This window comes from Oribacterium sp. C9 (genome assembly GCF_002007235.1).
Lineage (GTDB): Bacteria > Bacillota > Clostridia > Lachnospirales > Lachnospiraceae > Oribacterium.
In genome coordinates, this window is the sequence record NZ_MUHW01000013.1 from 1 (window position 1) to 57,671 (window position 57,671).

The window sequence follows — 57,671 nt, forward strand, 5'->3', positions numbered from 1 at the left end:
GATTATTCAAACGCATGAAAAAAGACCTTTTTAAGGGATTTTCGTAATATACCCCCAAAAAGGTCTCGTTAAGTATTTCATTTAAGCGCATGCGTCTGTCAAATGTAATTGTAAATGCTTAATTGCAGATGTTAATGCTTAATTAAGCTTTTACCTTTGCATACCAAAGCTTATGCGGTTTAATTCGCTCTTGGCGTAATCTTGGGCGTAATTTCATGTATGTTTTAAGCGAGATCTACATACGCGCTAGTCTGTCCTGTGCCACTTTATTCAGATCGTCGAGGTCAAGTGAGTGGTTCAGTTTTTTATCTCTTACCAATATTTCTCCCCATGTTTGTGCCTCCCATGCTTTCAGTCTTGGTAAGATCTCCGTCCATAGCAATTTGCCGATATGCTCTTCCGTAAAAGCCCACATATCAGTGTCGGCGTTTGTAAAAGTCCACGCAGGGGGTTGAGAATAATATTGCTCAGGGTTTCCGCCCTGAGCAATGCTTTTCCCTTTAGGGGATTCTTTCTGCTTTATCTGTTTATCTTTCTTAGAGACCGCCATAATATAATGCCATGCTTTCTTTCGAGATAATGTTGTTGCTTCCTACGCCAGACGGAACTCCTTGCCTTGCATTCTTCCAAGGGTCTTCCATGTGTGTGAGCTGACTTAACCACTGAGCATCGTGCTTTCCATAGTGTTCATATACCTTATCAATGGTATCCTTCTGGTTATCAGTCAGATTATTATCACCGCCGTTCTCATCATTTGCAGTGACGGAATACCTGCCTTTTGTCTTAGAAAATAATTCAGGACATACCGGACCGTTAGCCCACGCTTGAAAATCCTCTTCAAATAGAGGTGCATCGTCCCAAACCAAAGACCACGCCTGCGAATAATAGCATAGCTTCTGAAGTTTCATCGTAGACATCTTACCGGCTTTCTCTAACAGATACTTAGCAGTATCAAATACATTTGCCATAATATGCCTCCTCTCCAATACATATGTTCACTTGTAATATATCACAGTTTGTGAATAGGCAATATATAACAAAATATTAAATTTTTGCGCAAAAGGAAGTATGTTGTTTGTGATTTATACTTTTATGTTTTTTTGCATCAAAAAAGACGCAGGATTCTCCCACGCCTTAGTATACATATACATAAATCACAATACAGTCACAACTTGTTATATAACTCTTTATACTTGGCAAGAAGAAAAGCCTCCGGATTATCCTTGTAGGATGGACAACTTCTTTCGGTATATAAAGCACAATACGGACAACCACCCATACAATGAGGAAGCCATATACAAGACCGACACTCATCTTTGTAAATAGGTGGTCCTGCGTTTATAAAATCTGTCAGCCTGTCAGGCTTGTCAGCGCTTTGAATGGGATTTGCCGGATTCCAACGGTCTGCTGTACCAAAGCTGTATTCAGGTCTGCTCATGATTTCCCAGCATTTGTATAGCCTTCCTTTATCATCTATACCTATATTCCATAAGTTTTGGGCTCCGCAATACATTACTTTGGCAATTCTGTTCAAACGCCAGCGAGCTTCTATCTCTATTTCCAACTCACCATGAAGTAATCTGACATCCGCTCCTCTGTCTGTTGCAGCCGGATTATTCCTCACAAGTGCAGCACTGTATATAAGTCGGTTTCCCGTCTCAGCAGCCAAATCATCTATATATTTCCTGAGCTTTTTATATTCCTCAGCATTTTCGTCACTTACATTATGTCTTATGCAAACCTTAAAAGGTATATGGTTACGAAGATTCCCGGTTATGACACTGAAACTTCCATCACCATTTATCAAATGTCTGGTCCGATCGTGAGTATGACCTATGCCATCCAGAGTTATGGAAGCACAACTGACCCTGGCACGATCTAACATCTTGATGTTATCTTCCGTAAGAAAATAACCGTTTGTAGTTATTGCTGAATCATAATCAACCTTGAATTCCTCAGCCAAAGTTATAAGTTTTTTTGAAAGATTATCTATTATCTCGGGATAAAGTAGCGGTTCTCCTCCGAACCATGAAACGGATAATCTTTTTGCACGGCTTATACTAAGCATACTGCGGGCTAACTGCACAACCTGATTCTGGGTCTCAGCATCCATTTTTCCTTGTCCATGTTTCTCGAAACAATAGGGACAGTCAAAATTACATCCCATGGTGGGACATATCGTCAGACTCACTATTTCCGAATATCCGGCGCACAGACGATTCCTCGCCTCAATGGCAGAAAGCTCATCAAAGTTTACTATCAGACCTTCTTTGGCAAAATACGGAAGTATGGGATGATGTTCATCAAGTTCTTCAAAAACAGAAAGCAGATAGCATTCAAAAAGACTGTATACCTTATAGCTTCCACTGAAAAGATTCGCAATGATATACCCATTACCATCCGGATCTGGCATACTGAGATTATATCGAGAATGCCTCCATCCTTTATCTTTCGCGGTTCTTTTTTTTGTATCGGTTTCCATCGGCAATCCTTTCTGTCAGATTCCTTTGATTTAACAGATTTTTATAATGACTTTGCTCGCTCTATTCCAGTCCGCAATTACCTATCGTTCCGCATTCATCCCAGCATTGAACCCAGTCTAGTCCACCGCCTGCTATCGCATCCAACTGTTCATCCGTAAGTTCTACTCCTGAAGTTTTTGCAAGTTCTATCAGTTCTTCCTTGCTTTGACATTTCTCTGCTTTTGCTCTTAACTCAGGGTCGAGTTTACTGAAATCAAAATTCTTTATATCCATAGTATAACTCCTTTCAAATTAGTGCATATAAGATTCCAAAGAAAGATAAAACTTTACACATTGCGGTATTCCTGCTTTGAATTTTATCTTTACCATGTTTATCGACGCAGTTAATGCTATAAACTGCTTGTTGCCATCCTTACTTTCTAAAGGAAAAGTACGGGCAAATAGCGCATCCGGAAGCATATTCCATCGATCATCTATAAGATTAAGTTCCTGAAGCCGTGTCATAAAACGTGCTCCTTTACCTGACCTTAATGACTCTGCTCCCATCTTCGGACTTCTTTGTGGTGCAAAAGAAAATGAAAGCCCGAATTCATCCGATAAAGTACCATCTGAGCGTATGTCAAACTGATAATCCTTCGGTTCGCATATTGCTGTTAATTCCCTACATAAATCCATCATGTCTGACCCATATGAAGTAAATCCCGAAAGTTTAAACAGATCCATAAGATCAGGATTTCCGGTTATATAACCTCCTAAGCGAGTGGGTGATCCGGGTCTTTCCGGAAAGAAACCAATATACGAACTTGGCCACGACTCTCTTATTCTGTCACTGACATTCATATAGTTTTGGTATCTTTCTTCATCACCACATGCCCGGAGAAATGGCTCTATAATCTTATGATTTCCACGATGCTGCAGATAGAGTCCTGCACGTTCAGTTTCTCCTCGACTAAGGTCTATCGAAAAGCCAAAGCCTACATTATTACCTTTATTCGCAGCAAAGTAATCAAGGGCTTTTCTATATCCAAAAGCCTTAGCTTCAGGGAAAACATTTGAACTGCAGAGCTTTTCTCCATAGCCCACTTCCAAATCGCAGCAAGGTTTACCTATAAGTGGAATTTCCAGATACACCATAGGAAAAACTTTTCCGCATAACGCTCTGTCAAATGTTTCCTCAAACAGAGACAATTGTGATCCAAAAAGCTTTTCTTCTCGTCCTTCTCCGGAGACAAGAGTTAAAAGAATCCTGAAAATATTATTTAATTCTTTTCTTTCCATACCGCCCCTATCTTTCTTTTAACAGTTATCGGTCTACGTAATAGCAGTATACATATTCATAAATCATAATACTGCCACAACTTGTTATTATTCCTCAGCATTATCATCACTTACATTATGTCTTATGAAAGTTAGAGTCATTGCAGCCACAAGTGCCATTGAAATAAGTCTTTTCATAAAGATCCTCCTCAGTTTGGAATCATGTTTCCAGTCAATAATTACATAGTTCGCAATGGCTATTCACTATGATGTATCGACAAAAACCTGTATTTGATTATTCTCTGAAGCTGTTAAAAGGGTATAGCGATGGAAAATCTATTCATAAGATCGCAGTTGAACTTGATCGTGTAGACACTAGCGAAAACACGTAAAATCTTGATTATTACAACCCATGAAAAAAGACCTTTTTAAGGGGTTTTCGTAATATACCCCCAAAAAGGTCTCGTTAAGTTTTTCATTTAAGCCACCTGGCTGTGTGCCTGAATTTGTGTGCTCTTTTTCTAAATATCACCCAAGCACCCATTTAAGACCTCGGTCCAGATAGGCATTCCAAAATGCCCAGTCATGCCTTCCCGGTCCATCTTCAAAAAAGAAATCGGCATTTTCACGCTGAAGAAAATCCCTGAAATCCGTATTCGCATTATACAATGCAGGAGCATCCTCAGTACCTATAGCCATATACAGACGCGGGATCTTTCTGCCTTCCTTTTTTAATTTTGCGAACTGAACCTTCGGATTCTTATCAGATTCCATGAGCTTGGACAAATCACCAAATACATCCGTAAGCATCTCCACCGGCATAAGGCTTCTGGCCGAAGCTTTTTTCCCGGCTATGTCCTCTAAATGTATGGCGGATGATAAAGCGATGCACTCTGAAAATCTTTCCGGAAATGCAAATGCTGTATGGATAGCTCCATATCCACCCATTGACAGACCACCGATCATTGAATCCTCTCGATTCGAAAAATACCCAAACACCTTATTTATATACTCAGGCAGCTCTTCACCTACAAACTGACCAAAATTACCTCCCACATATCCCTTGTCCAGATAAAAAGAATTACCGGTCGTGGGCATAAAAATGGCAAGATTATACTGTCTCGCCATCTCCTGAGCCAATCCGCCAAACATCCAGTCAGTATCCGTGCCGGTCAATCCATGCAGAAGTAACAGACTCTTCGTCGGTCGTTCATAATGCTTATGATTCCTTACCTCTGTCATTTCCGCATCATTTGGCAATGCAAAGGAAAAATTTGCGTGTTGCATGATACTTTGAGCATGAAATTCCATTCTGCCGCTTGCCATATTCTACCTCCTAATCACATGCTGCCAGATATAAATTAAACTAATAAATTAACCCATCAGTTCTCTGTCTCTATTTTATCCAGTGTATCCTTCAGTATTTCATTCCTGAGTTCTGTGAGCCACTCTGAAAAAGCCACAGTATCAAAGGCATAGGTCTTATTCAGATCATATTCATTATCAGACCATGTGTCTATGGGCGATTCATTGTGCTGAATAAGCGCTTCAAGCTTATCCAGAGACTTGTAGATCTTCGCCTCTTTTGTCTCCTGCGCATCCATCTCCCTGTACAGCTCGGACATTTCCCGGGAAACCTCCTCCGGCAATGTCTTCACCCACTGATCAAGCAGAGAATCCTCCACATCCCTGTCTGAATCAGTCTTTATAAAAGTAGGTATATCTCCGGTAAAACACTCCCCGAGATCATGGATCAGGCACATATCAACGACTCTATTGATGTCAACATCCGGAAACTCATGCCTGAGAAGAAAAGCCATGAGAGATATCCTCCAGCTATGCTCTGCAACGCTCTCTGTCCGCCTCTTTGTTGTCGTACAGTGACGGGGCGTGTCCTTCAGTCTTTCTGCTACATGTAAAATCTCCAAATACTCCCTTGCCTTCATGATTCCTCTCCTTATCTTGCCGAATGATCGCATTACCAATTAATTGTACAAACCCATATCATACTGATTCACTTAATTTTTGCAGAAAAAATTCCAGTCCGATATTCCCGTTTGCCATACTCATTATTTGGGATTATGATGATTCTATACCATATATCAGTGATGCTAATGTCTATCTCTCTACGTAATCACGATCCGGAGGCATGATGAAAAACTATACCTGGAATTTCGATCTCGATACACGCCCGATTCATACTCTCATGTCTCTTTCCGGTCTTCGCGGGTCATCGGCAAAAATCCGTTATTTTTCTGAAGACGGTTCTTACACAGACATAAGGAGCGGTATAGATTCCATGAAAGCCGAAAGGGAATGGATCCATAAGCTCAGGGAACACTACAGCAGGCAGCCGGATTCCCTGTTTTTCGTAATGAAACTGTCCGGAAATGATACTGTACAGTGTAAGACCCTCGACCAGACGCTTCTCGAAGAAGGAAGCTTTACGGAGCTTAAAGGACAGCTTTATTCAATATTCGGAAAATGTGATTTTCCTCTGATTCCGCTCTTCTTTATAGAGTATATCGAATCAACCGGTAATGTCTCTGCCCATATACTTCTGGCTCTTCCTCTGCCTTCCGGTTACGATGAAGACCTCATATACAAAGGCATTTATCCCCTCTGTGAGGCAGGCGGATTTTATAAGCATGAGTACGGACTATACCCCCGGGATATCCAGACCGCCATCTCGGATACCGCATCATGCATCCATGACGGCCTCCTGATCCACGAAACGGAAATGCCATGGTTTCAAAAGAAATTTGAATATATCGGAAACCTTCAGAGTGCCGCATCTCTTCTCATCACGATAATGTCTGTCCTATTTATCAACGAGCTTGTGAAACTGCCCTTCGGATGGCTTCTCTTCGCTGTACTCATAGCTGCAGGCATCTATCTCTTCATACGATCCAGACGTAATACTCAGCGTAACAATGCCTGAATACTGAAATACAAAAAAACCCCCGCACTGCATATCGCAGACGCGGGGATTTGATGATTACATAATCAGTTGTCGATTATCTCTCAACATTGAATGCGTTGAACTGTGGGTAGTCAGCGCCGTCACCAAGAGCCTCCTCGATACGAAGGAGCTGGTTGTACTTGGCAACACGCTCAGATCTTGAAGGAGCACCTGTCTTGATCTGGCATGTGTTAAGAGCTACAGCAAGATCAGCAATTGTTGTATCCTCTGTCTCACCTGATCTGTGAGAAACGATTGCTGTATAGTGATGCTTGTGAGCAAGCTTGATAGCGTTCATAGTCTCTGAAAGAGAACCGATCTGGTTAAGCTTGATAAGGATAGAGTTAGCAACACCGAGGTCGATACCCTTCTGAAGTCTCTCAACGTTTGTAACGAAAAGATCATCACCTACGAGCTGAACCTTGTCACCGAGAACCTTGGTCATCTTCTGCCAGCCTTCCCAGTCTTCCTCATCGAGACCATCCTCGATAGAGATGATAGGATACTTCTCTGTAAGCTTCTTCCAGTGCTCGATAAGCTCATCAGTTGTGAAGTCCTTACCAGCCTTTGGAAGGTGATATACGCCTGGCTTGTCGCTCTTCCACTCAGAAGATGCAGCATCCATAGCGAGAACGAAATCCTTACCCGGCTCATAGCCTGCCTTCTTGATAGCAGCTACGATGTAATCAAGAGCTTCCTCATCAGATGCAAGGTTAGGTGCGAAACCACCCTCATCACCTACAGCTGTTGCAAGGCCGTTAGCCTTGAGCTCTGACTGAAGTGCGTGGAATACCTCTGAACACCAACGAAGACCTTCCTTGAAGCTTGGAGCGCCTGCCGGCATGATCATGAACTCCTGAGCATCGATATTGTTTGCAGCGTGTGCACCACCGTTAACGATGTTCATCATAGGAACTGGAAGCTCAACACCTGCTGCTCCGCCAAGGAACTGATGAAGAGAAACACCGAGAGATGCAGCAGCTGCATGTGCAGATGCAAGAGATACAGCAAGGATAGCGTTAGCACCGAGCTTTGACTTATCCTTTGTGCCATCAAGCTTTAACATAGCCTCGTCTACAGCATAAACATCTGTAGCATCAACACCCTGTAAAGCCTCATTGATCAGAGTGTTAACATTCTCAACAGCCTTAAGAACACCCTTACCAACATAACGAGCCTTGTCGCCATCACGAAGCTCAAGAGCCTCGAACTGACCTGTAGAAGCACCGCTTGGTACAGCTGCTCTTCCAACAGTACCGTCTGCAAGAGTAACCTCTGCCTCAACTGTTGGGTTAGATCTTGAATCAAGGATTTCACGTGCGTGAACATTTACAATTGTCTGAAAATCATTCATGTCATTTACCTCTTTCGTTTGAAACGTCAGCCCGTTTGTATTTCGCCTCGCGAAGGGCTGCCGTAACATGCCATTCTTTTATAGAAAAGTGACATTATCTCCTCGGTCTCTCTTTGTACTTGACCAAGTGCAATTATATCACTGCAAATTCTTGGTCGCAACCGAATCATAGGCTTAAAATATGAATTTAATAGGCATTTCATATAACATTTTGACTATATTTACAGCGATATTTGCGTTAAAACCGTCATTATTTCGCAAAACCTTTCTGCTATAATAGTAGGCATAAGGCAAATAGTCCAAATCTTCTTCTCCGAAGGCGGCTTATGAGCCTACTCTATTGTGAGAATGTCTAAAAATTAACAATTTTGCAGGAGTAACCATGGCATTAAAATATCACGAACAGGTTGACAGAGATAATACGATAAAACTAAGAGAGCAACTTTCCGAGCTTCCGGACTGCTGCAAGACTTTCTTCAGAGGCATTGAACCAAGGACCTCTTCCAGAACGCGCATCGCCTACGCCTATGATCTGAAGGTATTCTTTCAGTTTCTGATAGATCAGAACCCTATATTCAGGGAACGCAGCACAAAGGACTTCTCTCTTGATGACATAGACAGACTTTCTGTACTGGATCTTGAGGATTATATGGAGTACCTGAAATACAGAAAGCGCACCACTAAAGATTCAAAGGGCAATGAGATAAACTCGGATGTCATAAACAGCCGTACCGCCATCAAACGTAAGCTCGCGTCTCTCCGCACCTTTTACAATTACTTCTACAGAAACCAGCTTATAAAGAACAATCCTGCTTCCATGATCCAGATGCCGAAGCTTAAGGAAAAGGAAATCATCCGCATGGATTCCAACGAAGTTGCTGATTTTCTTGATGAAGTCGAAAACGGCGAAGGACTGACCAAACGTCAGCAGCTCTTCCATGACAAGACAGAACTCCGTGACAGCGCCATGATGACGCTGATGCTCGGAACCGGAATCAGAGTCTCGGAATGTGTGGGGCTCAATATCAGCGATATCGACTTCAACAATGACGGCATACATATCCACAGAAAGGGTGGAAAGGAAGTTACCATTTACTTCGGAGACGAGGTTGAAAGCGTCCTTATGGCATATATGGAGTACAGAAAGCACCAGATCCCTGCTGCAGGCTCCGAAGACGCCCTCTTCCTTTCTCTCAGAAACCAGCGTATCTCGGTACGTTCTGTTGAATACATGGTGAAGAAATACGCAAAGACCGTAACTCCGCTTAAGCACATCACTCCCCATAAGCTCAGAAGTACCTATGGCACAAATCTCTATAAGGAGACCGGGGATATCTACCTCGTTGCCGATGTGCTGGGACACAATGATGTAAACACTACAAAGAAGCATTATGCCGCACTTGAGGACGAGCGCCGTAGAAGTGCCAGAAATAAGGTCCGTTTAAGAGAGGATTAAATTATAAATATCCATATATTGCCGATGATAACTTTATGTTGCGGTGGAGTTTTTTGCAAAAAAACAGTGTACAAAAAACATTGACGACAAATGGCTTATTATGTGACCCAGTATGAATTCCTGCAGATGACAGGTCCTGTACTTTCAATAGTGGTTGAAAACGGTCTTGTCAAGGAAGTATATTACTCCGCATAAGTCCCGATAGGATCTTTTCTCATAAGTAAACAAAGCTCCCCTTTGAACCGGATGGTTCAAGGGGGAGTTTTTCAGTGCTGTCATTTATTTTTTAAGTTCCTCATGCATGATCTTCTTTCTTTCATACATGCGCTGGTCTGCTATCTTTCTAAGCTCATTCGGATTGTCACTGTCATAGGGAGCTATGGCAAAACCCGCACTGGCACTGATCTTAATGCTGTATTCATCCGTCTCCAGTATAGGTTTTTCAAAAGCTTCATTGATATTGTCCATGATCTGTTCATACTCTGACTTGGGGATCTCTTCATCCACGAGAATGGCAAATTCATCCCCTCCCAGTCTGTATACCTCAAAATCCGAAACAGAAGAAAGTCTTTCTGCGGTCTCACAGAGTACCTCGTTTCCCACATGATGCCCGTAGTTATCATTGGCATTCTTAAAGAGGTTGAGGTCCACATAGAACAGTCCGTAATGCTCTCTGACCTGCGAAAGCACCTTCAGTGTTTCTCCAAACACGCGGCGGTTCTTAAGCCCCGTAAGCTCGTCGTGATTGCCTCTGTAATCCAGAAATTCAACGAGGGTGTGATTCCTGATCCGGAAACCGATGAAGTAGGAAATACTCTGTATCAGTCTGAGAGTATCTATCTCCTCACTGAGTTCATAATTGTCAGCGCAGAGGAATCCCAGTATCCTGTGCTTGTTATCATAAAACGGTGCCCAGACAAATCTGTATATACCGAGCTCCTTTAAAATCCTGTACCCCTCAGGCTCACTGTCCTTCAGCATCTCCACGTCATCGATCTGGATAACTTCATCCTCGTTCAGATATTTCCTCCAGTTTACAAGATACTTCTCATAGCTGAGTCCCTTCAAAAGCTCCTTATGGGACTCTTCTTCCTCAGCGTACCACGCAAACTGAGAGTCTACGGTCACCCTGTCAGTGATCAGTATATTCATACGGCTGGGATGAACCACATGGCTTATTTCCTTTAGAACGGAGTTCATGATATCCTCATAATCTCCTTCACGGCTCAGGAGTCTCGTTATACGGACTATGGCATCATCTGTGGTGGAATTTCGTCTGAGAAGCTCCTTCTCCAGATGGCTGTCATCGATGAAGGTACACACAGCTATGCAGCAGCCTTCGATATTGGTAGCGGCTATGGTGAATTCCATCCAGTGTCCGAGAACCTTGCTGTAGGTCGTATAATGGGTCTCCTCACTGAAATATGCCGCCCTGTAGCCATAGCCCATCAGTTCCTCGATGTCTTCGTCAAATGTCTCAGTCACGAGCTTTCCGACCAGCTCATCCTTTGAACGGCCTAAACCGACACAGAATCTTTCATTGGCATACAGGTACTTGGCATCCACAGCCCCGTCACCGGCACTGTTCTTCAGCACCTGAAATACGGCATAAGCAACCGGGAGGTTCTTATGCAGCTCCGACATTTTATCAAAAAGCAAAAAAGCGTTTTTAATCAACGACTCATCTGGCTCTATATTATTATTCATATATGATCAGCCTTTCTTTATAGAATAATCTCTGCGTATTTTACATCGTACAAAAAATTAAAATTAATAACATTTTCAGAACATATTCATGTTATTTTCATTCCACTTATCTGCTTTTTTCAATGCAGTTTTCCTTGTGTATAGTGTTCTCACCGAAACTCCGGCGAATTCTGCAGTTTCTTTGGTATTGTGCTCTGAAGAATACCTGAAAACCTCGCTGACAGTCACCTTGGTCTCCTTCCTTTTGAACCACCCGGCGCCTCTGGTCCTGTGATGTTCATGTATGCCCACTTCAACATTGATAAAATTTTCTTTATGCCTGCCCGTCCTCTTCTCGAGATTACTTTCGAGAAAATGAACATATATCCCACATGCTGCAAGCTTATCGGAAAGAAGGGAAATGTCCTTCTTCAGCTCCTCTATGGTCTCGCCATCCCTGGGCGCCATTCTGAATCTATGGTACATGATGTCATATCCAAATGTGTCCTTAGCCTTTTCTATCATCCGTTCCGGTCCTCTTTCGGTAATTTTTAATTATTGCCGATTTAATTATAATATTTCTCCCGCCGCGCGTCCACAGAAAAGAAAATATCATAAAAAAAGTGTCTCCCTGATGCTTCCACCAAAGAGACACTAGGCTATCTATATATTTTACTGATCTCAGCACTTCAAAGTCCTGTCCAGAGGACTCCTCCGTACCGTTTTACAGCTCGTTTATATCAACGATCTTCTTTCCATCTGACCAGATACGCTCGAGATCATAGAAAAGACGCTGCTCCTTATCAAACACATGAACGATGATGTCATTGTAATCAAGAAGTATCCATCCGCTGTTTGGAACACCCTCCTTACGGCGAAGATCTATCTTAAGCTCTGCCATCTTATCCTCAACCGCATCGCTGAGTGCGTCCACCTGTCTGATGTTATCAGCTGTGGCTATGACAAAATAATCTGCTATAACTGATACTTCAGAAATATCGATAACCGTGATATCGTATCCCTTCTTATCGGAAATAGCATTGTATGCTGCTTTGACCATTTCTCTTGATGTTTCGCTAGCCATTAAAAGTACTCCTTTACTGCAATTCTTTATTTATGCCTGACTTTTCACCATACGGACATACCACCTGTATGCCGTATGTCAATATCTCTATCTTACTTTATCGGTAAACCGCGCTTTTTCATAAGCTCTTTATAGTAATGATATGTATCATAGGAATCCTTACATACGAAACCTCCGGATTCCTCGAGGTAGCTGATGGTGTCATGGTTTATCTCATAGACTGCTCTGTCCAGATCCTCAAATGCCATCCTCCTGATCTCCGGAAGTCTCTCCGCTTTGTATCTTCTTGCTTCTATATAATCCGCGACAAAAACTATTTCCTCCAGAACGCTCATTTCCGGGCATCCCAGAGTGTGATAGAAAATAGCCGAAAGGATCTCCATATCCTTGATTCCGAAAGCTTTACGGGCATATTCCGCGCCGTATACCGAATGAATGACCTGAGGTGCCTTCAGCATATCCTCTGTAAGCTCCACACCTTCTTTATCACAGAGCTTTATGAGCTCCTGATTTGAGAACTGCTTCGCACAGTCGTGCAGAAGCCCTGCGACCTCAGCCTTGTAAAGATCGACACCGTATTTCATGGCGAGGCAGATACAGGTGAAGCTGACACTCAGTGAATGCTCATACCTGTCAGGCTTCAGCAGTTTCTTAAGCTTCTTCCTGTATTCATAAATATCTGAAAGATCAGGCTTCTCCTCATCCATCTTTTTCTTACCGTTTTTGTCTGATGCCATATGAACCTCCGAAATTCCCTGTCCCATACGAGATGCCGAGAGAGACAGGAAGCTAATTTTTTATGATCTTCGAGGATACATCATTTATACAGCCCGTTATCCTTTATGTAAAGAGCCACCTCTTTGGGTACAAGGTCCGAAATATCTTCGTCCCTTGCCACCATTCCCCTTATCATGGTGCTGGAGATATCCGATTCTACGAAGTCGAGGACCCGTATATCTGCCCCGAACCTGTCCTCGAGATACCTTACCTGCTCCATGAAGGATCTCTTCCTTTCAGGATACTCGCGCTCTGCAACGACCAGCGTCGCAAGCCTCATGATGACTTCGGGATGCCACCAGGTATCTATCTGATACATCGAATCGGAACCAATGATGAAAAAGAAGTGAATATCAGGATAAAGCTCATCAAGCTTCTCCAGAGTCTCCGCAGTGTATGTTTCACCCTCTCTTAAAAGCTCAAAATCGGACATCTTAAAGCCCTCACGGTCTGAGACCGCAAGGGACGTCATCTCCGCTCTGAGCTTTTCCGGAGTCACATTCTTCTTTTTCTTAAAGTATGGATCCTTGGCGGGCATGAACCATACCTCGTCAAGTGCCAACTGCACCCGGGCACATTCCCCTAGCGCCAGATGTGCATAGTGAATGGGATCAAAGGTCCCACCCATTATGCCTACCTTTTTTTTACCTGAAAACCTATCCTTTGAAGGATGGGTCCCATCCATCTCAGCACTACACATCAAAACACCTCTATACGGCCGTGCATGCTAAAAAGCACGTCACTCTATATCGTTGTCAAAATCCTCATCTGCTTCTTCAACGAATCTGAGGCTCTTTCCGCCTCTTGCGGCCTTCTTCTTGGCACCGGCGATCTCAGCATTGAACTTCTTGCTCTTTCCGCCTCTGCCGGAGGACTTTCCGGCCTCCTTTAACTCAGCCTTTGAGATCTCATACTTACGCTTCTTGAAATCAGGATCCGGCTTGTAAAGAACGATCTTACGTCCTATAACCTGAACTACCTCTGACTGTGTACGGCCTGCAAGTGTGTGTGCGATGGCCTTTGGGTCATCGTCGCAGTTCTTAAGAACATTTATCTTTATAAGCTCGTTCTTTATGATGTTCTCTCTTACAGCCTCGATGAACTCAGGAGTGAGGCTGTTCTTACCGATAGAAAACACCGGCTCGATGCTCATTGCAGCGCCCTTAAGCTGAGAGCGCATCTTGCTGTCTCTTATATACTTTTTCATTCTTCCTCTTCTCCGTTCTTCTTTGACTGATGACGCTTAGGGAATGCCTGCTCGATGGCACTTTCCATGTCTCCCTCTTCATAAGCATCTGTATCATAGTACTCAAATGTATGTCCGTAGATCTTGATGGTATCACCCTCCTGGATACCCATCTTCTTAAGCTGTTTGATAACTCCCTGCTCATCCATGAAACGCTGGAAGAACTCGAAGCCCTTTTCAACCTGAAGATTGGTGTATCCGAGCATTTTCTCGATCTTTGGACCTTCAACAGAGAAGGTATTAGCATCAAGGCGCTTGTACTCGATATCAAGCTGCTCCTTGTGTCCAAGTGTCTCCAGATCAACTTCGCTCTCGTAAACCTCGATCTCCTTGGCGCCGGCTTCCTCAACGTAAGTCCATGCTGCCTCAAGAAGGTCACGAAGTCCTGTATTGGTAGCTGCAGAAATTGCAAAAACCTTCACACCCTGTGGCTCGTAGATCTCTTTGATCCTTGTAACGGCACTGTCTGAATCCTGCTCGTCGATGATGAGGTCTGTCTTGTTGCAGGCGATGATCATCGGCTTCTTGAGGATATCAGAATCATACTTCTGTATCTCATCGTTGATGGTCTTAATGTCTTCAACCGGATCTCTTCCCTCACAGCCTGAAGCATCAACAACATGAATAAGCACCTTACAACGCTCGATATGACGGAGGAACTCATGACCGAGGCCTACACCTTCAGATGCACCCTCGATAAGTCCCGGGATATCCGCCATTACGAAGGATCTGTCACCCTTGAGACCTACTACTCCGAGATGAGGAGTAAGTGTCGTGAAGTGGTAGTTTGCGATCTCCGGTCTGGCATTGGAACACATGGACAGGATAGTTGACTTACCTACATTAGGAAGTCCGACGAGTCCAACGTCAGCGATGACACGAAGCTCAAGCTGTACCCAGATCTCTCTTGCATCCTGTCCTGGCTGTGCAAACTTAGGAGCCTGCATGGAAGGTGTGGCAAAATGCATATTGCCTAAGCCGCCCTTACCGCCCTTCAGAAGGACGATTCTCTGGTTCTCACCTGACATATCCGCGATGACCTTCTTGGTCTCAAAATCACGGATGATGGTTCCCTCAGGTACCTTAAGAACGAGATCCTTACCGTTTTTACCATGCATACGCTTTCCGCCGCCTTCTTCACCCGGGGTAGCTACGTACTTCTGACGATTACGGAAATCCTCAAGGGTATTCATACCCTTATCAACTTCGACGATGATGTCACCGCCCTTACCGCCGTCGCCGCCATCCGGTCCGCCGCATGGTACGAACAGCTCACGTCTGAAGGAAACGTGACCGTTTCCGCCTTTTCCACTCTTAATGAAAATTTTTGCAATATCTGCAAACATAGAACTATTTCTCCTTTCCCAAGGGTATCCCTGCGCCGAAAAGCCGTCGCTAACCCTCAGAGAGCCAATTAAATCAGATACAGAATATGTATACATCCGTATCGGATTTATAACAAATGAAAATAAAATAAATTGCACCCGCATTCCCATGGAAACACGGATAAGAATTAAAAGCCCTGTGCTGATAAATCAGCACAGGGCATAATCTACAGATTTGGTGAGTAAAAATTACTCAGCGTCTCTAGGCAGTACGGATACCTGCTTCTTGTCTCTTCCAAGGTGGCTGTACTTAACTACACCGTCAACCTTTGCAAAAAGTGTGAAATCATTACCAAGACCTACATTAAGACCTGGGTGAATTCTTGTTCCGTTCTGCTTGTAAAGTACATTACCAGCCTTTACGAACTGACCATCTGCTCTCTTCTGTCCAAGTCTCTTGGACTCCGAATCTCTACCATTCTTGGTAGATCCCATTCCCTTATGATGAGCCATGATTATCCTCCATTAAATACTTTGAAAAAATTAGCCGATAGAATCGATCTTTACTTCTGTAAAGAGCTGTCTGTGACCGTTCTTCTTGTGGTAACCAGACTTTCTCTTGTACTTGTAAACGATGACTTTCTTAGCCTTGCCATTCTTAGTAACAGTGGCTGATACCTTAGCACCATCAACGACCGGTGTACCGATCTTCATAGCGCCATCATTAAGAACAAGCACCTGATCGAAAGTAACCTTGTCGCCTTCCTTTACATCAAGCTTCTCAACTCTAATGATATCGCCTTCGCTTACCTTGTACTGCTTTCCACCTGTAAGGATTACTGCATACATTACGAGGGTCCTCCTTTTTATCATTACTCGCTGGCTTCGGTGGTGAAAAAATCACACTTTAACCTCGTCACGCGGCATACTCAAGTACTTTAATTGTTAGCCGGCAAAAAGTCAATGGGTTTCGCAAAATTAATTTATTAACTTTCTATAATATGGATAGCTGGCCGTAACCTCATTGACAGAGACATTGTTCGCAGTGGAATTTTCATGTATAGCGATCATTTTTCCGTTCCCTGACCATGAAAGGAACATGACGACATGGGAATCGGAGCCTTCTCTTATGATAATGTCTCCGGGCTGCAGGTCCGCGCGCTTTATCTTCTCTCCTTCACCTACCAGAGAAGAAGTGCTGGCTGAACCGTTCAGATCGTCCCCTATAGCGGACCAGTATACCCACTGTATCCATCCCGAGCAGTCAAGCCCCCTCAGGACTCTGCCCCTGTAGTCGGAGCTCACGATACTTCCGAAATGATTCTTCTCATAGCCCCTCGAGCCCGCCTTTCCTCCATAATAGTAAGGAATCTTACCTACGGATTCAAGCGCAAACCTGATGACCGACTTTCTTTTCGACGAGATATCCTTGGGAAGTCCGTCTAGATACTTTGATATCTCCTCATCAGTCAGAGGATTTTTCGGATCTATGGTAGAAATGGAAAAACCATATGTCTTGTACCAGTCTCTGGACGCAAGAGACTTTACAGCAGCTATCATGTCCTCAGTCCATTCATCGGTATAAAAGTCAGAGGAAAGCTTTATGTTCCTCAGCCCCTTTTCATCATCAAAACCTGAGATCGTGACATTGACATAAAGATCCACATGTCCGGGACAGTAGTTTTTACTCTTTACATCCGTTTCCGTGTTCCCGTCCTTCTTACTGTCTGAAGCCTCATAAGCCTCCTCTATAAGAGAGAAAAGTGTGGCATCATCCATCTTCCGGAGATCTTCCTTTGAAAATGAGCTTAAAATGGTTTTTAGCGCACCATCTTCAACGGATGTTTTTTTTGCATCCCCTGACCCCTTTTCAGAATCGGAGTATCCCTTCGAAGCTTCATCAGTCTGACTCTCCGATTCAGCGAGGCTTTCGCCGCTTTCCTGTACGGCACCGCTCTGATCTTCAGCTTCCCCTGAGTCGGAAGACTCCATAGAAGCCGCAGTTTCAGAAGATTTTTCCGCGGCACTTTCTGTGCGGGTTCCGGAACTCTCTTCAGAAACGCTTTCTGCGTCGTTATCAGATGCAGTTTCACCGGCGGCTTCAGAAGCCGTGGTCTCACTTGCACTATCATAGGAAACAGTTTCCTCCTGAACAGAAGCCTCTGTTACTTCAATCCCCGTTCCCACTATACGGGTTGTGCCTTCAGTCCGGTCCTTAGCCATCTCCGAAACCAGCTCCTGAATTTCCACAGCATCCGGAATGGTTTCCGTGGGTTCATTCTGAGCCGCTGCACTTTCATCTGCCGCTAAGTTGTGACTCTCTGAAGCCTCGCCTGTTCCGGCGCTCTTCGTTTCGGCTTCACCGTTCCCAGTTTTCGATGCCGCATCTGACCCTGCTTCGGATGAACCTTCCATAGATTTCTCATCCCCGGAGCCACTCTCTGAAGCTGTCGATGTGCTTCCATCACCGAAACCTGTGGTTTCAGAAGATTTTCCGCCTCCCTTTGCGACATCACTCTCGTCCACAGCCACTGCATCTTCCAATGTTTCTCCTTCAGCATCCCCGTCCTCCAAAAGAAGCTTTTTAAGCTGCGAAAGCGCATGCTCGATCCTTTTTATATCATCAGCCTCTTCCTTCGCGGATCTGTTTATGCAGCCGTCATCATAGTACACATTTCCGATGCTTATGCTGTAGCTTCTGGATTTGCCGTAAAGCTCTTCACAGTATTTCCTGAATGCCTCGGGATCCAGAGAATCATGGGTATAGCAGTAAACAGACGCCATAGCCATGATATCCTTAACGTTGGAGCTCTCGTTTATTCGCCTGCCATCGGAGTCGCGGAAGGCAACATTGACATTTTTGAAATCCGGGATATACCAGCTTCCGGGATCATCCGGATTCTGAGAGCCATCGGAAGGATTGTACTTACCCATGACCCTTTGCCCGCTCACCCCGAGCTTTGCAGCCAGAGATCTGGGTGACATACCGGAGGTATCCACTATCCTCGCGAGATATTCATTGTCCTTCTTCATGAGCTCCTTGTACACTTCACCGGCGTAGCTGTTGAGCCTGTCCTCCTGATCTGCCTCATCCGGAAAGATATATGCCAGATTCAGTTCATCAATGGAAGGAACAAACTCGGCCTCTGTGGTGGATTCCTCGGTTTCCGGCTCACTCTCAGTCGTTTCGATCTCAGAAGGTGTCGCCGCCTCAGTCTCAGGCTTTGTTTCATCCTCATCGGCACCTGACAGGCTGAGTACAGCCGTCATGAGCCCTGCGCCCATCACGAAGACCAGCGCGAGACAGATCTGCCTTTTACTGAATCTAAACTTACTGAGGCGAAAATCGCCGAACCGAAACCTACTGAGCCGAAACTCACTTAACCTAAACTTTCTGAACCGCGATTTAACGACCTCTATTATATTTGAAAATTTCTTCCTTAAACTATCTAATAATTTCACACTCTCTTTATCTCTTGTTTCTCAGCTTTTCGAGAAGCTTCTCAAAATACTCCGGATAATCGGAGTCAAATTCCACGTACTCTCCGCTTGTAGGATGTGTAAATCCGAGAGTCTTCGCATGTAGGCATTGACCCTCCAAAGTGAACGGGCATTTCTTCGGTCCGTAGACATCATCCCCCAGGACCGGATGTCCTATAGACGACATGTGTACACGGATCTGATGGGTACGTCCTGTCTCCAGCACACATTCCACCAGTGTGTAGTCCCCGAATCTCTCCAGCACCCTGTAATGGGTCACCGCATCACGACCGTTTATCTCATCTATTGCCTGTTTCTTTCTGTCCTTCTTGGAACGCCCGAGAGGAGCATCCACCACACCTTCATCCTGTCTGATGTTTCCGCAGAGTATGGCAACATACTTTCTCGTGATGGAATGTACCTTCAGCTGCTCCGCCAGAGACTTATGGGACTTGTCATTTTTACAGACCACAAGAAGTCCCGTGGTGTTCTTGTCTATACGATGAACGATTCCGGGACGCATGACTCCGTTTATGGTACTGAGCTCGGAGCCGCAATGATTCATGACAGCATTGACAAGCGTGCCCTGATAATGTCCGGCTGCAGGATGCACCACCATGCCCTTCGGCTTGTTGATGATGAGAAAATCGCTGTCCTCATAAACTATATCAAGCGGAATATCCTCTGCCACGACATCCAGGCTTACAGGCTCCGGCATATCGATCAGGACAATGTCTCCCTCCTGCACCTTCGCACTTGCCTTACACTTTTTTCCGTTTATCTGTATGCGTTCCTCCTTGATGAGTCTGGCCGCATAGCTTCTCGATATCTCAGGTTCTGGAAGAGTCGCCAGAAACTGGTCTACTCTTAAATTACTAACTGACTCCGGGACCTTAAGTTCTATCATTTCTCCTCCACCGGCTCTTCCTGCTTCTCTTCCGCTTTTCGAGATCTGCAAAGATTCAGATACGCAAAATCCTCATCTTTATAGTAGAAAAGGAACAAAAGAACCATGATTATGCATCCGCAGGTAACATAAATATCCGCAACATTGAAAACCGGAAAATCTATAGGGCTAAAATAAATGAAATCAACAACATACTTCTGGCTCACTCTGTCGATGAAATTTCCGATGGCGCCTGCAAAAACAAGCTCTGAAACAAAAAGCACCGGATAAAAATATCTGTTCTTCACAGGTGTCTTATATACCACATAGAGTATTCCGAGAAGAACAACCACCGTAATAATATAGAACATATACTGTGCCCCCTGAAAAACGCCAAAGGCAGCACCCTTATTTTCCACGTAAAGAAGATAAAGTACATTTTTTATTATAGGAATACTATCAGCACCCTTCAGATGTTCCACTGCAAGCTGTTTTGTGATCTGATCCGGAACTATGAGTATGGCTGCCAGCACTAAAAAAAGCAGCATTCTTGTTGTAGTTGATTTCATATATTATATTTCTCCAAAAACTAGATTATCACAGCCGCCTCATACCTTCCCTGTATCAAAGACTACTGCGACCTGAATCCCGAAAAGCCCGCGAAAACGCCACGCTTTTCCGATATATTCAGGATTTTGAAATAAAATCGAGAGCCTCAAGCATCATCTCATCCGAAACTTCATGATCGATATAGGCGTCTCCAAGACTGTGAAGAAGGATAAAACGTACTCTTCCCTTATCCATCTTCTTATCCTTTCTGGTAGCGCTGAGTATCTCCTGATGATCCATCTTCCTGAGAACTGTCGAAAGTCCTACAGCCTCCATAAGCTCACGCACGGAAGCATCCTCTTCCCCGGATGTGGCCTTGGAAATGAACATGGCGGCAAGGCAGCCGAAGGCTACACACTGACCGTGGCTGTAACCGAATTCCGAACACTTCTCTATGGCATGTCCCAGAGTATGACCGAAATTAAGAAGCTGTCTTACTCCCTTCTCCTTCGGATCCTCCTCAACGACTGCCTTCTTTATGAGATTACTCTCATAAACAGTCTTGAGAAGCACTTCGAGATCACGGGCCTTCAGCTCATCTACATGCTCTGAAAGATAGGTAAAATAATCCTTATTCCTGATGAGAGAATGCTTTATGACTTCTCCCATACCGGAAGCATACTGCTCCGCATCAAGTGTCTTCAAGGTGCTGACGTTGCTGTACACAAGTGCCGGCATGTGGAAGGCTCCCACCATGTTCTTGTAGGCTCTGAAATCCACGCCGGTCTTACCCCCTATGGAGCTGTCAACCTGAGACAGCAAGGTCGTAGGGATCTGGATGAATCTGATGCCCCTCATATAGGTTGCGGCCGCAAAGCCTGTCATATCACCGATAACGCCGCCTCCGAGAGCCACCATATAATCATTTCTGTCGAAATTCTCCTGTATAGCCTTCTCATATATATCAGCTATGGAATCCGTATTCTTGAACTTCTCACCAGGAGTAAGCACTATTTCACAAACAGAACCGAAGCAATCTGAAAGAATCGCCTTAACCTCATCGAGATACAGCGGTGCCACATTAGTATCCGTAACTATCAGTGCGCGTCTGTCCGAGACCCCGAGCTCCGAAACAGCATGCTTCAGATTATCAAAGGATTTCTCAAGATAAATATGATATGAAAACGCATTTTCGTAATATACATCCAAAATTCCAGCCATAACACCCTCCCATAAATGATAAATTTAACCCTCGTATCATGATAGCATATTACAGTGGAAGTATATAGCGAAAAAAAAGCCGCCGCAGGTCTTGCGGCAGCCTAACATATTCTTCTTAAACTCTCATGTTGAGTCCGTTAATGTTTACATCGGAATTTCCTGCGAGAATGTTCTGGAAATCTCCTGAAAGCTCAACCATAGATGGCGTAACGATAAAAATATAGTTGGAGATCTTCTGAAGATTACCCTCCATAGAGTACGCAGCTCCTGAAGTAAAATCGATGATCCTCTGAGCTATCTCCATATGAAGACCTTCCATATTGAGAACCACTGTCTTTCCGTCGAGAAGGTAATCACAGATATCTCTGGAATCATCCATGGAGGTAGGCTTGATCATAGTCACTTCCATGCTTCTTCTCGGCTGAGGCTGTGGCTGTTTCTTGGTAAACAGCATCGGTCTCGCATGTCTCTCTTCATCTATATCATCATCCACAGACTTCTTGAAGAATCCGCCTCTCTGTGGCTCATAATCATCATCGTCGCCGTCGAACTCGTAGTCATCATCATAATCGTAATCGTCGTCCTGACTTACTCTCATGTTTTTCATTATATTGCCAATAAAACTCATTTTAACTTTTCTCCCGCCGTTTAGATAGGCATAGCTCGTCTAATTACCGTCTATTTTATACGATTTTCTATCCTTGTCAATAAAATGCGGGATACGTAATACATTAGACAATACTAAAGTATCCAATGTAATAAAATCGTAAGTTTTTCTTTACTGGTACACAAGCTGTCCGTCTGTGACCAGAGACGCGTTCATGACTATGTGATCATAAACCGAAATGCCGTAATCCGTGTTCTTTTCAACTATTACATATTCATTGTTCTGCTCGATAGGAATGATCTGTCGGAACATACAGTATCCTCGATTGATGTTGTACACTCCCTGCAACGATTTCACCGGTCCGACATGATATGTGTTGGAGGTATCGGTCCCTCCTGTTTCAGGTCTGATAACGAAATCGTTAAGCTTCACTCCGTTCTCACTGTTATCCTCGGGAACAGTCACATAGCAGTACTGTTCATCGATACGGTAGATCTCACTAGGAACAAATTCCGTTGTAGTGCTTCCCTCTGCAGAAACAGTCTGACGGTTAAAGCCTGTGGTTCCGTCAGCTCCTGTCACCATAAAGTCCTTAGGAATGATGAAAAAGTCCTTTTCGGTAACCGCTGTAAGAGGGATCTTCAGCCCTCTCTTGTTGTTGATCACCATATCGAACTGTATGAATCTTTCATCACAGAACTGCTCCACGAGCTCATTAAAGGACAGTTTTCCGTAATTATTCCCGTCTGATGCCGTGTAAATATCAAGCTCCGCGCTGGTGGTCAGATCCTTTTCGATGAAATGCACCTGAACCTTATGGATATCCTGATACTTTTCTTTGGTTTCGTCATCTACAGGGAAAACTATATTCCAGTTTGAGCTGGTTATCACCTTATAGACCGGCGATCCGCCTTCTATAAGATTACCCGGCTTCGTGATGTTCATCTTGTAGCCGCTCATGGTGAAGATATCCGATTTCACCGTATCCGGTGTGAGATCCTCATATCCGTCTATCGAATAGGAAACCACTCCGGCCTTCTGGGCAGAGATCTGAGAATAGTTTATACCGAGCTGTCCGAGAACAGAATTGAGGTCCTGAGCATCGGAAATGGATGAATACTCCAGCGCCGTTGCATCCAGAGAAAACTTGGTGTCATAAAGATAGGAAAAAGAACTGTTCTTAAATGTCTGGGAAAACTGGGACAGCCTGTACCTTATATCCGCTATCTGCTCTCCGGACATCTCCTTATTAAGTTCAGGATGGTCCTTCAGATAGGCCTCCAAAGCACCTGTCTCGTCTACCATATATACATCGGTGCCGACAGCCACTCTCTTTCCATCCTGGATATAATAATGAATATATCCCGAAGATGCCGCATCCACAGTCTCCTCCTCGCGGATAGCGACACCGGTATACTGTTCCTGTCTCACAATGCTTCCATCAGACACTTCGTAATATCTGATCTGGTCTCTCGTGATATATGAATACACACTAAAAACAATGTAGAGAAAGATAATCGTGAAGATTATCATCCCTACATTGAATCTAGGCAGAATATTTGGTTTTATAACGTTAGATGTATCTTGTTTCTTTACTGCCATGCTTAAAAATCAAAGTGAAATAGCTACATCTCTCTTCACACTGTCCGGAAGCTCTTCTGCATCCATGGATACGCTGAGTACAAATGTGATCTTATACTTCTCACCAAGGTCCTCAAGACGCTTGATGCAATTAGAAATGTCTGCGCCCTCGAGAGATGAAAGCTTAAGAAAACTATCAAGGAACATATACTCTAAATCATGATCCTGAGAAATGATACCACTTATGAAACCGATAAATGCGTCCTCGGAATCGATAGGATACTCGTTTACGTTAATAAGACGGATCTTATTGTTAAGCTCATACATGTGTTGTGCAGATTTATCGAGGAAATCAACATTTCCGTTTGCTTCCTTAACAACTGCGTTTGCCTTATCAAGAAGCTGCTTGGTCTTTCCTTTGCCTCTCTTGCCTACAATCAACTGTACCATAGTCAAGTACCTCCTAAACTTTTGTAGTTTCAGTATAGTACATTAACCGGGCTAATTCAAGCAAGAATCCCCAAATAAAGGAACCAAAAAGGGCATTCTTTTGTACAATCTTCCTTAATGTAAAAGCTTATAAACGATGGATTTCATCGTATCGTTGAGATCATGCTGGTCATGTTCTGGTAAAGCTCATCCTTGGTATGAGCCTTCATAACTGTGGCTATATATTCTTCCCCTGTGGATATCTTTTTGGCATCCATGGTGAGGCAGTATCCGGCGGCATTGGTGGTGCCGGTCTTTCCTCCCAGAATCTCAAGTCCATCAGGTGTCGGCGTTTCACCAAGCATATACTTGTTGGTAACGCTCCAGTTCTGGGTCTTCGGTGCTCCGTTCTTATCCTTATAATGAGGGGTATAATTCACAGTTCCGACTATCTTACGGAACTCCTCATACTTCATAGCCTCATTCATGGTGAGGTAAATGTCATAAGGGGTCGTATAATGTCTTTCGTCCGGAAGTCCGTGAGGATTCACAAAGTGGGTTCCCGTAGCTCCTATCTCGAGAGCCGTCCTGTTCATCTCGTCCACAAAGGCTTCGACAGAACCGCATGTGGCTTCAGCCACCGCCACCGCCGCATCATTACCCGAAGGAAGAAGCATTCCATAAAGAAGATCCTCTATGGTCAGTGTCTCTCCCGGATAGATCCACGCTTTGGATGAGCCCTCAACAGTAATGGCGGAATTCTCTGTTACAGTGAACTCCTGCTGAAGATCCTTTATATGTCTAAGACACACCAGTGCAGACATCACCTTGGTGATACTCGCCTGATATGTCCTTACATACGGATTCTTATATGCTACAGCCTGCGGGTCTTCCTTTCCGAATTCAACCATAAGTGCCGCCTCTGCAGATATATCATCGGCGTTGAAGGTGGTCTCTCCCGGCAGGGCAAGTCCTACTGAAAAGCCCTTCGCCGAATTAGTCTCAGTCAGGCTTGTATTTATGGAATTCATACGCATGATACCGGTATCGATATCATACTTGTTTTCAATCTTCTGTCCGCAACCGGAAAGTGCCGTAAGACATAAAAGAACCGGAAGCGCCATCAAAAGACGGCTCCCTCCGGATCTGAATTTCTTTTTATCAGGAAAAGATTTTCTCATCAATGTCATCCTCAGATGTTTCTCCACTCGAGATCACCTCTCTCAAGTGCCTTAATAAGAAGCTCTGCTGTTGCAAGATTTGTAGCGATAGGAATATTGTAAGTATCGCAAAGCTGAACAACCGAATTGACCTCCGGCTCCTGTGCCTTGACATGAAGAGGATCTCTCAGGAAGATGACCATATCGAGATTTCCCTGCTCGATCTGAGAAGCAAGCTGTCTGGAACCTCCGGTCTCACCCGGAAGGAACTTGTGTATACGGAGATTTGTAACCTCTTCAACAAGCAAGCCTGTAGTTCCGGTTGCATAAAGCTCGTGTTTACTTAATATACCACGGTACGCAATGCAGAAATTCTGCATCAGTTTCTTTTTTGAATCATGTGCGATCAAACCAACATTCATTTTCTTTTAACCTTTCTGAACCGGATCAGATTACACCGTCTCTGCGCTGAAGTGCAACATTTAATACTAATCCCATTCCTATATAGACTGAAACCAATGAGCTCACGCCTCTCGAAAAGAAAGGAAGTGTAACACCTGTATTCGGCAATATACCGGTCGCAACTGCGATGTTGGTATAGGTCTGGAAACCTATCCATGCCATCATACCAACGCAGATAAGACGCCCGCTCATCTTTTTAGCCTTTGAAGCTATTATAAGGCATTCAATAATTATCAACAAGAAAAATATAATAATTATTACTGAGCCTCTAAATCCAAGCTCCTCACCTATAACTGCAAAAATAAAGTCATTATCCTCTTCCGCAAGGAAGTTTCCGTTCTTAACGGAGAATATGGATTTGTTGTTTAAGCCCTTTCCCGCGAACTGACCGGAACCTATAGCCATGATGGAATACATCTGCTGATAAAAGGTCTGGCTGTTTTCCGAAGGGTTCAGGAAGGTAAGGATTCTCGCCGCCTGATAACCCTGCAGGAAAGGAATATGGTCATAAAGACCGGATTTAAACAAATACACAAAAGCCAGGGCAAAGGGCACGACCGCAATAAGCACACCCATTATCCACTTGTAGCCGATGTTGGATGCAAATACTATGGCCGCTACTATTACGGTCATAATGATGGCTGTACTCAGGTTAGGCTGTATTAGTACCAGTCCTATAGGTATAAGATAAAGTACAAAAGCCGTAAGTACAGTGTGGACCGAATTTATCTGGTCCTTGGCCTTATGAAAATATGATGCATAGAAAACTATAAGACCTATCTTAACGAACTCCGCAGGCTGAACCTGACCAAGAAACGGCACCTGTATCCATCTTACGGCGCCATGTCCGGAAGCGGTACCGTATACCTTAACTCCCACCAGCATAAGTACCGATACCAGATATATCAGATTGTACTGTCTCGCTATACGGCGGTAATCGATCAGGGACAGACCTATACAGATCACAAGCCCCGCAAAGGAGCCTATGATCTGACGGAACACCTGAGGATTCTGGAAGTTATCAGCTCCCACCGCCGAGCGCATGATAACCACGCCCATAACATTGAGCACCACCATATAGAAGACCAGTCTAAAGTCATAATTCTTTAAATTATAATCGAACTTCATAATCTCCTCTTACTCATCAGTCTGATACATTCAATGCTGAGATGTAGGATGCATCTCGTGAAAGGATGGCATCGAGACTGTCCTTACCATAGCAGTAATTGTAGACATTGTTGGCAAGGTTAGCTGCATTACCTGAAGAATATCCGTAAGGAATGTTTACTGTTACTGATATCTCGGGAGCTGCATAAGGCGCATAGGAAACGAATACCGCGTGGTTACCACGGTCCTCTCGCTCCTGGGCAGTACCTGTTTTTCCTGCTATAGGGATGTCCTGTCCCTGGAATACTCTCTTGGCAACACCCTCTGTGATCATCTCTCGCAAGCCCCTGTGTACAGCGCTCCAGGTAAGCTCGTTAAAATCAAGCTGACGGACTACCTTCGGTTCTATGGTTCTGACCAGCGAACCGTCAGGAGCCGTGATCTTATCCAGTATGGACAGATCAAATACTGTTCCGCTGTTGGCAACCGCTGTGATATATCTTGCAAGCTGCACATCGTTGTAGGCATGATTACCCTGTCCCATGGCTGAACGCTCAGGATCGTAATCGGAAATACGCGGCATGGTCTCGTCGATCTCAACTCCGGAAAGTGAATCAAGTCCGAAGAGTGACGCATATTTCTGTATCCTTTCGATACCCAGCGCCTGATTATAGTTTCCGCTTTCATCAGTTGACAAAAGATGTCCAACCGCAGCAAAGAAGAAGTTACAGGAATTCTTTATTCCGTCGATAACATTCTCTCTTCCATGATTCTGAGGATAGATCCAGCACTTGATATGAGGCGTTACTTCCTCATACACACCGGTACAGTCTATAACGGTATAAAGATTAAGCGCTCCCTCCTGCAGTGCCGCTATGGATGTCAGTGGCTTGAAGGTGGAACCCGGAGCAAGCTGTGTCTGGGTAGCACCGTTAAGGAGCGGCAGAGACAGGTCGGCGTTACACTTCTTGAGATAATCCGACTCTGTTATACGGTTGTTGTCAAAGCCCGGATACGTAACCAGAGCCCTGACCTTTCCGGTCTTTACATCCGTAACGACTACCGAACCGTTGCACGGATCCAGCGCAAGCTGCGCAGGGCTTATCTCTATCTTTCTTATCTTTGAGATAAGGAAGGTATAGGCAAAATGCTCATCCCCTGAAGAAAGCTGGTTATAAGACTGTTCATCCGGAGCCAGAACTCCCTGCTCAAACAGTGCCATCAAAAGCAGATATCCCGGAATGGTCTTATCCGAAATGGCATATTTATAGAGTATCTTGTCAAACTCAGGATCGTTGTTGAGTCTGTCGATGATGTACTGAACCAGAAGCTTATAAATATTCTCGGTATCGTAGTAGTCATCGGAAAGCTCAAGCTTTGAAGTATCGAGCCATGCCTCATCTATGCCCTTCATGATGAAGTTTCTGAGATTGATTGTATCGCTCTTCCATGCGGCGTAAGCATCTGATTCACGGTAAATCTGATTAGTCGCATCTATTATTCCCGTATCTTTTTGCGTCAGATAGTCATAAATATAAACTATGAACGCCTGCATATCCTGAGGCAGTTCTTTCAGACCCTCTGTTGTAGGATTCAAAAGCTCTGACTGTATCTCCACGAGCTTTCTCTTTTTATTTGAGGTGAAAATATCTGCTATTCTCCGCTCTGAAGCCCCCGCCTCTGACATACCGAAATGGGCAGAGTCCAGAACGTTGTTGTTGATGAGCTGGAAATATGCATCCTTGACCGGGATGGTGATCTCCGACTGCTCAACCAGTGCATTTCTGTCACTGAGATCCTGCTCCGTTATCTTGGAGGCAAGGACACCCGCAAGCTCCTGCTCCAGAAGATGGTAGATGGCGATCTGATCATTGGCAGAGATGGTGGTATAGATATCATTACCCGCTGTGGCATCTGTTTCAGAGACCACATCAAGTACAGAACCTACTGAATTCAGGTACATCTCTCTGGAGCCCTTCTTGCCCTTGAGCTCTGACTCCATGCTCTTCTCAAGTCCCCATACGCCAACGATATCATTAAGCTGATAGCTGTCATCCTTTTTCTTGAGCTCTTCGAGCTGGTCAGCCCTTACCTGACCTGTGTAGCCTACGATATGGCTAAGATACGGAGCATAGTTGTATCTGCGGACAGATACATTTTCGATATCTACGCCCTTAAGCTGTCCCTTTGCCTCAAGTATCTCCGCTACACACTCTTCGGAAACATTTTTAACGATGGTAGTGCTCTGGTATCTCTGATATGCCGTGAGACGAAGTGTGAAGAAGATATTGATCATATCGAGCACAGTCTCGTCTGAAAGAACCACCGGATTTCCGTCGGGATCCTTTATACTGTCGAACCTGTATCTCTTCTTCGAAAACTCCATGGCCTCTCTTGCGGTCATATCGAAGTCCTTTTCATTAAGATCCGCTGCATTTCTGCCTCGGATGTTGGCGATGAGCCTCCTTCTGTCATCCTCTGAACCGGTGGCAAAATAAGGCTCACGATCAGCATCAAGCTTTATCTTGTACTGTCCGTCTATAGGATAACCATACTTCTCGATTATCTCCGCAAGACGCATGAGCATATAGTTTCTGCTGTTGATGCCGGCATTTGTCGTATCATAGGAACCGTTATCTGAAATGGTGATATTGTACTGAAGCTCATTGTAGGCAAGGAGCTTTCCGTCTCTGTCATAGATATTTCCTCTGGTTCCGTCCGTTGTCACGGTAGCCAGCGTACGTTCCTGATAATCTGTAAGATACTGCTGTCCGTTGACTATCTGAAGATTGAAAAGTCTGATGCCGATGATTATAAAAAACGTTGAAAAAATAAGCCCAAGGAAAAAGAGCCTTGAACTTATAAATCGAACGGTAAATTCCTTGATGGTCTCGAATATTTCTTTGATCAAAGTCTATGCTCCTATTCATCAATTTTTTCCGTCGCTGTAAATACGAACCTGTACAGTATCAGCGTCACCATGAGTGAAAACACCACTGCAGGCAGCACTACGTGCTGAAGGTAATACGGGATGTCGTACTTCTCGCGAAAGAAAAAACGGAAGATATAAATATAAACATGATATATGAACTCGTTTATCACGCACATGACCATAGGAAGGGTTATATACTCCTCGTAATAGGCATTGCTGAAAAAACCGTTCAAATACCCGATGACAACGAAAATAAGGCTGTAGAACCCGAAGGGTCCCGAATAGAACAGATCCAGCAGCAGTCCCGCCGCAAGACCATAGATCATCCCCGGAAGGTTTCCGTGGATAAAGCCTATAGAAAAGGTGAGGATAAGCAGCAGATTCGGAGATGCCGAAAGGAACGGCAAAAGCGGTATAACGCTGGTCTGGATAAGAAAGGCCACCACCAGTGAAAGTGCGTATACCAGTATCCCGAGTCTGCGCTTTGTAGTCTTTTTAATTGTTTTTTTCTTGAATATAGATTTCATTCCGATCAATCAGTTAGGATTCTCCTCAATCAGCTCTTCTTCCGAATTGTTATCCTGAGCGGCTGTCTCGGCACGGCTTTCGGCTGCAGTACTCTCTGCTTCAGTCTGAGTCGTTTCTCTTGCCGCCGTCTCACGTGCCTGAGTCTCGCGGGTCGTAGTCTCCCGATCCTCTTCCTCCCCGGTATCTCTTTCTCTGTTTGATGACTCTTTCTTTGCAGCGGTACTTCGCTCGGAATCACCGGATCCCTCTTCACGCCCTGACTGGGCAGTCTCGCCGTCATCGCTCTTCTTTGCGTTATAGACATTGTCACCGGTATCAACTATATCCTTGGCGGTTATGAGACTTCCGTTAGGATCCTGAGTTCCGTCTATCTCGGAAAGCGGTGTCAGGCCTTCCATTCCTGCCCAGGTTTCGGCAACCTTTACATTGCTGTCTGAAACACTGTTCAGTACCGCATCTGTGTTGCTGTTTCTTAATGCAACACTTCCGTCTCCGCTGTTCTCGTCGAGGAAGCTGTCGCTCTTGACCTGCTTCAGCACAAGTACCTCGGTAAGATCATTGAAATCCGCCGCAGGTATGAGATAGCCGTCCTTCATGAGACGCTTATCATCTTCCTTTACATCCACCGCATAGCCGATGAGTATACCCGGCAGGAATTTTGCCGAGATGTTGGATGTCACGATACGGTCACCCTCCTGAATGGAGGTATCCTTTTTTATGTCGGTGATCCTGAGTCGTCCCTGCTCATAAAGAGTGAGGTCTCCCGCAACTATACAGGTATCGCTGGACTGAAGTCCCATGGCGGATACTCTGGATTCATCATCTATGATAGAACGTACTGTGGCGTAATTGAGTCCGACATCCGTAACTATACCGATGAGTCCCCCGTTCGCCATAACATTCTGGTCTACACGTATTCCATCCTGTGATCCCTTATCTATACGGAACACCTGGAACCAGTTCTCAGAGTCCTTGGCGATAACTCTTGCAGCCACCTTTTCATACTGCATATACTCCTGATCAAGCTCGTAAAGCTCCCTCAGTCTCGAAAGCTCTCCGCTGTCCAGTGTAAGTCGATTATTCTGTTCTGTAAGAAGGTCTATCTTCTCACTCAGCTTTTTGTTCTCTTCCTCAACCTCCTGAAGAGTACGGTGTTCCTTAAGGTTCTCATAGATACCGAATCCAACACTGTTGACCCCCGTCTGGAACGGTACCAGAACAGAACCTATGGTATTGCGGATAGGATCCACGATACCGTCCTTTACAAGCGATATGATGATCATCATCATACATAACACCGAAAGCACTATAAAAATATACTTACTTTTCTTATTATCCACCGATTATTCCCTGTTCTCTGAAACTGAAATAGACATTGTCCCCTATCACCACATGGTCAATGAGTCCAATGCCGACGATCTGTCCTGCCCTGTCGAGCTCCATGGTAAACCGGATGTCATCATTTGAGGGTTCCGGATCACCCGTCGGGTGATTGTGTACCATGATAAAGCACGAGGCACTGAGTTTCAGCGCTTCAATAAAAATCTCACGTGATGATACTGCCGAACGGCTGTTAGTACCTACAGACAGCAGCCTTTCATCGATAAGCTGCATATGATGATCAAGATAAAGAACCCGAACCACTTCATGGCAGAGGTATCTCAGATCTTCCATATAATAATCCGCCACCTGCCTTGACTCTGTAAAGCGCATATTCCTTACACGTTTCTGTCGATTCCATATCCTCCTAGCGATCTCACCCACTACGCTTAGTTGTATCGACTTCACCTTGCCGATCCCGTTGATCCGGCTGTACTCATCTGTACCGAAATGCATGATCCCCACCAGTCCGTCGTACTGAGGATTTATATTCAGTACCTGCCTAGACACCTCCATCACTGAAGACGTCTTTGTTCCGGTACGTAATAAAACAGCCAGAAGCTCTGTATCGCTAAGAGCCTCCGGACCGTATTTCATGCACTTCTCATAAGGCATTTCATCATCATGAGTCATATTATCTGGTTTTAAATTCATTTAAACCTCCTGTTCTTAAGAGAACCAGGAGCCCACGAGAACTTATTTTAACATAAAGATTCCCCTCAGTAAATGCCGCACCGAAGAGCTATGCAGATAGACGCTCTGTCCCCGGCGCTGTCCGGGGCGTCAGCTGATTTTATTTGATTCGCGAAAGACCGGCGATCCGGTCACACGGAACCCGGCCGTAAAGCTTCGGTTCCTCAGAACTTCACGAGACCCTTCTCGTACATCTTCTCGACAGCCATCATGATGCCGAGCTTTGCATGGTACCATGTGAGACCGCCCTGGAAATAAATATTGTAAGGCTCCTTGATAGGACCGTCGGCTGAAAGCTCGATGGAGCTTCCCTGTACGAAGGCACCTGCTGCCATGATGACCTTGCTGTCATAACCAGGCATATCATCAGGATAAGGAGTAACGAAGCTGTCTACAGGTGCAGCAGCCTGAATTCCCTGTGCAAATGCCACAACCGCTTCCTCTGAACCGAGGGTTATAGCCTGGATGATATCGTATCTCTCAGCATCTGCTGCAGGATGGCAGCTGAAGCCAAGCTTTTCAAATACCTTAGCCGCAAAGATAGCGCCCTTCTCGGCACCTGCTGTGATGGTCGGTGCCATGAAAAGTCCCTGATAGAACAGCTTGTTGGTATCAAGTGAAGGTCCTACTTCCTTTCCGAGTCCCGGAGAAGTGAGTCTCACAGCACATCTCTCGATGCACTCCTTTGTTCCTGCGATATATCCGCCGATAGGAGCAAGTCCGCCGCCCGGATTCTTGATGAGAGAGCCGATGACCATATCTGCTCCGAAGGCTGTAGGCTCTTCTCTCTGAACGAATTCACCGTAGCAGTTGTCTACCATACAGATCACATCCGGCTTGATACCCTTTATGAAACTGATGAGCTCACCGATCTTTGCAGGTGAAAATGTATCTCTTGTGGCATAGCCCTTTGATCTCTGGATCTCCACGAGCCTTGTTCTCTCGTTGATGGCAGCCTTTATTCCTTCATAATCAAATACCGATCCCGGAAGAAGATCCACCTGACGGTATGTTACACCGTACTCTGCGAGACTTCCCACTGACGGTCTTATTCCTATCACCTCTTCAAGGGTGTCATATGGCTTGCCAACAGGACAGAGTATCTCGTCTCCCGGTCTTGTGTTGGCGAAAAGTGCTGTAGCAAGGGCGTGTGTTCCGCAGATGATCTGTGAACGGACCAGTGCATCCTCTGTGCCGAAGACATTGGCATAAACTCTCTCCAGGGTATCTCGACCGATATCGTCGTAGCCGTAGCCTGTTGTGCCGTAAAGATGTGCCTCTGACACCTGAGCGTCCTGCATTGCCTTTATGACCTTAAGCTGGTTGTACTCGGCTATGGCATCTATTTCTTCAAATCTATCCTCGAGAGCTCTCAGCTGCTCCTCGCAAAAATCATAAACCTCCGGCTTTATGCCAAGAGACTCAAACATTTCTCTGTTATCCATTCTGTGATCCTATCTTTCTTATAATCAAATTCCTGAATGTTGACCCAGTTTACATCACGTTCTCTTTTGAACCATGTGATCTGTCGTTTCGCATAATTTCTGGAATCCTGCTTTATCTTCTCGACAGCTCGCTCGATTATAGCACGATTTTCCGAAGCTGCAAGACCGGTTCCCTCCATCGTTTCGAATGCCTCCAGCAGCTCCCTGTAGCCGATGCCCTTTACGGAGGTCCTGTCCTTCGGGAGTTTAAGCTGATAAAGCCACCTTGCCTCATCTATGAGTCCCTCTTCCACCATCAGGTCAACTCTCTTGTTGATCCTCTCATAAAGGGCACTACGTTCATCATTTAGTACAAAGAAGGCAGGATTGTATACAGCTTTCTTCTCCCGCTCCTCAGCATTATGCTTCGAGATCGGGTATCCATGTATCTCATAAAATTCAAGAGCTCTTATTACTCTTCTTATATTGTGCTCATGTATCTTCTCGGTAGATTTCGGATCCACCTCCTTAAGCCTTTGGTACAATGCTTCAGGCCCGCCATCTTCTGCCGCCTCTTTCTCGAGGCGCTCCCGGATGTCACTGTGGAGCGTCTCATCCTCATCCGTAAAATCGATGCCGTACAGAAGGCCCTGGATGTAAAAGCCCGTGCCCCCTGCAAGGATAGGAACATGACCTCTCTCATAGATTCCGTCTATGGCTTCTCTCGCCATGCTTTGGAACATGCTTACATCGTAATCCGTATCAACATCGATTATGTCTATGAGATGATGCGGGACCCCGTCCATCTCTTCTTTTGTGACCTTGGCGCTTCCTATGTCGAGCCCTCTGTACACCTGAACGGAATCCGCAGAGACTATCTCTCCCCCGAGTCTCTTTGCAAGAGAAACGGAAGTGGCGGTCTTTCCCACCGCCGTCGGTCCTGCGATTATGATCAATGGCTTTTTATTTAAATTGATATTGTTCATACTATCCTTTTAAATTTCTTTTCCAGCTCATATTTCGACATGGAAATGATGGTTGGTCGTCCGTGCGGGCAGGCGTAAGGATTCTCAAGAGACAAGAGTTCTCCGATGAGGGCATCCGCCTCCATGAGGCTGAGCTTATTGTTTCCCTTTACTGCTGCCTTACAGGACATGGAGGCAATCTTATAGTAGATGGAGTCCGGCGTGGTCATGCCGGTCTCGTCACTTAATCCGTCAAGAAGCTCAAGAAGGAGCTCCTTCTTTCCTATCTCGGGAAGGTCAGTTGGAACCGCGGAGATGCTGAAATCCCTTCCTCCGAGATAGCTTATCTCGAAGCCGAAGCTCTTGAAATACTCCTCATACTTCTCCATCAGCACTGCCTCTTCAGAAGTCAGCGTGATGAGTATCGCCGGGTTCAGATACTGGCTTGCAGGCTTACGTTCCTTGAGCCTCTTCATCATCCTCTCAAAATTCACCTTTTCATGAGCCGCATGCTGGTCGATGATGTAAAGCTTGTCGCCATACTCTATGAGCCAGTAGGTCTCAAATACCTGCCCTATGATCCTGTGCTGGTTTCTCGCCTTCTCACTCAGGAATCTATCTGAGAACAGAGTTTCCTGAACGGGCTTTGCTTTCTTTACTTCGTTTTCTGAAGAGTCTTTATCCGTCCGACCCATGGTCTCTGCGCTGTTGTCCTGATTTAAATCCGGTTTCCCAAAGCTTCTATCGAAGGTCTTTTCAACCTCCTCCTGAGCCGCCTTGAAATCCGAAAGTCCGAAGCCCGAGTTCCTTTCAGAGCTGTTCTGATATCCTGCCCCCCCTGCTGCGTGTTCTCTTCTGTACTGGCTATAGCCGCCGGAGAAACCGGTTCCGGACGTTGTCCCTCTTCCGCTTCCCGATGTGTCATATCTGTCATGTGCGCCGGAAGATGTACCGGACCGTGTATCCGTCTCATCCGCGCTGTCAGTACTCTCATTCCTGTATGAAGATGTGCCGGCAGAGACATTGGCTGACTTCTCACGAAGCTCTGTACCGAAGACACCACTGCCATCCAGATATATGTCCCCCTTCGGACGAGCCTCAGGGTGAATCTCCGGTCTCAGAGCCTCCTCATACTGGCGGTTAGTGACGCTTTCACGCTTCTGCTCAAAGGGTTCCACATGAGGCAGCTTCTTTTCCTTCTCTTCGATCTCCACATGAGGATCGAGATCCGCCTTACGGCTTGTGTTCTCATCCCTTCCAAAGGTCTCGAGATCGGTGTTTACCACAAGCTCAGTCTCTCTGAGTCCGGTCTGTACCGCATCCACAATGGAATTGTACACGAGCATACCGTCGGAGAATCGCACCTCCAGCTTCTGGGGATGAACATTGACATCAACTATCTCCGGATTCACGTCCACCATAAGGACAGAAAACGGAAACTTATGCTGCATGAGGAAGGCATGGTAGGCATCCTCTATAGCCTTTGTGATCATCGGATTCTTTACGAATCTGGAATTTACGAAATATATCTCGAAATTTCTGTTGGCTCTGGTGATAACAGGCTTCCCGATGAAGCCGCGCACAGTCACCGCCGGAAGTCCCGTGAGAGCAGACTCATGGTACTGTCGGTTTATGGTGATGAGCTGGTTAGTAACATCCCTTCCGTAAATGGAGTAGATCACATCCATAAGGGAGCCGTTTCCGAGAGTCGCAAGTCTCTGGCGTCCATCCTGTATGTATCTGAATGCCACCTCAGGGTGTGCCAATGCTTCCTTCTCCAGGATATCCTGGATCCTTGCGGCTTCTGTCTGCGGACTCTTCAGGAATTTCCTTCTGGCGGGAACATTTTTAAAGATGTCCCTTACTATAAAAGTGGTTCCGTCCGGGGCGCCTATCTCGGAAAAGTCCTTCTCCACTCCTCCGTCTATCTCATAATGGGAAGCCATCATGGCTCCCGGAGTCTTACTGATAAGCTCAACCCTTGAGATACTGGCGATACTGGCGAGGGCTTCTCCTCTGAACCCGAGAGTCTGTATATTCTCGAGGTCTCTTGCATCCTTTATCTTTGATGTCGCATGGCGGAGGAAGGCTGTACGGATGTCATCCTTTTCGATACCCTGACCGTTATCAGTGATACGTATCATGGATATACCGCCGTCTCTCACCTCCACTGTCACAGAGGATGAGCCTGCGTCGATGGCATTTTCCAAAAGCTCCTTTACAACGCTGAGAGGTCTCTCTATGACCTCACCTGCTGCTATCTGGTTGATGGTTTCATTGCTGAGAACATTGATCTTCATTTCTATCACCTATCCATAAGCCCCTGACCAAGCTCAATTAATATCCCGATATTATACCCCGAATTTTGACTTAAGCTCGTATAAAGTGTTCATTGCATCAAGAGGTGTCATGTGGTCCACATCAAGGGACCTGAGATACTGCATCGCCTCTTCAAGTTCAGGACTTACTGAAGCGCTGTCTGAGACCGCGCCCGCACTCTTATTTCCGGAAGATCCGGCATCAGCATCCTGTTTCTTTTCCCTGTCTGCAAGGAAGCCTTCCTCATCAAATGCCTCCTGAGTGAATCCCTCGCCTGCCTCAATGGTCTTTGCCTTCGCGATGATATCCGCATCACTGAGCTCTCCTGCGATGACCTTCGCTCTGTCTATGACAGGCTTCGGAACTCCCGCAAGGCTTGCAACGTCGATACCATAGGACTGATCCGCTCCACCGGGAATGATCTTACGTAAAAATACGATATCCTGATCGTGATTTGTAACAGCTATACAGTAGTTATTAACACCCTCAAGCTTTCCCTCAAGCTCTGTAAGCTCATGATAATGTGTGGCAAAGAGGGTCTTCGCCTTAACGACCTTTGCGATGTACTCCACAACAGCCCAGGCGATACTGAGACCGTCGAAGGTACTGGTTCCTCTTCCTATCTCATCAAGGATAAGAAGAGACTTTGTGGTGGCGTTTCTCAAGATATTGGCCACCTCGTTCATCTCCACCATGAAGGTGGACTGTCCTGACGCCAGATCGTCACTGGCACCGACTCTCGTAAATATCCTGTCACAGATGGAGATCTCTGCACTTCCTGCAGGCACGAAGGAGCCTATGGAGGCCATAAGCACTATAAGTGCCGTCTGACGCATGTATGTGGACTTACCTGCCATGTTAGGACCTGTGATGATGGCTATACGGTCCGAAGCATCATTTAAGTATGTGTTGTTGGATACGAACATACCGTCTCTTATGAGCTTCTCAATGACCGGATGTCTTCCATCCTTTATATCTATGATGCCTTCCTCGTTGATCTTCGGACGGCAGTAATTGTTTTCTGTAGCCACCTTGGAAAGAGAGATGATACAGTCAATGAGAGCCACATAATGCGAGGTCTTCTGTATTCTCTGAATGTTTCCGCCGATGGTATCTCTCACGTCGCAGAAAAGCTCATACTCCAGCTGATTAAGCTTCTCCTCGGCACCGAGTATGGTGTTCTGAAGCTCCTCAAGTCTGTCTGTTGTATAACGCTCGCTGCCTGCGAGAGTCTGCTTTCTGATGAAATAATCAGGCACCATATCCTTGAAGGTATTGGTGACCTCGAAGCAGTAGCCGAATATACGATTGTACTTTATCTTCAGGGATTTGATTCCTGTCTTTTCTCTTTCTTCGGCTTCAAGATCCGCGAGCCACTGCTTACCGCTTATCTTGGAATCCTTGTAGCGGTCTACCTCCTCATGGTATCCGCTCTTGATGACTCCTCCGTCCCTGCTGGAAATAGGAGGATCCTCCTCTATGGCATCGTCTATCAGCTTATACAGGTCAGTCATAGGGTCGATTCCGTCGTGTATCTCCTTGACGAGCTTGGAATCGAACTGGGAAAGCTCCTGAATGATATCAGGAAGCATTTTCAGTGACTGCTTAAAGGCTATGAGATCTCTCGGGTTCGCTGACTTGTAGCAGATACGTCCCAGAAGTCTCTCATAATCGTAGATGGTGTTCAGGTACTCTGAAATTTCCTCTCTATCGATGAAATGGGCACAGAAATCCTCCACCGCATCCTGACGTGCAAGTATCTCATCCCTGTCGATAAGGGGCTGCTCAATGAATCTTCTGAGCATTCTCGCACCCATAGCAGTCTTTGTCTTATCCAGAACCCAGAGAAGGGAGCCGCGCTTTTTCTTCTCTCTCATAGTCTCTGTAAGCTCCAGATTTCGCTGGGTAGCCGTATCGATGATCATATACTGGCTGCTGGAATAATATCTGATATTCGCGATATGAGCCACAGTGTTCATCTGTGTATCGTAAACATATCTGAGGGCTGCTGCAGCACTGAGTCTCGCAAGATCCTTATCCTGAAGACCTATTCCGGAAAGACTTGCATGAAAATGCTCCTGCAAAAGCGCACTTGCCTTCTCATCGTCGTAGACCTCATCATTTAACTCGGTGATAATAAGGTTGAATCTGTTCTTTACATCATCAGTGTCTATACCGGAGATCATAAATGCCTGATTGCATACTATCTCTGCCGGAGAGAAACGACTCAGCTCATCCATGACCTCCTTCTCGTTGAAGCAGGTGGTAGCCAGGAACTCTCCTGTTGTGATATCCACGCTTGATATACCGAAGCCTGTGGAGTCATAGAAGATACTCATGAGAAAGTTGTTCTTTGACTCATCAAGTGCCTGCTCTGAAGTGAGTGTTCCCGGTGTGATCACACGGATGACACCTCTTTTTACAAGTCCCTTTGAAAGCTTAGGATCCTCCAGCTGCTCGGCTATAGCTACCTTGTATCCGTTGGATGCAAGTCTCGCCACATAGCCTTCTGCCGCATGAAAAGGGATGCCGCACATAGGAGCACGCTCCTCCATGCCGCAGTCCTTTCCGGTGAGCACGAGATCAAGCACAGAGGAAGCGGTTTTTGCATCCTCAAAGAACATCTCGTAAAAATCACCTATACGGTAAAAAAGAATACAGTCCGGATACTGCTTTTTCGTCTCCAGATACTCTGCCATCATTGGTGACAATTTCTTTTCAGCCATTAATCAGTTTCTCTCCTCTGTCTAGATTTCTCCTAAAACTTTCAACTTGACAAAACAAGGCTTTGCGGCGGTTTTGGGGAATGGGCGGGGCGACAATGCAGGGCGGATGCCGGCCCACTCGATTGAAAGTACAGTCTGCTCGTCCGGTTCGCCCCGATAGCACTTCGTGCTCCCGGGGACGTACAGGCCTCGCATCCTGTTCTTTCAACTCGCAAGCCCAGGCATCCATCCCTTGCATTGTCGCCTGTAACCTCGAAACCAGCCTCGCCACTCGTGGCAGGTCCCCCATGGGACCTGCCATACAGCACCAGCCTGCGCGTAAGCGCATTCCAATGGCTGGTGTTCCCAGTGGCTGGGCGGCAGCCTAGTCGCTAAAGCGACTAGGCTAACTCACCAAAGTAATAAAATCCTTTACTCTCTGTGAGTTTTACCATCTGCATGGTTCCGATGAGACTCTTGTCTCCCGGGAAATGAACGAGAACACTGTTTGAAAGTCTGCCGGTCACATAGCTCTCCTGGTTCTTGTTCTCATCCTCAACGAGGACCTCCATTACCTTTCCGAGATCCCTGTTCTCGTTTTCTGCGGAGCTTTCCTGAACTACTTTAAGCAGTCTGTCAAAACGCTCCTTAACTATATCCTCAGGTACCTGCTCGAACTTTGCAGCAGGTGTTCCTGTACGCTTGCTGTAGATAAAGGTATATGCAGCGTCGTATCTGCACTCCTTAACAACATCGATGGTATCCTGGAAATCCTCCTCAGTCTCGCCCGGGAAGCCTACGATGATATCCGTAGTGAGTGTTGCCTCAGGAATAGCCTCTCTGATCTTGTGAACCAGCTCAAGATAGCTTTCCTTTGTATAGTGGCGGTTCATGCGCTTAAGTATAGCACTTGAACCTGACTGAAGCGGCAGGTGAATGTGTCTCTCAATGATCGGGTGAGTTCTCATTACCTCGATAAGCTCATCCGAGAAATCCTTAGGATTTGATGTCATATAACGAAGTCTCTTGAGACCCGGAAGCTCTGCCACAGCCTTAAGAAGCTCAGGGAAGGTTGTGGATCCCGGAATATCGTTTCCGTATGAGTTGACATTCTGACCGAGAAGCATGATCTCGAGACATCCGTCAGCTATAAGCTTCTCACATTCTCTGAGAATATCTGTGGCATTACGGGATTTCTCTCTTCCGCGGACATAGGGCACGATGCAGTATGTACAGAAGTTGTTGCATCCGTAGCTTATATTAACTGAGCCCTTGAACTTGAATTTTCTGTCTGAAGGAAGATCCTCAACGATAAGCTTTGTATCATCTATAACCTCGACAGTACGCTTTCCTGTAACGAGAGACTTGTAAAGAAGCTCAGCAAGCTTGTAGACATTGTGAGTACCGAAGATGAGCTTTACATAAGGATAATGCTTACATATACCTTCAACCTCATCCTTCTCCTGCATCATACAACCTGTGATACCGATGATCATGCCGTCTCTCTTCTCATACTGATGCTTGAGTCTTCCGAGTCTGCCGTAAAGCTTCTGATTGGCATTCTCTCTGACAGTACAGGTTGTGAAAAGAACGATATCTGCATCCCAGTCATCCTCTGTTGCTGTGTAGCCGCATTTCTCAAGGATACCCAGAAGCTTTTCGCCATCCTTTGCTGACATCTGGCATCCCATAACCTCTACCATGCAATGAGCCTTGTAGCCCTCCTGCTTGCGGATCTCCACAAGCTCACGCACTCTGTCCATAAAATAGTACTGTCTGGCCGGCTCCTCTGCCGGCGCCTGCTCAATTATTTCCTTGTAATCGATGATATATTCCATAAAACCTCATTGTTAATCCCAGGAGACAGAAAATCCCCTGGGATGAATTAGTACATTATCAGTGTCAAAATTGATATCTCGAAGTTCTCCTTCGTCTTGCCGGCATCACCGCAAAATAAAGTGCCGACGCAGAATACGGATTCCTTCCGCCCCGGAAAGAGAAACTTGAACCTGAGCCTCTTATCTCACCTGACCGTTTCCGTAGATCCGGTACTTGTAGGTGGTGAGTTCCCTGAGCCCCATAGGGCCTCTTGCGTGAAGCTTCGATGTGGATATGCCTATCTCCGCTCCGAATCCGAAGCATCCTCCGTCTGTAAAACGGGTGGATGCATTCCAGTAGACACATGCGCTGTCTATCTCGTTCAGGAACCTTTCGGCTGCTGCCGGATCCTCTGAAATGATAGCCTCGCTGTGATGTGTGCTGTTACTGTTTATGTGCTTTATAGCTTCCTGAACACCCGAAACAGTCTTAACGGAAATCTTGTAATCCAGATACTCTGTGGCGAAATCCTCCCCGGAGGCTCTCTCCACAAGCTCCATACGTATCTTTCCGCCTTTTGAAGCTTCTTCCAATGTCTCATAAGCCTCTTCATCGGCATAGACTGTCACTCTCTTTTCCTGAAGCTTTTCAACAACAGGAACCAGCTTCGGAAGAGCTTCTCTGTCCACAACCAGAGATTCGCAGGCATTGCACACGCCGATTCTCTGGGTCTTGGCATTATACACTATCGGGACGGCTTTTTCTACCTCTCCGCTCTTTTCTATATAAATATGACAATTTCCGGCACCGGTCTCTATGACAGGAACGGAAGCATTGTCCACAACGGCCTTTATGAGGCGATTTGACCCCCGGGGGATGATGACATCCACATAATCATTTAACTGCATAAAGCGATTTGTGGTCTCGTGATCGGTAGCCTCTATAAGTATAAGGCTGTCGGGATCCACCTTGCAGTCCTCAAGAGCCCTGCGGATAACGGCAACTATAGCCATGTTTGAGTTAATGGCGTCAGATCCGCCCTTAAGGATAACCGCATTGGAGGTCTTGAAGCAAAGGGACCATGCATCACTTGTGACATTTGGTCTCGCTTCATAGATGATACCCACAACCCCGATGGGAACTGCGGTCTTCACCAGCTTAAGCCCGTTTGGTCTCTCGATGGTCTCAAGCGTCTCTCCCACTGGATCCGGGAGACCGGTAATGTCTCTCACCGCCGAAGCCATGTCGTGAATTCTCGCTTCTGTAAGCCTGAGTCGATCCTTCAGGCCCTCACTCATGCCGTTTTTCTCAGCATTATCAAGGTCTTTCCGGTTTGCACTGAGAATTTTCGAAACATTGTCCGAATCACAAAGAGCGTCCGCGACACTAAGTAGCACCTGGTTCTTCTGTTCGGAGCTAAGTCCTATGAGACTGGCAGAAGCCAGCTTTGCATTCTTTCCGATCGTAATGAGATCCGTCATACAAACCTCCCTTTAGCATACAGCTAATCAATCATCCTATGATATCCGGGTTAAAAGTTTCTATAAATTTAATATATGGCAGTTCTGCATACCGCTTTTCCGAAATCGGCATAAGTCCGGTTACTTCTCAGCAACCTCAATTACGTGGCTCTTCTCTTCAGCCATCTCCTTGTCGGTTGCCTCCATTGCCTTCTTTACATTTTTCTTTGCTTCCGCAGGATCCATATCTGAGCCGGCATCCTTGGATGCATTCTTTATATCCTTGAGATATACTCCAAGGTTCGCCTTTACAGAGTCAATATAGGCTCTTCTTAACTTGGCCTGCTCGTTCTTCTCTTCAGCAGTAAGTCCGCCGCCCTCCTTGGATTTATGATAAAGCTCATTTATTCTTGCTATTTCTTTCTCTGTAATCATTTTATTTCCTTACTATTATTTCTTTTATCTTCTATATGATACGGATTTCGGCCTGCCGACGAACTCTGAAAATACTGTATCATTCGTTCTGTCCGATGTATTCCTTCAGATCGAAATCCTTGTTTTTATGCGCAGCAAAAAGAGTACCTATATTTTTGCCCTCGATGATTTCAGTTATGACATCTGCGCCTGTGAACTTGGCGATGACCATGTCAGCACCGGAATCAGTCGCTATGCGTGCAGCAGCAAGCTTTGCGGACATGCCTCCGGTTCCCACATTGGAACCACTCTTTGACTTGCCCATCTCCAGAATCTTTTCATTTATCTCCGGAATGAATGGAATAAACTCTGCTTCCGGGTTCTCATGAGGATCGTCGGTGAAAAGACCGTCGATATCCGACAGCAGAATAACGAGGTCAGCATTGACAACAGCACCGACTATGGCTGCCAGCTGATCGTTATCTCCGAAAGTCTCCACCTGATTGATCTCAGAGGTTGAAATGGTGTCGTTTTCATTGACTACAGGCACTGTTCCGAGGTTCAGGAGCTCTTCAAAGGTATTCTTTGTATTCCTGCAGGACTCCGGTATCAGCATAACGTTTCTGGTGAGAAGAACCTGCGCGGAAATAACTCCGTACTCAGAAAAGATCTTCTGATAAGTCATCATGAGTCTGGCCTGTCCGATGGCGGCGAATGCCTGCTTCTCTTCCATGCTGCGGGGTCTTCTGTGGATACCGAGGGTCTGTCTTCCTGTGGCTATGGCGCCGGAAGAAACGAGGATAACATCCTTTCCCTCTCCGTTAAGATCTGCAATGACTCTTACAAGCTTTTCTATCTTGGAAAGATAAAGTCCACCTGTCTGCTTGTGGGTAATGCTGGCAGAACCCACCTTGATGACGATACGTTTCTTATCTTTAAGAACTGAGCGCATTTCTTCGTTAGTCATATAGGCCTCCATCAGTCTGTGAGAACACATATCTATAGTAACAAAAGCCCTGCTCATGCCTTATCACTCATAAGTCAGGCGTTTCCCGGAATACTGCTTTAAGTCCGAATCCGGCCAAAGGAGCATCCGTTGAATGGGGCTTTTATTGTAAATGCTCATTATTTTACAATGAATTAAAATGTTTTACAAGCGCCTCTGCGGTTTTCATTCCGTCCATGGCTGCGCTCATGATTCCGCCAGCATAGCCCGCACCCTCGCCGCATGGGTAGATTCCGGAGATATTGGACTCAAATTCCTCATTTCTCGGTATCCTTACAGGGCTTGAGGTTCTCGCCTCTATACCGGAAAGAATGGTGTCATCTCGAGAGAATCCACGCAGCTTATGCTCAAAGCTCTCCATTCCTTCGATAAAGGTATCGTTAAAATCATTTAGAGAAGCGTATTTTGAACCTTCTTCAAAACGGAAGATATCATTAAGCTTCGAAAATCCGTACTGCCCCTTTATCTCTGGCTTAACCTCCCCGAGGCTCTCCTCTGTGCTTATCTTGTTTTTCTTGAAATCCCCGTAGGTCTGAACCGGAACCTTGCCATCGAGAAGCCCGTATGCTCTCTTCTCGAGCTCTCTCTGAAGTTTGATTCCTCCAAGAGGATCGAGCTCCCCGTCATAGTCACTCTTACGGACAGACACGATGATGGCGGCATTGGCATTCTTACCGTCTCTTGCATGGTAGCTCATACCGTTCACGCAGAGCTTTCCTTCCTCTGAAGAGCTGTTCACAACATAGCCTCCCGGGCACATGCAGAAGCTGTAAACTCCTCGTCCGTTTCCTGCTGTATGAGTCACCTTGTAGGCTCCCTGACCGAGGGCTTTCAATGTCTCTTCATCTACTTCACCGTAGAGATCACAGTTTATCATGGCCTGATCATGCTGAACGCGGAAGCCCATGGCGAAATCCTTGGCCTGCATCTCAAGCCCCGCCTCATAAAGCTCCTCATAGGTGTCCCTTGCGGAATGACCTATGGCAAGGACGATCTTTCTGTCCTTGTCTCTTTCCTTATCGTAGGTGAATTTTGTGTTGAACCTGATTTCTCCACCAAGGGCCTCGATCTCGCGACGGATGTTCTTAACGATGTCCACCAGACGGTCAGTTCCCACATGAGGCTTTGCATCTATAATTATAGAAGAATCAGCTCCGTAACCCACGAAAAGATTCAAAACGAAGCTGCTTCTGCCGTCCTTATCCTTAACTAACGTGTTGATTTTTCCATCAGAGAAGGTGCCGGCACCACCCTCACCAAACTGAGGATTGGACTCTGTGTGAAGCTTTCCCTGCTCCCAGAGGTCCTGCACATCTCTGATTCTCTGATCCACATCGGCACCACGCTCAAAAACTATAGGATGCATTCCTGCTCTCGCAAGAAGCAGAGCTGCGAACATACCCGCAGGACCGAATCCAACCACCACCGGTCTGTTTTTCTCTTCCTTAAAGAACTCGCGTCTGCTGACACCCGCTATAACATCATTGAGCTTCGGCTCCCTGTACTCTGCTATACTGTCAATGCTTACATCTCTGTTCTTTAGCCTCTGAACCAGCTTTTCCTCCTGCTTTTCGGAAAATGTTGTCCCGATCATAACGGTATAGCTGAAATATATATCCGGCTTTTTTCTGGCGTCGATGGAACGTCTCACCACCGTAAGGGTTGCGATATCCTTTGCCTCTATCCTAAGAACCTTTGCCGCGGCAAGCTTCAGCTTCACCACAGAATCTGTAGCCTTTAACTTTAACTGATTTATCCTGATCATTTTTTTACCTGTATTTTTTCTTTTCTAAGCGGTTCTTCATATTTAGCCACAAGAACCCGCTTCTATATCATTGCCTATACTAGCATAAATACCATACTCACACAACGAAGCCGTCGCTCTAAAGGATTTTTAATAATCCTTAAAGCGACGGCTGTTCTTTAGATTTCAGAAATCTTTTTCGGTCATACATTCTTGCATCTGCTCTTTCAAATACCTTACGGAAGTTAATATCTTCTCCGGGTCGGAATGCAGAAAGGCCGCTGGCAACAACCGGAGCTCCATTACGCTGGTTTTCCTCTGCCTGCCTTTCAAATTCTGCCAGAAGCGACATTCTGTTCTGATAATCTTCCCCCTCCAGCAGGACAACAAATTCATCTCCGCCGATTCGAAAAACCGGACTGCGCTTAAACATTTCACAGATCAGGTGGCATGCATCCTTAAGAAGACGGTCTCCTGCTTCATGACCATGGGTATCATTCATACGTTTCAGGCCATTTACATCGAACACAACCACTCCGAATTCCTGCAGCGTTCTGCCCTCGATACGTTCGTTTATATCCTGCTCTGCCTCAACATATGCATTATAGCTTTTTACACCGGTGAGAGAATCTCTGAATGCAAGCTGCCTTGCCGAGCCAAGTTCCTTCTTCTGTTTTTCTTCCCTCATAAGCATCTCTTCCAGTTCAATCAGACGGTCCTCTTTCATATCCTCCAGAACAAAGGTATGAAGGATGCAGGTTCCCAGCAGCCAACCAACGGTATACAAAGGAAGTAGCGGGTTAGTAACCTGAATGCCCAACAGTATTGCTATTGCAAAACCAAATAATCCTATTGCCCGATGACGGCGTTTTGCACTTTTATCCTTGCCTTTAGATATAAATAACACATAACCGGCAGAAAACATAAACATGATAACTTGTATTATCAGAAAATCATATCTCAGATGACCTGAACAAAATACTCCGTCCTCATCAAACCAGAACATAACAGGCATAAAGAAGTTCAGTATCAAAACAACAGTTATAAAAGCAAGAAAAAACCAGCCAATATAGTATAATGCTTTGTTTAGCCAGGAACTCTCCAGCAGATAGTTGACCACATAACGAGTCCACAAAAAAACAGTAGCAGCCATTAAAGCAAAGTAAATCACGGTATCTGCAAACACCGCATCGATCATATGTTCCTCATAGAGGATTCCCCAAAGAATGTCTGAAATATAAAATGCTGCTACGCTCAACACGAGCAGACGATAGGTTTTACCTGCAGGTGTTGTATTTCTATAATGCTGATTTCTTATTACATCGTTGTTTATTATACAATGAACCAACAACGCCACTATTGCTGTGCTTGAATAAGTCATATTGGCTTTTTTATCTCCTTATACTGAACTCCTCAGCAAACGTCCGACTATATATTGGTATCGGCGTTTTAAGAAAAATTTATAAATCGAAATCTTAAAAAGCATCAATTTAGTGTAAAATATGATCGGCAGTCCTGCATAAACAGGTACTGCCGATCATATTTCTCAATATTTTTTCGAGACGATCGATATATTACCTGCCCCCCGCAGCTCTTCCGGCCATATAGCCTGAGCTCCAGGCCCACTGGAGATTGTAGCCTCCGCAGATTCCGTCGATGTCCAGTATCTCTCCCGCGAAGTAAAGTCCCTTAACAAGCTTTGACTCCATGGTATACTGATTCACCTCCGCGGTATTTATGCCGCCTGCTGCACACTGGGCATTCTGAAACGGATTCACTTCCTCGCACTCTGCCTTGAAACTGCAGCTAACAGAACCAAGTGCCTTCAACTGCTTTTCAGAAACAGCCGAAACAGGCAGTGTTTTATCTATGTTGGCGAGCTCCAGAAGCACATTGCCGAGCTTTTCGTTGAGAAGTCCCGTAAAGAAGCTTCCCATCTCTTTATGCTGAAGTCTCTCCGCGCGATTCTTAAAAAACGCATATATATCTTCATTTTTATCAGAAATATTCGGAAAGAAATTTATATAAACCGAAACTTCCTTTCCATCCCTGAGCCCATAGGCCGCATATCTCGAAATCTGAAAAACGGGAATTCCGGAAATGCCGTAGTCCGTAAGCTGAAGCTCTCCTTCCTCCTCAGTGACCATTTCTCCGTCTATCTTCACCGTTAGCTTCGCATCTGTTCTTACTCCCGCCATGTTCTTATAGCGGTCACCCTTACACTTTATACCTGTAAGCGCCGGTACCTGCGGAACCAGAGTGTGTCCGAGAGACTTTGCCCATACATATCCGTCTCCTGTGGAACCGGTCTTCGGTACAGCTCTTGATCCTGTGGAGATGATCAGCTTTTTTGCTCTTATAACCGTATCGCTTCCCTCTATATCCAACATGAAACTACATGCAGTTCCTGATTCTTCCGGATCAGTTCCCTGAAAATACGGTCTTTTTCCGGACAGTTTTTCCGACTCTCCCTCATCCAACCTTACCTTTCTGATAAGGGTATCAAAAATCACTTCTGCCCCGGAATTCTCCAATTCGTCAAAAAGAGCTGTGACGACAGATGCAGCCTGATCGGAATTCGGATATACATAGGTTCCTCTGTATTTTGGCTCAATGCCTATTTCTCTGAACCACTCTATAGTCTTTTCAGGCGGAAATCCCTCAAGGGCCGGCTTCGCAAACTCCGGGTTCTCACCCCTGTACTTTCCCCCCGCAAGGTCTCCCATATCGAGATTCGTGAAATTACATCTTCCGTTTCCTGTGGTGGCGAGCTTCTTACCGGGGTCAGGATTCCTCTCTATAAGAAGGACCCTTGCACCTGTACGTGCCGCTTCTATGGCAGCCATCATTCCGGCTGCACCGCCGCCTATTACCGCCACATCAACGATCCCTTTAACTGCAGTCTGACTTTTACTGCCGGCATACTCAGAGATCTTATCGCGTTTGTTATCAACTCTGCTTTCACTTCTGTTCTTACTTATATCGTTGGATTTAATATTGCCTTTACTATTTCTTATATAGTCGCTCTTATTTATGTTTCTATTACTGTTCTTATTGTCAATTTTGCTGTTTCTTTTATTACTACTCTTATCGTTATTTCTCATATCTCAAAACTCTCGCCATTTTGCCTCACAAAACGAATCCTTATTCGTGTCCGTGGGTCATATAGTGACATATAACTACATTTTACAGCAAAGACCAGCCTTTTCGAAGACTGGTCTTTGCTGTAAAACAATATAGATTTTCTATATAAATCTCTTCAATCTTCCGCCCATCGGCATGTTGTCGAGGTCTTCCTCTGTAAACGCATGCATCTTTATAAGCAGTCCGAAATATACCAGCACAGCTATCAGTACCGAAGGTGCCACCATGATGGCAGATCCGACTCTGGTGTATCTCTCTGCTTCCGGCAGTACCATACGAACAGCTATGGATGTTCCGAAGGCTGCAAGTCCCATGACAACACCGGCAATTATAGGAAGTACATATGTCTCTCTGATTCCGTGACGAAGTCTCACACGCCTCTTTATGGCATGATTATTCAGAACACACATCAAAAATGCAAAAAGTATATTTGAGAGCACTACCGCATAGATTCCCATGCCCGTGAACATCAGTCCCACAAGACATATGATATGGAATATGAGCGAAACCAGTGCATGCTTCAGCGGGATACTGAGATGTCCCAGTCCCTGAAGTATGGCATTGGTGATGGTGGACAATGAATAAAATACCACCGCAATGGCTCCTATCCTTGTAAGCATGATAAGAAGCTCTACATTCTTTCCCGGGAAAAGCATACGGCTGATAGGGTCTGCCAATGCACAAAGTCCGATGGCAGACGGAATCGCAACCAGCATGGTGAATCTGATACTGTATTTCACCCTCTGTACAGTGTTCTTTCTGTCATGGGCAGCAACGGCTCTCGTAAGACTCGGGATCAGTGACGATGACAGAGCATTGGCAAGAGCCACCGGAATGTTGAAAAGTATATGATACTCTCCGAAAACTCCCCACTGGGAAACGATCTTTTCGGCATGTCCCAGATAGGTCATAATGTTTCCGAATATGGCATCATCTATGACCGAAGAGATATTGTAGACCGTCGATGAAATGAGGATAGGAAGCATGGTTCCGGCAAGAAGGAGTCCTATCCTGCCGTAGCTCTCCACCACTCCGTCATCTCGTTTCATCCTTCTCTTCATATCACGCCTCTGGGAAGCGTAAAGGATAAGGAAAAATAGAAGCGCCGTCAGGGCACCTGCTCCGGTACCTATGGCTCCTCCTGCGGCTCCAAAGGCTGTGGTGTAGCTCTCGCTCTGATAAACCAGATTGGAAACCTCACCCATCTTGAAGAGGATGGTTGCAGCCAGAATGGAAACTATGGCGTTCAGTATCTGCTCGAGGATCTGGGATACCGCTGTGGGCACCATGTTTCCGCTGCCCTGAAAATATCCCCTGAGGATCCCGAGATATGCCATGATCCAGACTGTCGGCGCCAGAGCTCTCAGGGCGTATCTGCAGTAAGGCTTTTTCAGGAATGATTCCGAAATGAAATCCGAACCGAACCAGAGCGCACAGAACATCAGAAAGCCCACAACAGTTGCATAAAAGCATGCCGCCTTTAAAACTCTGTGGGTGTTCCTGTAATGCCCGTTCACGAGGTTCGCCGAAACGATCCTTGATACCGCTGTAGGCATAGAAAAGCTCGACAGTATGAGTAATAATGTATAAATGCTGTAGGCACTGGTGTAGTAACCGTTACCCTCGTCTCCTATTATGGCTGTGAGGGGAACACGGTATACCATACCGATGATCCTGACTACTATACTTGCCACTGCAAGAAGGGAACCCTGAACGATAAAATTGTTCTTTCTGTCCCTCTCCGCATCTTCGCTAAAAGTTCTCTGAACCTTTATATTTCGTGATCTTGAAGGCCGGTTTGATGGGGTCTCCAAAGCAGGTCTTACTCTTCTCTGATCACTCATCTAAAATAGCCCTTTCCCTCCAAAATTTCCTTTTGGCGTCGCTCCATTTCTATACGCTCCTCATCCTCCATATGGTCATAGCCCAAAAGATGGAGCATGCTGTGTGCCACAAGAAATGCCAGCTCTCTTCTTTCCGGATGTCCGTACTCCTTTGCCTGAGACTCTATACGATCCTGATTGAGTACGATGTCTCCGAGGAGAAGCTCGCCGGAATCGGGATTAAAGATATCGGAATTACTCTCGTCTATCCCATCATAATCCGCAGGCTCTTCCCAGTCCACCATAGGAAATGAAAGGACATCCGTAGGAGAATCTATTCCTCTGGCTTCTCTGTTCAATTCATGAATGCCGTCATTATCTGTTATGACCACGCTGATCTCGCACTCATACGGACACTTCTCATAGTCTATGGAAGCCTCGATGATCTCTCTTATGATATCTTCAAACTGAAGGTCAAGACGCTTTTCTACTTCAAAATCTATATTAACAGTCATTGCTTGTATAACCTTTCAAAAATCAGTGCTGTCTGGCTCTCTTTGCACGCTTCTCCTCGTCTCTTTCATAGGCATTGACGATGCGCTGAACCAGAGGATGTCTCACTACGTCAGCACTTGTGAGCTGAACAAATTCAATTCCCTCAACATTCTTAAGGACCCTCATGGCATCCTCAAGACCTGATTTCTTGCCTTCCTCGAGATCCTTCTGGGTGAGGTCTCCGGTGATGATGACCTTTGAGCCAAAGCCTATACGGGTAAGGAACATCTTCATCTGTGCGGGTGTGGTATTCTGAGCCTCATCAAGGATTATGTAGGAATTGTCCAGAGTTCTTCCTCTCATGTAGGCAAGAGGTGCTACCTCTATAAGTCCCTTTTCTGAATTGGACTGATACTGCTCTGCACCCATTATGGAATAAAGAGCATCATATACAGGTCTCATATAAGGATCTACCTTTGACTGGAGATCTCCAGGCAGAAATCCGAGTTTTTCTCCTGCCTCTATGGCCGGTCTTGTAAGGATGATACGCTGAACCTCCTGCTGACGGAAGGCTGTTATGGCCATGGCCATGCCGAGATAGGTCTTTCCGGTTCCCGCTGGTCCGATTCCGAAGGTTATCATGTTGTTCCTGATGGCATCAACATACTCCTTCTGACCAAGTGTTTTCGGCTTTACCGGCTTACCGAGGGAAGTTCTTGCCAGTATATCCTTATCGATCTCGATAATGTCATTCCCTCTGATCTTTTCGGAAAAGCTGAGAGAAATGGCATAATCCACGTTCTGCTCAGTTATGGTATTGCCACGCTGGCTGAGCTGAAGGAGCTTCTTTATTACTTCCTTAGCCTTCTCGGCATCAGATTCCTCTCCTATGATCTTGAGGACGCCGTTACGATCGATGATCGTTACATTGAACGATCTTTCTATCTTTTTTATATTGCTGTCTAACTGGCCGAGCACGTTCTGCTCATGCTCCATGGGAATGTCCATGATTGCTTCTACTGTTGCCAAGAAATATCTCCTCCATCGGTCTTGATTCTTTATAACGAAGAAAGCCCTGAATCATTTCTGAATCAGGGCTACATTAATCATCTATTTACGATTAGTTGAACTTACGCTTTCTAGCTGCTTCAGACTTCTTCTTACGTCTTACAGATGGCTTCTCGTAATGTTCTCTCTTGCGAATCTCCTGCTGAATGCCGGCCTTAGCGCAGTTTCTCTTAAATCTACGTAATGCGCTGTCCAGAGACTCGTTCTCTTTTACGATAACATTTGACATGCTGAAACCCAAACCTCCCTTCGGGTACAAACTCTGATTTATTATAACACACAATTCGCGTGCGTCAAGCGGTTTTTAAAATAAGTATCTTTGCTGCGCCCGCCAAAACGAACGCAGTAAATTTAAATTTCTTACTTGATCTGCTCCCTGATCACTTCACCGGCCTTTGCGATAGCCTCACCGATCTTGGATGCATCCTTACCACCTGCCTGAGCCATGTTAGGACGTCCGCCGCCGCCACCGCCAAGGATAGGTGCAACGAGCTTGATAAGGTTACCTGCATGAGCGCCCGCCTTTACAGCTGCATCAGTTGCCATGGCAACCATGGAAACCTTGCCATCCTTATCAGAGATAAGAAGGACAACGCCTTCACCAAGCTTAACCTTGAGATCATCTCCGAGATTACGAAGCTCATTCATATCTACGCCGGAAACATGTGCCGCAAGGAACTTGACACCATTTACCTCTGTAACATTATCCATAACATTACCGAGAGCGTTCTTTGCTTCCTTACTCTTAAGAGCCTCATTCTCGCTCTTAAGCTCCTTTAACTCCTTCTGAAGCGACTTGATATGCTCTGCAAGTGTTGCCGGTGTTGCCTTTACAAGCTCACAGGCCATGTTGATTTCCTTTTCAAGGTTCTCATAGTACTTGCGAACATTCTCACCTGTAAGTGCCTCTATACGTCTTACGCCTGCTGCTACTCCTGCCTCACTTACGATCTTGAACTGACCGATCTCAAGTGTATTCTTTACATGAGTACCACCGCAAAGCTCAGTTGAGAAATCTCCCATACGTACAACTCTTACCTCAGCGCCGTACTTCTCACCGAAAAGTGCCATAGCGCCTGTCTTCTTTGCCTCTTCAAGAGTCATGACTTCTGTTCTTACACTGAGACCCTCACGGATCTTAGCATTAACTATATCCTCAACCTTCTGAAGCTCTTCCTTTGTCATAGCCTGGAAGTGTGAGAAGTCAAATCTGGTTCTGCCTGCATCCTGGAATGAACCTGCCTGCTCTACGTGAGTTCCCAGAACTTCACGAAGTGCCTTCTGAAGAAGGTGTGTAGCTGAGTGGTTTCTGCAGGTATCCATACGGTTCTCCGCCGAAACCTTAAGAGTAACCACGTCGTTAAGCTTGATCATACCGCTCTTCATAACACCGATGTGAGCGATCTTGTTTCCGCCAACGTGCTCTGTCTTCTTAACCTCGAAAACTGCAGCTCCCTTACCGAGTGCTGAAGCATCCTTATCCTCAGAACCGAGAACGATGAGACCGGTATCACCTACCTGTCCGCCCATTGTTCCGTAGAAAGGTGTCTCCTCTGTGATGATAGCGCCTTCCTCACCATCAGAAAGTGCCTCTACTACAGCTTCCTCGTCTCCGAGAGCGATCATGGAAATGACCTTGCTGTCCTTCTCGAGCTTATCATATCCGTCGAATGAACAGCTAAGCTCAGGATCAAGCTCGTCATATACAGTTGCCGCGTGACCACTGTATTCTGCCATCTTTCCTGACTCGAGTCTGTCCTTACGACCCTGCTTCTTCTGCTGCTCCATGGCTGCCTTGAAGCCCTCTTCGTCAACAGTGAAGCCCTTCTCTTCGAGAATTTCCTTTGTATTGTCTACAGGGAAGCCATATGTATCATAAAGCTTGAACGCATCCTCACCTGAAAGCACCTTCTTGCCTGACTTGGCAAGCTCTGCCTCCATCTCCTCGAGGATCTCCATACCCTGCTCATAAGTCTTTTCAAACTTCTCTTCCTCAGCCTTAACTACGCTGAGAATGAAATCTCTCTTCTCATCAAGCTCCGGATAACCGTCCTTTGATGTCTCGATAACTCTCTCTACAAGTGTAGGAAGGAATGAGCCCTTGATACCGAGCTTTCTTCCATGACGTACTGCACGACGAATGATACGACGGAGTACATAGCCGCGTCCGTTATTTGAAGGCATGATACCGTCAGAGATCATAAATGTCATTGAACGTGAGTGATCTGTGATGATACGGACTGAAATATCAGACTCGTGTGTCTCAGGCTTGTCATACTCGATTCCGCCTGAGATCTCACAGATGAGGTCTCTCAGGCTCTTCAGTGTATCTACATCGAAAATGGATGCAACATCCTGAACAGCAACCGCAAGTCTCTCGAGACCCATACCTGTATCGATGTTCTTCTGGTCAAGATCGGTATAATGATTCTCGCCGTCGTTGTTGAACTGGGTAAATACGATGTTCCATACCTCCATGAAACGATCGCCTTCACCACCCATTACATCCTCAGGGCCGTTTCCGTACTTCTCTCCACGATCATAATAGATCTCTGAACATGGACCGCAAGGACCTGAACCATGCTCCCAGAAGTTGTCCTCCTTGCCGAACTTATAAATACGCTCAGCAGGAATATGCATATCGTTAAGCCAGATGTTGTATGCCTCTTCGTCATCAACATAAACTGACGGATAAAGTCTCTCCGGATCGAGTCCGACTCTCTCTGTGAGGAACTCCCATGCCCATGGAATAGCTTCTTTCTTAAAGTAGTCGCCGAATGAGAAGTTTCCGAGCATCTCAAAATATGTACCGTGGCGAGCTGTCTTTCCTACGTTCTCCAGATCTCCTGTACGGATACACTTCTGGCATGTTGTGACTCTGCGTCTCGGCGGAATCTCCTGACCGGTGAACCATGGCTTCATCGGTGCCATACCTGAATTGATAATGAGCAATGAATTGTCATTATGCGGAACCAGTGAGAAACTGTTTAAGCGTAAGCATCCCTTCTCCTCAAAGAAGCTAAGGAACAGTTCACGTAATTCATTTACGCCTCTGTACTGCATTATTATAATCTCCTCGTGTTTTCTAAGTAATTAAGCCATTTATGGCATAATAGACATTAACTTGTAAAATATACCACAGTGATTTTTAACTTGCAAGATAGGATGCATAATCTTTAACAAGGTCATTACAATGCTCTCTCGTGAGCCTTATGTGCCTGTCCAGATAGTCTATCTCTTCCATAAAACTGACCTTATTCTGTCCCACTGCCTTCATGCACTCATGATTTCTGGAAACAAGAAAAGTATTCTCCGCATCAAAGAACTCTTTCTTCTCTGCTTCATTCATCCCGGATGCTATATCATCCGAAAGTGCCTTGAGCTCTCTATCCCATAGCTCGGAGATCTTTCTGTAGCCATCCTTCGTCCCCACATCCTGACCTCTTCCTGCCATACGTCTGTAGAGCTCATCTATCTCTCCAAAATGAATATCATATTTCCTGATGAGATCCTCATCACTTTCTTCAGTCTCTGCCTCGACCGTTGCAACTATGAACTGCTCTTCGGTCTCTGCCTGTACAACAGTCGAAGCCGCCCCGGCCTCATAGGAGGCAAGCTTGTTCTTAAGCACTATTTTTATCCCCAGTGTGATGATGGTACATACAAGACAAAGTACCATTATCCCCCAAAGGGTCCTTTTTGATATTCTGTTAAACATATATAAACCCTTCCGTCTGTGACGCGAAAAACGAGTTCGGATATCGAATTTCACGGATATCATATTATTACATTTACATGAATTTTAAAAGCCCCTGCGCATAGCGCAGGAGCCGAAACATTATCATATGACACAGCTGTCACCTTATCCACTTGTCGTAGAGGTTCAGGATCTGATCCGTAAACTTCGCGAGATCCTTGTTGGTGCCTCCGTAATTTGCCTTGATAGCCACGAGGAGCTTGTTGTATGCAGACATAAGTCTGTCGAAGGCTGCATCCGAAGACTTTCTTCTTCCCGGTATGCCGCTTGATGAATACTCCACCGCCTTCACTACCTCCACAGGAGCTCCGACGATCTCCCATTGATTGGTGGCAAGATTGAAAACGGAACCCGAATACGGGCAATCCACCGTATATCCCAGCTTTTCATGTATAATTTCTGACAATGCCTTCATCGCGCCATCATCACCATGCACCAGGAATACTCTGTCCGGTCTGTTAAGGTCATATGCGGATATCCACTTGAGAAGGCTATCCTGATCCGCGTGGGAGGACATGGCCGGCATACGGGCTATCTCCGCCCTTACAGCGATCTCATCACCGAACATCTTTACATAATCCGCGCCGTCCAGAAGTATCCTTCCGAGAGTACCTTCAGCCTGATAGCCCGCAAACACTATAGTTGAGGCCGGCTTCCACAGATTGTACTTTATATGGTGACGTATACGGCCCGCATCACACATTCCGGAAGCGGAAATGATGACCTTGGGGGTCTCGTCGAAATTGATCATCTTTGATTCTTCCGATGTAATGGAAAGATTAAGTCCCTTAAAGGCTATGGGGTTGATTCCGCTCAGTACCAGCTCCCTCGTCTCATCATCATAGCAATCCGCCAGATTTCTGGTGAAAACATGAGTAGCCTCC

Annotated in this window: 49 protein-coding genes and 2 pseudogenes (1 of these 51 running past the window's edge); 2 read left to right on the top strand and 49 right to left on the bottom strand. The window is 45.6% G+C overall.

Annotated features, from left to right (window positions below):
- Window positions 1–235: 235 nt before the first annotated feature.
- The 7 genes from BXO88_RS09145 to BXO88_RS09175 form a co-directional block, all read right to left on the bottom strand.
- The gene (locus tag BXO88_RS09145) at window positions 236–550 is read right to left on the bottom strand and encodes a hypothetical protein (RefSeq protein WP_078037442.1); all 315 of its coding nucleotides are present in this window, start codon (window positions 548–550) and stop codon (window positions 236–238) included.
- Entirely contained in the window at window positions 537–968 is a 432-nt protein-coding gene (locus BXO88_RS09150) for a Panacea domain-containing protein (RefSeq protein WP_078037443.1), read from the bottom strand. Before BXO88_RS09150 ends, BXO88_RS09145 begins: the two co-directional genes overlap by 14 nt.
- 197 nt (window positions 969–1,165) lie before the next feature.
- A complete protein-coding gene (locus BXO88_RS09155; protein ID WP_078037444.1) occupies window positions 1,166–2,482 on the bottom strand; it encodes a radical SAM/SPASM domain-containing protein in 1,317 nt (438 codons plus the stop codon).
- A 61-nt stretch (window positions 2,483–2,543) separates the two neighbouring features.
- Window positions 2,544–2,756 carry a Nif11-like leader peptide family natural product precursor gene (locus BXO88_RS09160; protein WP_078037445.1) on the bottom strand — a complete coding sequence of 71 codons (213 nt, stop codon included), beginning with the start codon at window positions 2,754–2,756 and terminating at the stop codon, window positions 2,544–2,546.
- A gap of 18 nt (window positions 2,757–2,774) precedes the next feature.
- On the bottom strand, window positions 2,775–3,761 hold the full coding sequence (locus tag BXO88_RS09165; protein ID WP_078037446.1) for a hypothetical protein: 987 nt from the start codon (window positions 3,759–3,761) through the stop codon (window positions 2,775–2,777).
- Between the two features lie 507 nt (window positions 3,762–4,268).
- Window positions 4,269–5,066, bottom strand: a complete 798-nt coding sequence (locus tag BXO88_RS09170; RefSeq protein ID WP_078037447.1) for an alpha/beta hydrolase — start codon at window positions 5,064–5,066, stop codon at window positions 4,269–4,271.
- A 56-nt stretch (window positions 5,067–5,122) separates the two neighbouring features.
- Window positions 5,123–5,686 (bottom strand): HD domain-containing protein, encoded by a 564-nt coding sequence (locus tag BXO88_RS09175; RefSeq protein ID WP_078037448.1) that lies wholly within the window; start codon window positions 5,684–5,686, stop codon window positions 5,123–5,125.
- Window positions 5,687–5,892: 206 nt separating this feature from the next.
- On the opposite strand from BXO88_RS09175, the gene BXO88_RS09180 reads away from it, so the two are divergent.
- On the top strand, window positions 5,893–6,681 hold the full coding sequence (locus BXO88_RS09180) for a hypothetical protein (protein ID WP_078037449.1): 789 nt from the start codon (window positions 5,893–5,895) through the stop codon (window positions 6,679–6,681).
- Window positions 6,682–6,757: 76 nt separating this feature from the next.
- Here the strand turns inward: BXO88_RS09180 and eno are convergent, their stop codons facing one another.
- Window positions 6,758–8,056, bottom strand: a complete 1,299-nt coding sequence (gene eno, locus BXO88_RS09185) for a phosphopyruvate hydratase (protein ID WP_078037450.1) — start codon at window positions 8,054–8,056, stop codon at window positions 6,758–6,760.
- A 382-nt stretch (window positions 8,057–8,438) separates the two neighbouring features.
- Between eno and BXO88_RS09190 the strand changes: the two genes are divergently transcribed.
- Window positions 8,439–9,512, top strand: coding sequence for a tyrosine-type recombinase/integrase (locus BXO88_RS09190; RefSeq protein WP_078037451.1), 1,074 nt, complete (start codon window positions 8,439–8,441; stop codon window positions 9,510–9,512).
- Window positions 9,513–9,791: 279 nt separating this feature from the next.
- Here the strand turns inward: BXO88_RS09190 and BXO88_RS09195 are convergent, their stop codons facing one another.
- The 41 genes and pseudogenes from BXO88_RS09195 to BXO88_RS09400 form a co-directional block, all read right to left on the bottom strand.
- A complete protein-coding gene (locus tag BXO88_RS09195; protein ID WP_078037452.1) occupies window positions 9,792–11,219 on the bottom strand; it encodes a sensor domain-containing diguanylate cyclase in 1,428 nt (475 codons plus the stop codon).
- A gap of 75 nt (window positions 11,220–11,294) precedes the next feature.
- Window positions 11,295–11,723, bottom strand: a complete 429-nt coding sequence (locus BXO88_RS09200; RefSeq protein ID WP_078037453.1) for a hypothetical protein — start codon at window positions 11,721–11,723, stop codon at window positions 11,295–11,297.
- 199 nt (window positions 11,724–11,922) lie between these two features.
- On the bottom strand, window positions 11,923–12,282 hold the full coding sequence (gene rsfS, locus BXO88_RS09205) for a ribosome silencing factor (RefSeq protein ID WP_044993173.1): 360 nt from the start codon (window positions 12,280–12,282) through the stop codon (window positions 11,923–11,925).
- Between the two features lie 92 nt (window positions 12,283–12,374).
- Entirely contained in the window at window positions 12,375–13,019 is a 645-nt protein-coding gene (gene yqeK, locus BXO88_RS09210) for a bis(5'-nucleosyl)-tetraphosphatase (symmetrical) YqeK (RefSeq protein WP_242945187.1), read from the bottom strand.
- A gap of 80 nt (window positions 13,020–13,099) precedes the next feature.
- Window positions 13,100–13,759: a nicotinate-nucleotide adenylyltransferase gene (gene nadD, locus BXO88_RS09215; RefSeq protein ID WP_242945188.1), complete on the bottom strand. Its 660-nt coding sequence runs from the start codon at window positions 13,757–13,759 to the stop codon at window positions 13,100–13,102.
- A gap of 207 nt (window positions 13,760–13,966) precedes the next feature.
- Window positions 13,967–14,266: pseudogene (locus tag BXO88_RS17160) on the bottom strand (YhbY family RNA-binding protein); the annotation flags it as partial.
- Window positions 14,263–15,651: a GTPase ObgE gene (gene obgE / locus BXO88_RS09225; RefSeq protein WP_078037455.1), complete on the bottom strand. Its 1,389-nt coding sequence runs from the start codon at window positions 15,649–15,651 to the stop codon at window positions 14,263–14,265. The gene obgE and the pseudogene BXO88_RS17160, both read right to left, overlap by 4 nt.
- Before the next feature lie 228 nt (window positions 15,652–15,879).
- On the bottom strand, window positions 15,880–16,143 hold the full coding sequence (rpmA, locus tag BXO88_RS09230) for a 50S ribosomal protein L27 (RefSeq protein WP_078037456.1): 264 nt from the start codon (window positions 16,141–16,143) through the stop codon (window positions 15,880–15,882).
- Window positions 16,144–16,173: 30 nt separating this feature from the next.
- Entirely contained in the window at window positions 16,174–16,479 is a 306-nt protein-coding gene (gene rplU, locus BXO88_RS09235) for a 50S ribosomal protein L21 (protein ID WP_031553068.1), read from the bottom strand.
- Window positions 16,480–16,608: 129 nt separating this feature from the next.
- Entirely contained in the window at window positions 16,609–18,900 is a 2,292-nt protein-coding gene (locus BXO88_RS09240) for an NlpC/P60 family protein (protein WP_168171668.1), read from the bottom strand.
- Window positions 18,901–19,099: 199 nt separating this feature from the next.
- The gene (locus tag BXO88_RS09245; RefSeq protein ID WP_078037458.1) at window positions 19,100–20,017 is read right to left on the bottom strand and encodes an RluA family pseudouridine synthase; all 918 of its coding nucleotides are present in this window, start codon (window positions 20,015–20,017) and stop codon (window positions 19,100–19,102) included.
- Complete coding sequence (gene lspA / locus BXO88_RS09250; protein WP_078037459.1) at window positions 20,014–20,565, bottom strand: signal peptidase II; 552 nt, start codon at window positions 20,563–20,565, stop codon at window positions 20,014–20,016. The genes BXO88_RS09245 and lspA overlap by 4 nt, the downstream gene beginning before the upstream one ends.
- A gap of 118 nt (window positions 20,566–20,683) precedes the next feature.
- Window positions 20,684–21,766 (bottom strand): 3-dehydroquinate synthase, encoded by a 1,083-nt coding sequence (aroB, locus tag BXO88_RS09255; protein ID WP_078037460.1) that lies wholly within the window; start codon window positions 21,764–21,766, stop codon window positions 20,684–20,686.
- Between the two features lie 115 nt (window positions 21,767–21,881).
- A complete protein-coding gene (locus BXO88_RS09260) occupies window positions 21,882–22,394 on the bottom strand; it encodes a cell division protein SepF (protein WP_078037461.1) in 513 nt (170 codons plus the stop codon).
- Window positions 22,395–22,544: 150 nt separating this feature from the next.
- Window positions 22,545–23,975 (bottom strand): HlyD family efflux transporter periplasmic adaptor subunit, encoded by a 1,431-nt coding sequence (locus BXO88_RS09265; RefSeq protein WP_078037462.1) that lies wholly within the window; start codon window positions 23,973–23,975, stop codon window positions 22,545–22,547.
- A 9-nt stretch (window positions 23,976–23,984) separates the two neighbouring features.
- Entirely contained in the window at window positions 23,985–24,404 is a 420-nt protein-coding gene (locus BXO88_RS09270) for a hypothetical protein (RefSeq protein WP_036609123.1), read from the bottom strand.
- Window positions 24,405–24,547: 143 nt separating this feature from the next.
- Window positions 24,548–25,564 (bottom strand): D-alanyl-D-alanine carboxypeptidase family protein, encoded by a 1,017-nt coding sequence (locus tag BXO88_RS09275; protein WP_078037524.1) that lies wholly within the window; start codon window positions 25,562–25,564, stop codon window positions 24,548–24,550.
- An 11-nt stretch (window positions 25,565–25,575) separates the two neighbouring features.
- On the bottom strand, window positions 25,576–25,965 hold the full coding sequence (locus BXO88_RS09280; RefSeq protein WP_036609125.1) for a methylglyoxal synthase: 390 nt from the start codon (window positions 25,963–25,965) through the stop codon (window positions 25,576–25,578).
- Between the two features lie 25 nt (window positions 25,966–25,990).
- Complete coding sequence (locus BXO88_RS09285) at window positions 25,991–27,133, bottom strand: FtsW/RodA/SpoVE family cell cycle protein (RefSeq protein WP_078037463.1); 1,143 nt, start codon at window positions 27,131–27,133, stop codon at window positions 25,991–25,993.
- Between the two features lie 16 nt (window positions 27,134–27,149).
- Complete coding sequence (locus BXO88_RS09290) at window positions 27,150–30,023, bottom strand: penicillin-binding transpeptidase domain-containing protein (RefSeq protein WP_078037464.1); 2,874 nt, start codon at window positions 30,021–30,023, stop codon at window positions 27,150–27,152.
- A gap of 11 nt (window positions 30,024–30,034) precedes the next feature.
- Window positions 30,035–30,571, bottom strand: coding sequence for a rod shape-determining protein MreD (mreD, locus tag BXO88_RS09295; RefSeq protein WP_078037525.1), 537 nt, complete (start codon window positions 30,569–30,571; stop codon window positions 30,035–30,037).
- Window positions 30,572–31,093: 522 nt separating this feature from the next.
- Window positions 31,094–31,912: pseudogene (mreC, locus tag BXO88_RS17165) on the bottom strand (rod shape-determining protein MreC); the annotation flags it as partial.
- The gene (gene radC, locus BXO88_RS09305) at window positions 31,905–32,606 is read right to left on the bottom strand and encodes a RadC family protein (RefSeq protein WP_078037466.1); all 702 of its coding nucleotides are present in this window, start codon (window positions 32,604–32,606) and stop codon (window positions 31,905–31,907) included. The gene radC and the pseudogene mreC, both read right to left, overlap by 8 nt.
- A 203-nt stretch (window positions 32,607–32,809) precedes the next feature.
- On the bottom strand, window positions 32,810–34,090 hold the full coding sequence (locus tag BXO88_RS09310; protein WP_078037467.1) for a methionine gamma-lyase family protein: 1,281 nt from the start codon (window positions 34,088–34,090) through the stop codon (window positions 32,810–32,812).
- A complete protein-coding gene (gene miaA / locus BXO88_RS09315; protein ID WP_078037468.1) occupies window positions 34,054–35,055 on the bottom strand; it encodes a tRNA (adenosine(37)-N6)-dimethylallyltransferase MiaA in 1,002 nt (333 codons plus the stop codon). Before miaA ends, BXO88_RS09310 begins: the two co-directional genes overlap by 37 nt.
- Complete coding sequence (gene mutL, locus BXO88_RS09320; RefSeq protein WP_078037469.1) at window positions 35,052–37,334, bottom strand: DNA mismatch repair endonuclease MutL; 2,283 nt, start codon at window positions 37,332–37,334, stop codon at window positions 35,052–35,054. The genes miaA and mutL overlap by 4 nt, the downstream gene beginning before the upstream one ends.
- Before the next feature lie 51 nt (window positions 37,335–37,385).
- Window positions 37,386–40,079: a DNA mismatch repair protein MutS gene (gene mutS, locus BXO88_RS09325; protein ID WP_078037470.1), complete on the bottom strand. Its 2,694-nt coding sequence runs from the start codon at window positions 40,077–40,079 to the stop codon at window positions 37,386–37,388.
- Between the two features lie 380 nt (window positions 40,080–40,459).
- Window positions 40,460–41,896: a tRNA (N6-isopentenyl adenosine(37)-C2)-methylthiotransferase MiaB gene (gene miaB, locus BXO88_RS09335; protein WP_078037472.1), complete on the bottom strand. Its 1,437-nt coding sequence runs from the start codon at window positions 41,894–41,896 to the stop codon at window positions 40,460–40,462.
- 180 nt (window positions 41,897–42,076) lie between these two features.
- Complete coding sequence (locus BXO88_RS09340) at window positions 42,077–43,357, bottom strand: glutamate-5-semialdehyde dehydrogenase (protein WP_078037473.1); 1,281 nt, start codon at window positions 43,355–43,357, stop codon at window positions 42,077–42,079.
- A gap of 120 nt (window positions 43,358–43,477) precedes the next feature.
- Window positions 43,478–43,771: a DUF896 domain-containing protein gene (locus BXO88_RS09345; RefSeq protein WP_206099982.1), complete on the bottom strand. Its 294-nt coding sequence runs from the start codon at window positions 43,769–43,771 to the stop codon at window positions 43,478–43,480.
- Between the two features lie 79 nt (window positions 43,772–43,850).
- Complete coding sequence (gene proB / locus BXO88_RS09350) at window positions 43,851–44,717, bottom strand: glutamate 5-kinase (protein ID WP_078037474.1); 867 nt, start codon at window positions 44,715–44,717, stop codon at window positions 43,851–43,853.
- A gap of 163 nt (window positions 44,718–44,880) precedes the next feature.
- Window positions 44,881–46,521: an NAD(P)/FAD-dependent oxidoreductase gene (locus tag BXO88_RS09355; RefSeq protein ID WP_078037475.1), complete on the bottom strand. Its 1,641-nt coding sequence runs from the start codon at window positions 46,519–46,521 to the stop codon at window positions 44,881–44,883.
- A 139-nt stretch (window positions 46,522–46,660) separates the two neighbouring features.
- A complete protein-coding gene (locus tag BXO88_RS09360) occupies window positions 46,661–47,881 on the bottom strand; it encodes a GGDEF domain-containing protein (protein ID WP_078037476.1) in 1,221 nt (406 codons plus the stop codon).
- 193 nt (window positions 47,882–48,074) lie between these two features.
- On the bottom strand, window positions 48,075–49,604 hold the full coding sequence (locus BXO88_RS09365) for an NAD(P)/FAD-dependent oxidoreductase (protein ID WP_078037477.1): 1,530 nt from the start codon (window positions 49,602–49,604) through the stop codon (window positions 48,075–48,077).
- 141 nt (window positions 49,605–49,745) lie between these two features.
- On the bottom strand, window positions 49,746–51,488 hold the full coding sequence (locus BXO88_RS09370) for a putative polysaccharide biosynthesis protein (protein ID WP_078037478.1): 1,743 nt from the start codon (window positions 51,486–51,488) through the stop codon (window positions 49,746–49,748).
- Window positions 51,485–51,982: an rRNA maturation RNase YbeY gene (gene ybeY / locus BXO88_RS09375; protein WP_078037479.1), complete on the bottom strand. Its 498-nt coding sequence runs from the start codon at window positions 51,980–51,982 to the stop codon at window positions 51,485–51,487. Before ybeY ends, BXO88_RS09370 begins: the two co-directional genes overlap by 4 nt.
- Window positions 51,983–52,004: 22 nt before the next feature.
- The gene (locus tag BXO88_RS09380) at window positions 52,005–52,991 is read right to left on the bottom strand and encodes a PhoH family protein (RefSeq protein WP_078037480.1); all 987 of its coding nucleotides are present in this window, start codon (window positions 52,989–52,991) and stop codon (window positions 52,005–52,007) included.
- A 91-nt stretch (window positions 52,992–53,082) separates the two neighbouring features.
- Window positions 53,083–53,259: a 30S ribosomal protein S21 gene (gene rpsU / locus BXO88_RS09385; protein ID WP_005539624.1), complete on the bottom strand. Its 177-nt coding sequence runs from the start codon at window positions 53,257–53,259 to the stop codon at window positions 53,083–53,085.
- 131 nt (window positions 53,260–53,390) lie between these two features.
- Window positions 53,391–56,093 (bottom strand): alanine--tRNA ligase, encoded by a 2,703-nt coding sequence (gene alaS / locus BXO88_RS09390; protein WP_078037481.1) that lies wholly within the window; start codon window positions 56,091–56,093, stop codon window positions 53,391–53,393.
- A gap of 85 nt (window positions 56,094–56,178) precedes the next feature.
- Entirely contained in the window at window positions 56,179–56,748 is a 570-nt protein-coding gene (locus tag BXO88_RS09395; protein ID WP_168171669.1) for a lysozyme inhibitor LprI family protein, read from the bottom strand.
- Window positions 56,749–56,887: 139 nt separating this feature from the next.
- Window positions 56,888–57,671, bottom strand: the 3' end of a protein-coding gene (locus BXO88_RS09400; protein ID WP_078037483.1) for an MBL fold metallo-hydrolase RNA specificity domain-containing protein. It continues 845 nt past the right edge of the window; only the last 784 of its 1,629 coding nucleotides appear in the window; its start codon lies beyond the right edge, outside the window; its stop codon occupies window positions 56,888–56,890.

What these genes read in the sequence shown, in the direction of transcription:
- BXO88_RS09145 (WP_078037442.1), bottom strand. Translation starts at nt 550, where the DNA reads ATGGCGGTCTCTAAGAAAGATAAACAGATAAAGCAGAAAGAATCCCCT.
- BXO88_RS09150 (WP_078037443.1), bottom strand. Translation starts at nt 968, where the DNA reads ATGGCAAATGTATTTGATACTGCTAAGTATCTGTTAGAGAAAGCCGGT.
- BXO88_RS09155 (WP_078037444.1), bottom strand. Translation starts at nt 2,482, where the DNA reads ATGGAAACCGATACAAAAAAAAGAACCGCGAAAGATAAAGGATGGAGG.
- BXO88_RS09160 (WP_078037445.1), bottom strand. Translation starts at nt 2,756, where the DNA reads ATGGATATAAAGAATTTTGATTTCAGTAAACTCGACCCTGAGTTAAGA.
- BXO88_RS09165 (WP_078037446.1), bottom strand. Translation starts at nt 3,761, where the DNA reads ATGGAAAGAAAAGAATTAAATAATATTTTCAGGATTCTTTTAACTCTT.
- BXO88_RS09170 (WP_078037447.1), bottom strand. Translation starts at nt 5,066, where the DNA reads ATGGCAAGCGGCAGAATGGAATTTCATGCTCAAAGTATCATGCAACAC.
- BXO88_RS09175 (WP_078037448.1), bottom strand. Translation starts at nt 5,686, where the DNA reads ATGAAGGCAAGGGAGTATTTGGAGATTTTACATGTAGCAGAAAGACTG.
- BXO88_RS09180 (WP_078037449.1), top strand. Translation starts at nt 5,893, where the DNA reads ATGAAAAACTATACCTGGAATTTCGATCTCGATACACGCCCGATTCAT.
- eno (WP_078037450.1), bottom strand. Translation starts at nt 8,056, where the DNA reads ATGAATGATTTTCAGACAATTGTAAATGTTCACGCACGTGAAATCCTT.
- BXO88_RS09190 (WP_078037451.1), top strand. Translation starts at nt 8,439, where the DNA reads ATGGCATTAAAATATCACGAACAGGTTGACAGAGATAATACGATAAAA.
- BXO88_RS09195 (WP_078037452.1), bottom strand. Translation starts at nt 11,219, where the DNA reads ATGAATAATAATATAGAGCCAGATGAGTCGTTGATTAAAAACGCTTTT.
- BXO88_RS09200 (WP_078037453.1), bottom strand. Translation starts at nt 11,723, where the DNA reads ATGATAGAAAAGGCTAAGGACACATTTGGATATGACATCATGTACCAT.
- rsfS (WP_044993173.1), bottom strand. Translation starts at nt 12,282, where the DNA reads ATGGCTAGCGAAACATCAAGAGAAATGGTCAAAGCAGCATACAATGCT.
- yqeK (WP_242945187.1), bottom strand. Translation starts at nt 13,019, where the DNA reads ATGGCATCAGACAAAAACGGTAAGAAAAAGATGGATGAGGAGAAGCCT.
- nadD (WP_242945188.1), bottom strand. Translation starts at nt 13,759, where the DNA reads ATGTGTAGTGCTGAGATGGATGGGACCCATCCTTCAAAGGATAGGTTT.
- obgE (WP_078037455.1), bottom strand. Translation starts at nt 15,651, where the DNA reads ATGTTTGCAGATATTGCAAAAATTTTCATTAAGAGTGGAAAAGGCGGA.
- rpmA (WP_078037456.1), bottom strand. Translation starts at nt 16,143, where the DNA reads ATGGCTCATCATAAGGGAATGGGATCTACCAAGAATGGTAGAGATTCG.
- rplU (WP_031553068.1), bottom strand. Translation starts at nt 16,479, where the DNA reads ATGTATGCAGTAATCCTTACAGGTGGAAAGCAGTACAAGGTAAGCGAA.
- BXO88_RS09240 (WP_168171668.1), bottom strand. Translation starts at nt 18,900, where the DNA reads ATGACGGCTGTACTCAGCCTGTCAGGTGCCGATGAGGATGAAACAAAG.
- BXO88_RS09245 (WP_078037458.1), bottom strand. Translation starts at nt 20,017, where the DNA reads ATGATAGAACTTAAGGTCCCGGAGTCAGTTAGTAATTTAAGAGTAGAC.
- lspA (WP_078037459.1), bottom strand. Translation starts at nt 20,565, where the DNA reads ATGAAATCAACTACAACAAGAATGCTGCTTTTTTTAGTGCTGGCAGCC.
- aroB (WP_078037460.1), bottom strand. Translation starts at nt 21,766, where the DNA reads ATGGCTGGAATTTTGGATGTATATTACGAAAATGCGTTTTCATATCAT.
- BXO88_RS09260 (WP_078037461.1), bottom strand. Translation starts at nt 22,394, where the DNA reads ATGAGTTTTATTGGCAATATAATGAAAAACATGAGAGTAAGTCAGGAC.
- BXO88_RS09265 (WP_078037462.1), bottom strand. Translation starts at nt 23,975, where the DNA reads ATGGCAGTAAAGAAACAAGATACATCTAACGTTATAAAACCAAATATT.
- BXO88_RS09270 (WP_036609123.1), bottom strand. Translation starts at nt 24,404, where the DNA reads ATGGTACAGTTGATTGTAGGCAAGAGAGGCAAAGGAAAGACCAAGCAG.
- BXO88_RS09275 (WP_078037524.1), bottom strand. Translation starts at nt 25,564, where the DNA reads ATGAGAAAATCTTTTCCTGATAAAAAGAAATTCAGATCCGGAGGGAGC.
- BXO88_RS09280 (WP_036609125.1), bottom strand. Translation starts at nt 25,965, where the DNA reads ATGAATGTTGGTTTGATCGCACATGATTCAAAAAAGAAACTGATGCAG.
- BXO88_RS09285 (WP_078037463.1), bottom strand. Translation starts at nt 27,133, where the DNA reads ATGAAGTTCGATTATAATTTAAAGAATTATGACTTTAGACTGGTCTTC.
- mreD (WP_078037525.1), bottom strand. Translation starts at nt 30,571, where the DNA reads ATGAAATCTATATTCAAGAAAAAAACAATTAAAAAGACTACAAAGCGC.
- radC (WP_078037466.1), bottom strand. Translation starts at nt 32,606, where the DNA reads ATGAATTTAAAACCAGATAATATGACTCATGATGATGAAATGCCTTAT.
- BXO88_RS09310 (WP_078037467.1), bottom strand. Translation starts at nt 34,090, where the DNA reads ATGGATAACAGAGAAATGTTTGAGTCTCTTGGCATAAAGCCGGAGGTT.
- miaA (WP_078037468.1), bottom strand. Translation starts at nt 35,055, where the DNA reads ATGAACAATATCAATTTAAATAAAAAGCCATTGATCATAATCGCAGGA.
- mutL (WP_078037469.1), bottom strand. Translation starts at nt 37,334, where the DNA reads ATGAAGATCAATGTTCTCAGCAATGAAACCATCAACCAGATAGCAGCA.
- mutS (WP_078037470.1), bottom strand. Translation starts at nt 40,079, where the DNA reads ATGGCTGAAAAGAAATTGTCACCAATGATGGCAGAGTATCTGGAGACG.
- miaB (WP_078037472.1), bottom strand. Translation starts at nt 41,896, where the DNA reads ATGGAATATATCATCGATTACAAGGAAATAATTGAGCAGGCGCCGGCA.
- BXO88_RS09340 (WP_078037473.1), bottom strand. Translation starts at nt 43,357, where the DNA reads ATGACGGATCTCATTACGATCGGAAAGAATGCAAAGCTGGCTTCTGCC.
- BXO88_RS09345 (WP_206099982.1), bottom strand. Translation starts at nt 43,771, where the DNA reads ATGATTACAGAGAAAGAAATAGCAAGAATAAATGAGCTTTATCATAAA.
- proB (WP_078037474.1), bottom strand. Translation starts at nt 44,717, where the DNA reads ATGACTAACGAAGAAATGCGCTCAGTTCTTAAAGATAAGAAACGTATC.
- BXO88_RS09355 (WP_078037475.1), bottom strand. Translation starts at nt 46,521, where the DNA reads ATGATCAGGATAAATCAGTTAAAGTTAAAGGCTACAGATTCTGTGGTG.
- BXO88_RS09360 (WP_078037476.1), bottom strand. Translation starts at nt 47,881, where the DNA reads ATGACTTATTCAAGCACAGCAATAGTGGCGTTGTTGGTTCATTGTATA.
- BXO88_RS09365 (WP_078037477.1), bottom strand. Translation starts at nt 49,604, where the DNA reads ATGAGAAATAACGATAAGAGTAGTAATAAAAGAAACAGCAAAATTGAC.
- BXO88_RS09370 (WP_078037478.1), bottom strand. Translation starts at nt 51,488, where the DNA reads ATGAGTGATCAGAGAAGAGTAAGACCTGCTTTGGAGACCCCATCAAAC.
- ybeY (WP_078037479.1), bottom strand. Translation starts at nt 51,982, where the DNA reads ATGACTGTTAATATAGATTTTGAAGTAGAAAAGCGTCTTGACCTTCAG.
- rpsU (WP_005539624.1), bottom strand. Translation starts at nt 53,259, where the DNA reads ATGTCAAATGTTATCGTAAAAGAGAACGAGTCTCTGGACAGCGCATTA.
- alaS (WP_078037481.1), bottom strand. Translation starts at nt 56,093, where the DNA reads ATGCAGTACAGAGGCGTAAATGAATTACGTGAACTGTTCCTTAGCTTC.
- BXO88_RS09395 (WP_168171669.1), bottom strand. Translation starts at nt 56,748, where the DNA reads ATGTTTAACAGAATATCAAAAAGGACCCTTTGGGGGATAATGGTACTT.